Origin of the sequence: Streptomyces sp. NPDC006372 (assembly GCF_040612515.1) — a bacterium.
Taxonomy (GTDB): domain Bacteria; phylum Actinomycetota; class Actinomycetes; order Streptomycetales; family Streptomycetaceae; genus Streptomyces.
This window is the reverse complement of sequence record NZ_JBEXQJ010000033.1, coordinates 56,638-108,167: the sequence shown is the minus strand read 5'-3', so window position 1 is coordinate 108,167 and position 51,530 is coordinate 56,638. Positions and strand designations below refer to the sequence as shown.

Here is a 51,530-nt window from a genome sequence, read left to right as displayed (position 1 = left end):
TTTGGCACGCTGTTGAGTTCTCAAGGAACGGTCGCTTCCTTTGTACTCACCCGAGAGACTCTCTCGCGGCTTTCCTCCGGGCGCTTCCCTTCGGTCTTGCGTTTCCGACTCTAGCAGACCTTTTCTCGGCCCGATTCCCTGTCGGCGGGTTTGCCGTGAGGCTTTGGCTTTCGCTCGTCGGCCTTTCGACATTCACTACGTTAACCGATTCGCCGTCCAACTCATAATCGAGTCCGTTGACGCCGAATTCAGGCATGCGGGCACGCCGAATTCGCCCCTGCTGAGGGGGATGTAGCTAGGTAGTGGGTTGGCCGCTTCCGGCTGCTGGCGAATGCCGTACCCGGGTCAAGCGGCTCGGGCTACATTACGCACCTCGGGAGGGCACGTCAACTTCGTCGGCGCCTCGGGACGTGGGCTCGATAGGGGCTCACCGTCGGGTCGTTGGCGGTCCAGAAGCGCCAGGGGTGCGCGGCTCCCTCGCCGCCCACACCGGTGCGGGGGCCGGTGAGTACCTGGTCGGAGGGCACGGGGGTCCCGCTCAGCATGCGGAGAGGGGTCTCCTGCGAGGTGCACGCGTCCGTGCCGTCGAGGGAGCGGTCCACGCCCAGGGCGGTGGCCAGACGGGCCGGGCCTTTGGCCAGTTCCTTGTCGTTGCGGGCCGAGAGTCGACGGGTGCGGGCCAGTTCGGCGCCCTCGATGATCTCGCCCGCGCGGAGCAGGACCGCACTCGCCTTGCCCTCGGGGCCGCACACGAGGTTCATGCAGAACCACATGCCGTAGGTGAAGTAGACGTAGACGTGCCCGGGTGGACCGAACATCACGCTGTTGCGGGCCGTGCGGCCGCGATACGCGTGGGAGCCGGGGTCGTTCTCTCCGTCGTAGGCCTCGACCTCCGTGAGGCGGAGGGCGATCGGACCGTCCGGGGTGGTGCGGACCAGGATGCGGCCCAGGAGGTCAGGGGCGACATCGAGGACGGGCCGGTCGAAGAACTCCCTGGGCAGGGGCGTACGGTCGGGGGTCGCGATCATGCCGTCCGAGGGTACTAAAGACGGGTGGCGCGGCGGGGTGGCAGGCGGGCACGGGCCTTGCCAGGGTGAGCACATGGAACCGGCCACGGCCGGATCGCGTTTGTAGTGATCAGGGATCCACCCGTAGTGGGCGAGAGGGAGAGACATGGCGTTCAAGAAGCTGCTCGCGAGCCTGGGGGCCGGCGGGGCTTCGGTCGAGACGGTGCTGCACGAGGTCAACGTCGTGCCGGGCGGTGTCGTCCAGGGTGAGGTGCGGATCCAGGGTGGGTCCGTGAACCAGCAGATCGAGGGGCTCTCGGTCGGGCTGCAGGCCAAGGTCGAGGTGGAGAGCGGCGACCAGGAGTACAAGCAGGACATCGAGTTCACGAAGTCGCGGCTGGGCGGGGCGTTCGAGCTGCAGGCGGGCGCGGTGCACGCGGTGCAGTTCGGGCTGGAGATCCCGTGGGAGACGCCGATCACGATGATCGACGGGCAGGCGCTGCGCGGGATGAACATCGGGGTGTCCACGGAGCTGGAGATCGCGCGCGCGGTGGACTCCGGTGACCTGGACCCGGTCAACGTGCACCCGCTGCCGGCGCAGAAGGCGATCCTGGACGCGTTCATCCAGTTGGGCTTCCGGTTCAAGAACGCGGACATGGAGCGGGGTGTGATCCGGGGTACGCGGCAGCGGCTGCCGTTCTACCAGGAGATCGAGTTCTACCCGCCGCAGCAGTACCGGGGCCTGAACCAGGTCGAGCTGAGCTTCGTGGCCGACGAGCACGCCATGGACGTGGTGCTGGAGATGGACAAGAAGCCGGGGCTGTTCAGCGAGGGCAGTGACACCTTCCGTTCGTTCCAGGTGGGACTGAACGACTACCACGGGACCGACTGGACCGGGTACCTCAACCAGTGGCTGTCCGAGGTCGGCAGCAAGCGCAACTGGTTCTAGGCTCGGAGGCGACTGCAAGAACCGATCAGGAGGTACCGAGGTGACCGAGCTCAAGCGGCGGCCGCTCCCCCACGACTTCCATCCGCCCGTGCCGTCGTTCACGGTGACGAGCAAGGACATCGAGGAGGGGGCGACGCTCCAGGACGCTCAGGTCCACGCGGCCGGCAACACCTCGCCGCAGCTGCGGTGGGACGGCTTCCCGCCCGAGACCAAGAGCTTCGCCGTGACCTGCTACGACCCCGACGCTCCGACGGGCAGCGGGTTCTGGCACTGGGTGGTGTTCGACATTCCGGCTTCGGTGACCGAGCTGCCCGCGGGTGCGGGCAGCGGCGGTTTTGAAGGGCTGCCGGAGGGGGCGATCCACGCCCGGAACGACTTCGGCAGCAAGGACTTCGGTGGCGCCGCGCCGCCGCCCGGGGACGGACCGCACCGGTACGTGTTCACGGTGTATGCCGTGGACCAGGAGAAGCTCGGTCCGGACTCGGACGCCAGTCCGGCCGCCGTGGGCTTCAACCTGCGGTTCCACACCCTCGGGCGGGCTCAGCTCATCGGTGAGTACGAGGTGCCCGCCGAAGCCTGATCCCCGCTGCTGCGCATTCTCGGCGTTCACGCAACGTTTGCCCGCTCCTGGTCTTGGAATTGATCAGGAGCGGGCATTTTTGTTGCCGGGGGTCATGGGGGTCACCCCCCGTGGGAGCAGCAGATATTGCGTTGTCCATCTCGGCGTGCCCGGCCAGAGTTGATCCCAGCCCGCCAGGGGGTGGGCCGGTGCACACGGGAGGTGGGCTGGTATGCGGGACACGCTGGTACTCAACGCGAGCTTCGAGCCGCTGTCGACGGTGACGCTGAACCGAGCCGTCGTTCTGGTGCTTCAGGACAAGGCCGTCGTCGAGCAGGCCCACCCCGAACTGCGGATGCGGGGAGCCGCGGTCGACATACCCGCGCCGCGGGTGATCAGGCTCTGCCAGTACGTACGGGTGCCGTTCCGAAGACGAGCGCCGTGGTCGAGGCGGGGTGTGCTGGTCAGGGACCGGCATCGGTGCGCGTACTGCGGGAGGCGGGCGACGACCGTGGACCACGTGGTGCCGCGGTCGCAGGGTGGGCAGGACACGTGGCTGAACACGGTGGCCTCCTGTGCGGAGGACAATCACCGGAAGGCGAACCGGACTCCTGTCGAGGCGGGTATGCCGCTGCTCCGGGAGCCGTTCGAGCCGACGCCGGCCGATGCGATGTTGCTGGCGCTGGGGCAGGACGACCTTGCTGCTCTGCCGGATTGGCTGGTGCTGGATGCTGCGTGACCAGTCTCCGTGGGGCGTTGGGTAGTTCCTCGGCTGCCGGTTGAGTGTGGTTGTTCGCGCAGTTCCCCGCGCCCCTGAGAAAGACAGGGGGGTGCGGGGAACTTGCTTTGTGGGTGCTGTCAGTCGATGGACGGCTTCTCGCGGCGTTCCTGGGCGGGAACCGTGGTGCCGGGGGTGCCTCCGTTGCCGCCGGAACCGCCGCCGATGCCTCCGAAGTTGCCCATCGCCCCGGAAAGGCCCTTGAGGGCGTCGCCGATCTCGCTGGGGACGATCCAGAGCTTGTTGGCGTCGCCCTCGGCGATCTTCGGGAGCATCTGGAGGTACTGGTAGGAGAGGAGCTTCTGGTCCGGGTCACCGGCGTGGATGGCCTCGAAGACCGTACGGACGGCCTGGGCCTCGCCCTCGGCGCGCAGGGCGGCCGCCTTGGCCTCACCTTCGGCGCGCAGGATCTGGGACTGCTTCTCACCTTCGGCGCGCAGGATCTCGGACTGCCGGACACCTTCGGCCTGGAGGATCGCGGCGCGCTTGTCGCGGTCGGCGCGCATCTGCTTCTCCATCGAGTCCTGGATGGAGGTGGGCGGCTCGATCGCCTTGAGTTCGACGCGGTTGACGCGGATGCCCCACTTGCCGGTGGCCTCGTCGAGGACGCCGCGCAGGGCCGCGTTGATCTCCTCGCGGGAGGTCAGGGTCCGCTCGAGGTCCATGCCGCCGATGATGTTGCGGAGCGTGGTGACGGTGAGCTGCTCGATCGCCTGGATGTAGCTGGCGACTTCGTAGGTGGCGGCGCGGGCGTCGGTCACCTGGTAGTAGATGACCGTGTCGATGTTGACGACCAGGTTGTCCTGGGTGATCACCGGCTGCGGCGGGAAGGGCACGACCTGTTCACGCAGGTCGATGCGGTTGCGGATGGTGTCGATGAACGGAACGACGATGTTGAGGCCCGCGTTGAGTGTCCGCGTGTAGCGGCCGAAGCGCTCGACGATGGCCGCGCTGGCCTGTGGGATGACTTGGATCGTCTTGATCAGGGCGATGAAGACCAACACCACCAGGATGATCAGGACGATGATGACCGGTTCCATCGTCGTTCCCCGTACCTCTCTCCGCCTCGGCGCCTTCGGCAGATCTTATGGTTGTCGAAGATCTTGCTGGTCGAGTCTGACAGACCGTCGCGTACCTCGCGAGAGGTTCTCTTCAGTTACGTCGTGCGAGGTCACATGATGATCGCGGTGGCTCCCTCGATGTCCACGACATCCACTTCCTGGCCTACTTCGTAAGCACGGCCGGTGTCGAGGGCGCGGGCCGACCAGACTTCTCCGGCCAGCTTGATCCGGCCACCGGAGGCGTCGACGCGTTCCAGGACGACGGCTTGTCTGCCCTTCAACGCATCGACGCCGGTGGCGAGTTGGGGACGCTGGGCACGATGCCGGTTCGCGATGGGCCGTACGACCGCGATGCCGGCGGTCGAGACGACGGCGAAGACGACGACCTGGGCGACGGCTTCGCCGCCGAAGACGCCCGTGACCAGCGCCGCGGCGATCGCACCCACCGCGAGCATGCCGAGTTCGGGCATCGCGGTGACCACGAGCGCGATGCCGAGCGCCGTCGCGCCGATCAGCCACCACAGCCATGCGTCGATTTCCACGTGGTCATGGTAGGTCCGCGGGCCCTGTCGCCGACAGGGCGCCCGACGTGTGAAATGCCGTTCTCACCCTGGAATTTGCGGGGCGCGGGAGCCTGGTCAGGACATGGAGAGGCCCTGGGCGGTCCAGCGCTCGCCCACCTGTTCGACGACGAGCGGGAGGCCGAAGCAGAGGGAGAGGTTGCGGGAGGTGAGTTCGAGCTCCAGCGGGCCGGCGGCGAGGACCTTGCCCTGGCGGATCATGAGGACGTGTGTGAAGCCCGGCGGGATCTCCTCGACGTGGTGGGTCACCATGAGCATCGAGGGGGCGATCGGGTCGCGGGCGAGGCGGCCGAGGCGGCGGACGAGGTCCTCGCGGCCACCGAGGTCGAGGCCGGCGGCGGGCTCGTCGAGGAGCAGCAGCTCGGGGTCGGTCATCAGGGCGCGGGCGATGAGGGTGCGCTTGCGCTCGCCCTCGGAGAGCGTGCCGAACCTGCGCTCCAGGTACTCGCTCATGCCGAGGCGGTCGAGGAAGGCACGGGCGCGCTGCTCGTCGATCTCCTCGTAGTCCTCGTGCCAGGTGGCGGTCATGCCGTACGCGGCGGTCAGCACGGTCTCCAGGACCGTCTGGCGCCTGGGGAGCTTCTCGGTCATGGCGATGCCGGCCATGCCGATGCGCGGACGCAGCTCGAAGACGTCGGTGCCGGGCTTGCCGAGGGTCTCGCCGAGGATGGCGGTGGTGCCCGAGCTGGGGTAGAGGTACGTGGAAGCGAGGTTGAGGAGGGTGGTCTTGCCCGCGCCGTTCGGGCCGAGGATGACCCAGCGCTCGCCCTCCTTGACCGACCAGGAGACCTGGTCCACCAGAGCCCGGCCCTCGCGGACCACGGATACGTCCTGAAGCTCCAGAACATCGCTCATGAGCGCGTTGTCTCCCCTTGCAGTGTGGCCGGTCTCGGCTGTTGCGTACGCCTGTGGCTCGGTCCGCCGCGCCTGTGGGCGCAGCCCTCCATGAAATCTACGCCACCGGTCGTACCGGGCGTTCCCTCGGTCCGGTCCTTGGAGGGTCCTAGGGTGTGGGCATGCTCTCGGAACCGCGCGCTGGACGCCTTGCAGCTTGGGGAAATGCCCTTTTGGCCGGACTTGTCTCACCGGACGACGCCGTGCTCGCCATCGTCGGCGAGGACGCGGTGCATCGGGTGGAGGGGCTGCCCGGGGAGCCGGCGCCGGTCGGGCTGACGCTTGCGCTGGGGCGGCTGCGGACGCTCGGGGTGACCGGGCTGCGGGTCGCGCTGCCCGCGCCGGGGCATCCGCTGGGGCTGAGCGGGCCGCCGGAGTTCAATGCGCGGGCGCTGGACGCCGAGGAGGCGGTGGTCTGTTACGGGGCCGCGTTCGGGCTGGTGCCGGAGGTGTACGAGGCCGGGCCCGACGGTGATGTGCATGTCGAGGTGGTGTGGCATGTGCTGGGTGTCCGGGAGGCGCCGCCTGCGGATGTGCCGTCGCTGGGTGAGGCGGAGCGGGAGCTCGCGGAGGCCCTCCGGGAGGCGACCGAGGTGCTGACGCGGCTGGATGTGGCCGGGTCGGGGCCGGTGGCGGAGGCGGCGGTCGACGCGTATCGGGCGCGGGCCGAGCGGGGGCGGGAGGTGCTGGCTCCGGGGTATCCGTCGCGGGCGGTGCGGGTGCTGGAGTTGGCGCAGCGGGTGGGGGTGCTCATCGCTGTGGCGACGGAGCGTGGGCACGGGGGTGCGGTGAGTTCGTCGGAGATCTTTGCGCGGAGGGAGGCGTTGCGGGGGGTGGAGCGGACGGCTCGGCGGGCGCAGGTGGCTGCGTACAACTCCGTTGTGGAGGAGCGGGAGCGGGGGGTGCGGTGACTGTCGGTCGTGCTGGTACTCGGGGTTGGTGCTGAGGCGGGATGTCGCGCAGCCCGGCGTGGCGGGGTGCCTCCCCCAAGCTCTCGGCTTCGCTCGAGCAGGGGGGACCCCCATCGCCCACCCGTGCCGCCCCAGCGGCACGACTGCCCGCAGGCTCAGCAGAACGGCCTCCCGGGTGGGCCGGGAGGCCGGTGGTCACCTCCGGCTCGGAGACGGAGGGGGCGTCAGTGGTTGACGGCCAGGTTGCCGAACGCGGGGTTCAGGACGCCGATGACGTTCACGCTGTTGCCGGACACGTTGACCGGGACGTGGACCGGGGCCTGAACGAGGTTGCCCGAGACGACACCCGGGGAGCCCACGGCCTTGCCGTCGGCGTGCGCGCTGGTGGCGGAGGCCATGCCCGCGCCCGCGGCCAGCAGGCCACCGGTCACCATCGTCACGGCCGCGGCCTTCTTCAGGTTCTTCACTTCTGAGCCCTCCTTGCGATTGCCGCGGCAGGCGCCGCAGCACGCACTGGAGAACGGCGGAGATCCCTTGAGGATGCGCCATCCGGGGGACATTCCCACGACGGTATGAATCTCTGCCTGGAATGGAACCTTCCGTGTGGCCGCGGGGGTGCGTGTCAGCCGGTCACGCCATGGCGAACGGCCCACAGGGCCGCCTGTGTCCGGTCGGACAGGTCGAGTTTCATCAGGATGTTCGAGACGTGCGTCTTGACGGTCTTCTCGGAGAGGACGAGCGCGCGGGCGATCTCCCGGTTGGAGCGGCCGTCCGCTATCAGGCCGAGCACCTCCCGTTCCCGGTCCGTGAGTGAACCGGCTCTGGCCGGCCCCGAGTTGGCCTCCTCCTGGGACAGCAGGGCACCGGCGACCTCCGGCTGCAGGAGGATGTGCCCGGCGTGGACCGAGCGGATGGCCCCGGCCAGGGCGTCGGGGTCCACGTCCTTGTAGACGTATCCGGCGGCGCCGGCCCGCAGGGCGGGGACCACCGTGCGCTGCTCGGTGAAGCTGGTGACGACCAGTACGCGCGCGGGGTTGTCCAGTTCGCGGAGTCTGCGCAGGGCGTCGACCCCGTCCATGCCCGGCATCTTGACGTCCATGAGGATGACGTCGGGCTTCAGCTCCTCCGCCCGGTCGACCCCTTCGGCGCCGTCGGCCGCCTCGCCGACGACCTCGATGTCGTCCTGCACTTCGAGGAACGTGCGCAGACCCCGGCGGACCACTTGGTGGTCGTCGACGAGCAGCACCTTGATCGGCTCAGCCACCGGGCACCTCCATCTCGATCGTGGTGCCCTTGCCGGGCGCCGATTCCACGGTCAGCGTGCCGCCGGCCCCGTTCGTCCGGTCCCGCATGGAGACCAGGCCCAAGTGGCGTCCCGCGCGGCGGACCGCGCTCGGGTCGAAGCCGCTGCCGTCGTCCGTGACGCGCAGGACGGCTCCGACGCCGCGGCGGTCCAGGGTCACGTCCACGTGGTCGGCACCGGAGTGGCGCAGGGCGTTGTGCAGGGCTTCCTGGGCGACGCGCAGGACGGCCTCCTCCTGGGAGGCGGGCAGGGCCTTCACACCACGGCCGGCGAAGGTCACGCGAGCGGAGTGGGCGCGATCGAGGACCTGGATCTGGGTGCGCAGGGTGGCGACGAGGCCGTCCTCGTCGAGGGCGGCCGGGCGCAACTCGACGACGGCCGCACGCAGTTCGTCGGCGGCCTCGGCGGCGAGCGCGGCCACCTGGTGCAACTCGCCCTTGGCGCGGGCCGGGTCGCGGTCGATCAGGGCGGCGGCCGCCTGGGCCGTGAGGCGCAGGGAGAAGAGCTTCTGGCTGACCGCGTCGTGCAGTTCGTGGGCGAGGCGGGAGCGCTCCTCGGCGATCGTGAGTTCACGGCTGCGTTCGTAGAGGCGGGCGTTGGTGAGGGCGATCGCCGCGTGCTGGGCGAGGATGCCGAGCAGTTCCTCGTCGTCCTCGGTGAATCCGCAGCCGCCTTCGGGCCTCTCGCAGTTCTTGTTGGCCAGGAAGAGCGCGCCGATGACCTCGTCGCCGTCGCGGATCGGCAGGCCCAGGAAGTCGACCAGGTCGGGGTGGGCCTTCGGCCAGCCCTCGAAGCGGGGATCCTTGCGGACGTCGGCGAGGCGCTCGGCCCTGGCCTCGTGCAGCATCGCGGCGAGGATGCCGTGCTGGCGCGGGAGGGGGCCGATGGCCTTCCACTGTTCCTCGCTGACCCCGTCGACCACGAACTGGGCGAAGCCGCCGTGGTCGTCCGGCACACCGAGCGCGGCGTACTGCGCGTCGAGCAGCTCGCGGGCCGAGGCGACGATCGTCTTGAGGACGTCGCGCACCTCGAGATGTCTGCTCATGGCCAGCAACGCGGAACTCACCGCGGCGAGGCCGGACCGGGGACGGTGGCTCATGTCCTCACGGTACCGGCGGGCTGTGACGGTGCGGATCGGGCCGGTGGCCGCGGGTGCCCGGTCCGGTGGGCCTAGGTCGCGGGGCCGAGGCGGCCGGGCGGTGGGGCGTAGGACCAGGGGCGCCGGGCCCGTGGCGTAGGGCGAAGGGACCCGGTGGGTTGCGGCCCGCGTCCGAGGCGGTCCGGGCGGCCCCGTTCCTACGTTGTGGGCACACGATCACGACGAGGGAGCCGATCATGCCGGTTGCGATCATCACGGGGGCCTCGAAGGGGCTGGGGCGGGCGCTCGCGCAGGCCCTGGCGGGGCGGGGCTGGGACCTGGTGCTCGATGCCAGAGGTGCGCGGGCCCTGGAGGGCGCGGCCGAGGCCGTTTCCGCGTACGGCACGCACGTGACCGCCCTGCCCGGGGACGTCACGGACGCCGGGCACCGGGCGGAGCTGGTGGCGGCGGCGTGGCGGCTGGGCGGCGTCGACCTGCTGGTGCACAACGCGAGCGCGCTGGGCGCCGAGCCGCTGGTGCGGCTGGAGGAGCTGTCCCTGGAGGGGCTGCGGCGGGCGCTCGAGGTGAACCTGGTGGCGGGGCTGGGGCTGGTCCAGGAGGCGCTCCCGCTGCTGCGGGCTTCCCGGGCGGGAAGCGTCGTCGCGGTCAGTTCGGACGCGGCGGCGGAGGCGTACGAGACCTGGGGCGGCTACGGGGCGTCCAAGGCGGCGCTGGACCACCTGGTTGCGGTACTGGCGGTGGAGGAGCCGGGGCTGCGGGTCTGGGCGGTGGATCCGGGGGACATGGCCACGGACCTGTACGCGGCGGCCGTACCGGACGATGACGATCCGCGGCCGGAGCCGGCCACGGTGGTGCCGGGGTTCCTGCGGCTGCTGGACGAGCGGCCGGCCAGCGGACGGTACGGCGCTCAGGCCCTGGTGGACGGGGCGCGATGACGCCGGCCGTGCGGGTTCCGGAGGAGCTGTCGGCCCGGGTGCCGGTGGAGCAGCGGGGGCCGGGGCTGGACCGGGACGCCGTACGGATGCTGGTGTCGCGGGGTGCCGAGGTGGCGCATCACACGTTCACGGAGCTGCCGCGGTTGTTGCGGGCGGGGGATCTGCTCGTGGTCAACACCTCGGCCACGCTGGCGGCTGCCGTGGACGGGCGGGCCGGGAACGCGCGTGTGGTGGTGCATTTCTCCACGCGTGGGGACGACGGCCGCTGGGCGGTGGAGCTGCGGGAGCCCGACGGCCGGGGCACCACGCGCGCGCGTGCGGGTGGGCCCGCGGGTACGGAGGTGTCTCTCCCTGGGGGCGTGCGGCTGGTGCTGGAGGAGCCGCTGAGCGGGCGGAGCGAGCGGCTGTGGTGGGCGCGGGTCGCAGGGCCCGGTGTGCTGGGGCTGCTGCGGGAGCACGGGCGGCCGATTCGCTACGCCTACACGGAGCGGGACCAGCCGTTGTCCGTCTACCAGACGGTCTTCGCGCTGCCGTCCGCCGACGGGGCGGGCAGTGCGGAGATGCCGAGTGCGGCGCGGCCCTTCACCGCGCGGCTGGTGGCGGAGCTGGTGAGCAGAGGGGTGCAGTTCGCGCCTGTCACGCTGCACACGGGGGTGGCTTCGGCGGAGGCGCACGAGCCGCCGTATCCGGAGCGTTTCGCGGTGCCCGGGGCCTCGGCGCGGCTGATCAACGCGGCGAAGGGCGGTGGCGGCCGGGTCGTGGCGGTCGGGACGACGGCGGTGCGGGCGGTGGAGTCGGCGGCGGGTGCCGACGGGGTGGTGCGGCCGCGCGCGGGGTGGACCGGCCTGGTGGTGACGCCGGAGCGCGGGGTGCGTGTGGTGGACGGGTTGCTGACCGGGCTGCACGAGCCGGAGGCCTCGCATCTGCTGATGCTGGAGGCGGTCGCGGGGCGGGTGGCCATCGAGCGGGGGTACGAGGCGGCGCTGCAAGGCCGCTACCTGTGGCACGAGTTCGGGGACGTGCACCTCGTACTGCGCTGAAAAGGCCTCACACAGAGCATCGCTTGTGCAACCAGCAGTGAGACCGGACTCCGTCCGATGTGAGCCCTCGCATAGGACCCACGTCACGTACGAAAGGACGTAGGAGACAAAGTCGACCTTTTGAGCGGCGCAGACGGTCCAGTCTGCCCCGATTTGCCCCTCCCTGATCCACTATCGCCTTTCGTACGTCACACCTTTGCCAGGCATTTTTGCGACCGCTAAGAATGGCTGCCGTCGCTCAGCGCCGTGGGTTCACCTCCGCGGCGTTCGTGTCGGAAACACACCGAGTCCAACGCCGGACGCCGAGCGACTCCCGCGCTATTCGAAGAGGTCCACACCACCATGCCCAAGAACATCTTCAGCCGTGTTCAGAGTCGTAACCTGACCCGTCACCACAAGATCGCCATGGCGGGTGTCGCCACTCTCGGCGCCGCCGCCATCGGGTTCTCCGCGGTGCCGAGCGGTGCGTCGACGAAGACCACGACCGAGGCCGCTCAGCCGGCTGCGGTGGCGTTCAGCACCGAGCAGATCAAGGACGTCAAGGCCAGCGTCACCGACCAGATGGCCGGTGCCAGCCTGAAGGCGGAGCAGATAGCGGCCAAGAAGAAGGCCGACGCCGCTGCCGCCGCCAAGAAGAAGGCCGAGGCCGAGGCCGCGAAGAAGAAGGCCGAGGCCGAGCGCAAGGCCAAGGAGGCCGCGAGCCGCGCCGCCAAGCGCGCCGAGGCCAAGAAGGCCGCCAAGAAGACCTACCCGAACAACCTCGACGGCTGGATCCGCGAGTCGCTCGCCATCCTGAAGAAGCACGACATCCCGGCGTCCTACGACGGCATCCACCGCAACATCATCCGGGAATCCTCGGGTAACCCGAAGGCGATCAACAACTGGGACATCAACGCCATCAACGGCATCCCGTCGAAGGGCCTGCTCCAGGTCATCCCGCCGACCTTCAAGACCTGGCACGTCCCCGGCACCTCCTGGGACATCTACGACCCGGTCGCCAACATCACCGCCGCCTGCAACTACGCGGCCGACAAGTACGGCTCGATGGACAACGTCGACAGCGCTTACTGAGGTGGCGCGGACCTCTGCTCGCTGAACCGAACGCCGAAGGGCGGCACCCACCTGACGGGGTGCCGCCCTTCGGGCCGCGATCGAGCGAAGACCGCGGTCGCGCGACTACTTGCGCATGACCTCCGGCTCGTGGCGGCGCAGGAAGCGCGCCACGAAGAAGCCGCAGATCACACCGAGGGCGAGCAGCGCGCCCATGTCCATGGCCCAGGCGCCGACCGTGTGCTCCCACAGCGGGTCGTTGTCGCCGGCCGTCTCCGGCGGGCTGATCTTGTTGAAGTCCAGCGTGGCACCGGACGCGGCGACCGCCCAGCGCGAAGGCATCAGGAACGAGAACTGGTTGACGCCGATCGAGCCGTGCAGCGTGAACAGGCAGCCGGTGAAGACGACCTGGATGATCGCGAACATCACCAGCAGCGGCATGGTCTTCTCGGCGGTCTTGACCAGCGACGAGATGATCAGGCCGAACATCATCGACGTGAAGCCCAGTGCCATGATCGGGATGGAGAGCTCGACCAGGGTCGCGCTGCCGAGGACCAGGCCCTCCTCGGGGATCTCCCGGCTGGAGAAGCCGATGACACCGACCAGCAGACCCTGCAGCACGGTGATCATGCCGAGCACGAACACCTTCGACATCAGGTACGCCGAGCGTGACAGGCCGGTCGCGCGCTCCCGCTCGTAGATGACCCGTTCCTTGATCAGCTCTCGGACCGAGTTCGCCGCCCCCGCGAAGCAGGCGCCGACCGCGAGGATCAGCAGGACGGTGGTGGCCGTGCCGTTCGGGATGATGCGGCCGGTCTGCGGGTTGGCCGGGTTGGGCAGCAGGCCCCGGTCCGCGTCGATGAGCAGGCTCACCGCGCCGAGTACCGCCGGCAGGATCACCATCAGGGCCAGGAAGCCCTTGTCGGAGGCGATCACCGAGACGTAGCGCCGCACCAGGGTGACGAACTGCGACATCCAGCCCTGCGGCTTCGGCGGCTTCATCGCCTGCATCGGCGGGACCTGTACGGACTGCGGCGCGACGGCGTCGATGTCCGCGGCGTACATCTGGTAGTGCTGCGAGCCCTTCCAGCGGCCCGCCCAGTCGTAGTCGCGGTAGTTCTCGAAGGCGGAGAAGACATCGGCCCAGGTGTCGTAGCCGAAGAAGTTCAGCGCCTCCTCGGGCGGCCCGAAGTAGGCGACCGCACCGCCCGGTGCCATCACCAGGAGCTTGTCGCACAGGGCCAGCTCGGCCACCGAGTGGGTGACCACGAGGACCGTACGGCCGTCGTCGGCGAGGCCGCGCAGCAGCTGCATGACATCGCGGTCCATGCCCGGGTCGAGACCCGAGGTGGGCTCGTCCAGGAAGATCAGCGACGGCTTGGTGAGCAGCTCCAGAGCCACGGAGACACGCTTGCGCTGGCCGCCGGAGAGGGACGTGACCTTCTTGTCCTTGTGGATGTCGAGCTTGAGCTCGCGCAGCACCTCGTCGATCCGGGCCTCGCGCTCGGAGGCCGTGGTGTCGGCCGGGAAGCGCAGCTTGGCCGCGTACTTGAGGGCCTTCTTGACGGTCAGTTCCTTGTGCAGGATGTCGTCCTGCGGGACCAGACCGATGCGCTGGCGCAGCTCGGCGAACTGCTTGTAGAGGTTGCGGTTGTCGTAGAGGACCTCGCCCTGGTCGGCCGGACGGTAGCCGGTGAGCGCCTTGAGCAGCGTCGACTTGCCGGAGCCGGACGGGCCGATGACCGCGATCAGGGACTTCTCCGGGACGCCGAAGGAGACGTCCTTGAGAATCTGCTTGCCGCCGTCGACCGTGACGGTCAGGTGACGGGCGGAGAAGGACACCTCACCGGTGTCGACGAACTCCTCGAGCCGGTCGCCGACGATACGGAACGTGGAGTGGCCGACGCCGACGACGTCGGTCGGGCCGAGCAGTTGCGTACCGCCCTTGGCGATGGGCTGGCCGTTGACGTACGTGCCGTTGTGGGAGCCGAGGTCGCGGATCTCCATGCGGCCGTCGGGCGTGGCGTGGAACTCGGCGTGGTGCCGGGAGACCTGGAGGTCGGAGACGACCAGTTCGTTCTCCAGGGCACGGCCGATGCGCATCACGCGGCCGAGGGAGAACTGATGGAACGTGGTCGGGCTGCGGTCGCCGTGGACCGGCGGTGCCCCCGCGACACCGCCGGGGCCCTGCTGCTGGGGGATGGGGGCCGCTTGCTGCTGCGGCTGCTGCCATCCGGCCTGGGCCTGCTGCTGCGGCACCTGGTGCTGCGGCTGCTGGTACGGGGCCTGTTGCGGCGTCTGCTGGGCGGGGGCCTGCTGCGCCCAGCCGGCGTTCGCGCCCTGCGCGGCGTACGGCTGCTGGGGCTGGGCCTGCGGCGTGGCGACGGAGGCCGCGGCGCCGGAGAGGTTCAGGCGCGGTCCGTCGGTGGCGTTGCCCAGGTTCACCGCCGAGCCCGCGCCGAGCTCCATCTGATGGATCCGCTGCCCCTGCACGAAGGTGCCGTTGGTGCTGCCATGGTCCTCGATGACCCAACTGCGGCCGTTGAAGCTGACCGTGGCGTGACGCCAGGAGACCCTGGCGTCGTCGAAGACGACGTCCCCCTGCGGATCACGTCCGAGGGTGTATGCCCTGGACGGATCGAGCGTCCAGGTACGTCCGTTTGATTCCAGTACGAGTTCCGGCACTCCATGCCCCACTGAGTTGTCCCCCGAGTTACCCCCGACATGGGGAGTCTAGGGATGTCGAACATCGGGGGGAACTATTTCAGGAGCGGCCCTCTGACCGAAAGTCGGGCCTTGTGAAGACCGCCTTCGGACGCATCAGCCGTTTCCGTTGACGGGGTTGAAAACGGGCCGGAGAGTGGTATTTCGACGCGAGGGGGACATGCGCGGTGTTCCCGCCGTGCAGCGGATCGGGGGGTCTGCCATGGGTGCTGCCACAGGTGTCGAGACGGCGAGGGACGGCACACACGTGCCGTGGGGGGACGTGCTGCTGACCGCCGTCGCCTCCGTGAGCTGGGCGTTGATCGGAATGGCGGGTACGGCGGCGCTGGGCCTGCGTCTGCTGGAGGCGGACGCGGCGGGCTCGTTGGGGCCGATGACCGCGGCGGTGGTGGCGCTCGGGGCGGGTGGTTCGGTCACGCCGTCCGGTGATGTGTCGGTGTTCGGCCTGTCGGGCGCGGAGGCGGACACGGCCATCGAGATCACGCCACTGGGAGTGAGCCTGGTCGGAGCGGTGCTGCTGTCGTACTTCTTCCTGCGGTCCTTGCGTGCGGCGGGAGTTGTGATCTCGCCGGCCGAACTCCTCGCGCGTGCGGGCGCGGTGGTGGCGCTGTTCGTGGTGATGCTGGGCGGGCTGGCGTGGGCGGGGCACGACGTCATCACGATCGACGGTGGCTCACTGGGACTGGACGACCTGACCGGCGGTGGTGGCCTGGAGGTCCCCGGGCTGGGGGACATCGGCGGTCTGCTGCCGGACCGGCTCGGCGACCTGGTCGACGCGCAGGCGGCGGTCGGCTACACGGTCGACACCGCGCCCACGCTGCTCGGTGGTCTCCTCTGGTCGGCCGGGATCCTTCTCGTCGCCCTGCTGGCCTCGCGCCGCACGCCGCTGCCGCGGGGCTGGGAGGCCGTGCACCGGGTCGTACGGCCCGCCGTGTCCGCGGTGGTGACCGTGCTGCTGGTGGCGGTGGCTGCCGGGCTCTCGGCGGCGGGGTACGCGGCGATCGTCGACGACCATCCCCGGCGTATCGCGGGGGCGGCACTGCTCGGGGCGCCGAACGGGGTGTGGCTGGGTGTGCCGGTCGGCTTGTTCGTGCCGTGGGACGGCCGGGCAACGGGTGAACTGACCCGTTTCCTGCCGGACCCGCTGGACGATCTGCTCGCCGTCGGCAGCGGTCAGCCGGTGACGCTGGGGCGGCTGGCCGAGCTGGACGGGCGGGTGTGGCTGCTGGCGGTCGCGGCGGCGCTGATGATGCTGCTCGCGGGGGTGCTGGTGGGCGTGCGGACGCCGGTGGGGAGTGCGGCGGGGGCGGCCGGTTTCGCGGGCCGATGTGCGCTGCGACTGGGGGTCACGACCGCGGTCGCCCTGCCGTCGCTGGCCTGGCTGACGGACGTGTCCGTGACCGCCTCCCTCTCCGTGCTCGGTTTCGACGCCTTCGGCGCGGGTGCCGAGCTGCACGGGCACCGCGGCGCGGCGCTGCTGCTCGGTGCGGTGTGGGGCGCGGGGGCGGGGGCCGCGGGGGCGTTGCTGGCCTGGGCGTGCGGGGCGGCGGGGCGATCGGCGGCGGTGTTCGCCCGGGAGGGCGGGGGGACCGGGTCCGGTGGGACGGGGAGGCAGGCGAGCGGGGCCGGCGGGGAGAGGCGTGTCGGGCAGGCGGAGCAGGGTGCCCTGGGTGCCGGGCGAGGCGGCTACGACCCCGGTACCGGATCGCCCGGGGACAGGGACGGGTGGGGCTCCCCCCGCGCGCCGCACGAGGAGGGGGCCGGGCCGTACGCCCCGGGCACGCCGTACCGGCCGCCGAACCCGGCCACCAATCCGTATCTCCGGGTCCCCGACGAGCTGCGCGGACCGGAGGACGCGGGGCCCGCTGAGGGACGATGGCGGGGTGCGGCTCCGGACGCGCCGCGCGAGCCGGAGGATGCCCGGCCCGCCGGGGAACGACAGCCGGGTGATGCCCAGCATCGACCGGGCCAGACCAACCGCCTACCGGACGACACCGTCCGGCGGCCAGGTGAAGCCGGCCCGCCGGACGGGACACGACCGGGTGGCGAGCCCAGCGGCCCCGGGGACGGCGACGTCTACGGCGCGCCCACCGTGGCGCGGCCGGTCGGGCCGCCTCCGCGAGGGCCGCGGCAGCCGCCTGGGCCGAGGGGCGGCAGCCGTCCGCCGGCCGGGCGGGACGACGGGCCGCCGCCCCCACCGCCCCCTCCCCCGCCACCGCGGAAGCCGCGTGGCGGGAGGTGACCTCCGGGGCGCCGGGACGCGGGACCAGTACGTGACGCGGGACCGGTACGTAAGGTTCACGCCATCACCGCGACACCCACTGTTCGCTGTCCGCAAGGCGGACCTCAGGGGCGGTACGACCGGCCTGCCGGATACGGTGGAACCACCATGAGCGCTTCGCAGACCTCGTCTTCCGACGTCCCCACCCTCCTTGTCAAGATCTTCGGCAAGGACCGGCCGGGCATCACGGCCGGCCTCTTCGACACCCTCGCCGCCTACTCCGTCGACGTCGTCGACATCGAGCAGGTCGTCACCCGGGGCCGCATGGTGCTCTGCGCGCTCGTGACCGAGCCGCCCCCCGGAGTCGAGGGCGATCTGCGGGCGACCGTGCACAGCTGGGCCGAGTCGATGAAGATGCAGGCGGAGATCATTTCCGGCCTCGGCGACAACCGGCCCCGTGGGTCGGGCCGCTCCCTGGTCACCGTGCTGGGGCATCCGCTCACGGCGGAGGCGACGGCCGCGATCGCCGCGCGGATCACGAAGACCGGCGGCAACATCGACCGTATCTTCCGGCTCGCCAAGTACCCCGTGACGGCGGTCGAGTTCGCCGTGTCCGGCGTGGAGACCGAGCCGCTGCGCACCGCCCTGGCGACGGACGCGGCGAAGCTCGGCATCGACGTGGCGGTCGTCGCCGCCGGGCTGCACCGGCGCGCTCAGCGCCTGGTCGTCATGGACGTCGACTCCACGCTGATCCAGGACGAGGTCATCGAACTGTTCGCGGCGCACGCCGGCTGCGAGGACAAGGTGGCCGAGGTGACGGCGGCCGCGATGCGCGGGGAGCTGGACTTCGAGCAGTCCCTGCACGCGCGGGTGGCGCTGCTGGAGGGGCTGGACGCCTCGGTCGTGGACAAGGTGCGCAGCGAGGTGCGGCTGACGCCGGGCGCCCGCACTCTGATCCGTACGCTGAAGCGGCTCGGCTACCAAGTCGGTGTGGTCTCGGGCGGTTTCACCCAGGTCACGGACGATCTGAAGGAGCGGCTGGGGCTGGACTTCGCCCACGCCAACACGCTGGAGATCGTCGACGGCAGGCTGACGGGCAAGGTCACGGGCGAGATCGTCGACCGCGCGGGCAAGGCCCGGCTGCTGCGCCGGTTCGCCGCCGAGGCGGGCGTGCCGCTGTCGCAGACGGTGGCGATCGGTGACGGTGCGAACGACCTGGACATGCTGAACGCGGCCGGTCTCGGTGTCGCCTTCAACGCCAAGCCGGTGGTGCGCGAGGCCGCGCACACCGCGGTGAACTTCCCCTTCCTGGACACGGTCCTGTACCTGCTGGGCGTCACCCGCGAAGAGGTCGAGACGGCGGACACCCTCGACACGGTCTGACCCTGCCGGGAGGGCCCGGTACCGGCGTGGTGCCGGGCCCCTGCCGGGCTCAGAGGGTCACTCGGCCGGCGCCCAGTAGTCCTGCAGCGTGGCCACACCCGGCTCCACGCTCTTCCACGAACCGGTGAAGGACAGCACGGCGAAGGCGGCGGCCGGGAATCCGCGGCGGTCCATCCGCTCGCGGGCGTCGTCCTCGGCCGATCCCGCGAGGATCTCCGCGAGGCCCTGGACGCCCGGGTTGTGACCGATCAGGAGGACGTTCTGGGCGTCGTCGGGGGTCTCGTTGAACACGGCGATCAGTTCGCCCGGCGAGGCCTCGTAGATCCGCTCCTCGTAGACGGTTTTCGGCCGGTGCGGGAACTCCTGGACGGCGAGCTTCCAGGTCTCCCGGGTCCGGACCGCGGTGGAGCACAGGGCCAGATCGAAGGGGACGCCGGTGTCGGCGAGCCTCCGTCCGGCCTCCGCCGCGTCCTTTCGGCCCCGGTCAGCGAGCGGACGCTCGTGGTCGGTCACCTGTGGCCAGTCGGCTTTCGCATGGCGGAAGAGGACAATCCTGCGGGGTTCAGCGACGCTCATGAGATCCAGCTTCGCATGAAACACGCCATGTGGCGCAGGGAGTTGACCACCGGCTCCGGCCGTGCTCAGCGGGTTATCAGCTGCTGCACACGCTCGAAGAGGTGGGTGATCGCGGGGTCAGCGGTGGCCGCGTGGGCGTCGGACGGGTTCAGGATCAGGGCGAGCAGCGCGGCGAAGGCGAGCGTGGGCAGGGCAAGGGCCCACCAGGGAAGCCGGCTGCCGGCGCCGGCCCGGGTGGCCGGGTGGGGCCGGGTGTGCGTAGGGGCCGACATGGGTGCCTCCGCTCTTCGAGTGGTCGGTGGCCCGCGTCTCGCGGTCACACATCGAAGCTACGGAATCGGCGGCCGCCGGCCCATCCGGTGATCCACCCACTTGACCCTGACCCTCACCCCCTAGGGGATAGGGGGGCCAGCCCCACCATGGGCCGCCTACGGGCCGCTTGCGGGCCGGTCGGCCGGACGGGCGGCGGTCATGGCGAGGCGATCGTCGCGATCACGGCGATGACGATGAAGATCGCGAAGAAGGAGCCGAAGACGAGCAGCATCTTCTTCTGACCGTGCTGGGGATTCGGGTCGAGCACTGGCATGGGGCAAGTCTCGCACCCGCCGCCCGCACCGGCCGCCCCGGGGTGAGTTCGACGCCCAGGGACGGGCTCAGCGGCCCGCCTCGGCCTCCACCGTGCGGTCCCGGCCCGCCAGGAAGCCGACCACCATCTGCGGGATCATCAGGGCGCTCATCAGCGCGATCGGCAGGCCCCAGCCACCGCTGTGCTGGTACAGGACGCCCACCAGGAGCGGGCCCGGGATGGAGATCAGGTAGCCGGTGCTCTGCGCGAACGCCGACAGCTGGGCGACGCCCGGCCCGCTCCTGGCCCGCATGCCCACCATGGTGAGGGCGAGCGGGAAGGCGCAGTTGGCGATGCCGAGCAGCAGCGCCCAGGCCCAGGCGCCGGCGGCCGGCGCGAGGTACAGACCGGCGTAGCCGGCGAGGCCGCAGACGCCCAGGGCGAGCACGATCGGGCCCTGGTGCGGCAGCCGCGTGGCCAGGCGCGGTATGACGAAGGCCAGCGGGATGCCCATCGCCATGGTGACCGCCAGCAGCAGTCCAGCAGTGCCCGCGGGTACACCGGCGTCCCGGAAGATCTGCGCCATCCAGCCCATGGTGATGTAGGCGGCGGTGGCCTGGAGTCCGAAGAACACGGCCAGTGCCCAGGCGGTCCGGCTCCGGGTGATCCGCAGCCGCGGCGCCTCCTCGCGCGCGGGGTCCCCCGAAGCGGAGGCCTCCGTCCGCTCGGAACGGTTCCCCGTTCCCGGGGCCGGCACGCGTCCGCGTACGAACGGCAGCCACGGCAGGATCGCCGCCACCGCGAGGCCCGACCACAGGGCCAGGCCGGACTGCCAGCTGCCGCCCAGCGCGTCGGTCAGCGGCACCGTGACCGCGGCCGCGAGGGACGTGCCCAGGGCCAGCGCCATGGAGTACAGGCCGGTCATGGACCCGACGCGGTCGGGGAACCAGTGCTTGACGATGACCGGCATCAGGACGTTGCTGACCGCGATGCCCATGAGGGCGAGGGCACTGGCGGCCAGGAAGCCCGCCGTGCCGCCGGCGTACGGGCGGATCAGCAGGCCGGTGGCGATGGCGACCATGCCGGCGCACACCACGGCGCCGGGGCCGAAGCGGCGGGCGAGCCGGGGGGCCATGACGCCGAAGACGGCGAAGCACAGCGGTGGCACGGAGGTGAGCAGCCCGGCCACGCTGCCGCTCATGCCGAGCCCGTCGCGGACCTCCTCCAGGAGCGCGCCGAGGCTGGTGATGGCCGGGCGGAGGTTCAGCGCGGACAGCACGATGCCGAGGACGAGCAGCCGTTTCGTCCACGCGTGCGTGGACGGACCGCCGCGTTTCCCGGCGTCGCGCGCGGCCGAGCTGCGTACGGTCGGGGGCGTTATCGTCCGGGTTTCCTCACTAGCCATGAGACCCATCATAGAATCATAGGATGATTGACTGTCCAGTCCGTCCGAACCCCGGACGCCCACGGGCGTCCCGGTCGTGCGAAGGTGAGTCATGCCCCTGAGCCATCCCCGACGCTCCGCGCTGTCCGAGCAGGTCATCGCCGCACTGCGGGCGCAGATCACCTCGGGCGAGTGGCCGATCGGCTCCCGTATCCCGACCGAGCCCGAACTGGTCGAGCAGCTGGGCGTCGCCCGCAACACGGTCCGCGAGGCCGTCCGGGCTCTCGCACACAACGGCCTGCTCGACATCCGGCAGGGTTCCGGAACCTACGTCGTGGCCACCAGTGAGCTGGCCGGAGTGATGCAGCGGCGTTTCACCGGCGCCGATCCCCGGCACATCGCCGAGCTGCGTTCCACGCTGGAGTCCGCCGCCGCCAGAATGGCCGCCGAGCGGCGCACGGAGAAGGACCTCAAGCAGCTCGACGCGCTGCTGCTGCGGCGTGAGGAGGCCTGGGAGTCGGGTGACGCGGAGGCGTTCGTGGCCGCGGACGCCACCTTCCACCTGGCCGTGGTGTCGGCCTCCCACAACGAGGTCATGACCGCCATGTACGCCGACCTGGGCGAGGTACTGCGGGACTGGCTGCGCGAGGACGTCGGCGAGGAGCTGACACCGGAGACCTACATGGAGCACGGGCGGCTGCTCGAAGCGATCCGCGAGGGGGACGCGGCGCAGGCGGCGGAAGAGGCCGCCCGCTACCCGTTCCTGTGCAGACTGGCCGGGGTCAGCTCCCCCGCTGGTGACTGATCCACGCCTGGTCGACCTCCTTCCAGCAGCGTCCCGTCAGCCGCACGGTCAGCGCGGGCCAGGTCTCCACCGGGGAGCTGTCGGTGTCGATGTCCCACCAGCGGGCGCACTCGACGTGCAGGCTCACGCGGTCGACCGCCGGGTACGGGTTGTGGCAGTAGGCGGTGACACGGGAGCCGGTGACACGGATCCGGCACGCGGCCCCGAAGGGCTCCGCCGCCGCCTGCTTGCCGGTGGGCACGCGCGCGTGGGGCACCGCCTCGTAGGTCAGGGTCATCAGGAGAGCGACGACGGCGAGGGACAGCGAGGCCGTTCGGCGGGACAAGCGCACAAGGGGACCTCCTCGGCCGTGCTGGGGAGGGGACCGCGTGGTGAAGGCGTACTTCAGAGTGACCGGTCGTGAGCCTCCCCGCCCGGCCGGATGGGCCGAACGAGTGACGCCCCGTTCCCCTCGCGCTGCGGGGAACGGGGCGTCGGCGTCGCGTCGACGCGAGCGGAGATCAGGCTCCGATGGCGTGCAGACCGCCGTCCACGTGGATGATCTCGCCGGTGGTCTTCGGGAACCAGTCGCTCAGCAGGGCGACGACACCGCGGCCGGCCGGCTCGGGGTCCTTCAGGTCCCACTCCAGCGGGGAGCGGGAGTCCCACACCGAGGCCAGCTCGCCGAAGCCCGGGATGGACTTGGCGGCCATGGAGCCGAGCGGACCGGCCGAGACCAGGTTGCAGCGGATGTTCTGCTTGCCCAGGTCACGGGCCATGTAGCGGCTGGTGGCCTCCAGGGCGGCCTTGGCCGGGCCCATCCAGTCGTACTGCGGCCAGGCGAACTGCGCGTCGAAGGTCAGACCGACGACGGAGCCGCCGTTCTGCATCAGCGGCAGGCAGGCCATGGTGAGCGACTTCAGGGAGTACGCCGAGACGTGCATGGCCGTGGCGACCGACTCGAACGGCGTGTTGAGGAAGTTGCCGCCCAAGGCGTCCTGCGGGGCGAAGCCGATGGAGTGGACGACCCCGTCCAGGCCGCCGAGCTCCTCGCCGACGATGTCGGCCAGGCGCGCGAGGTGCTCGTCGTTGGTGACGTCGAGCTCGATGACCTTGGTGGGCTTCGGCAGCTTCTTGGCGATGCGCTCGGTCAGCGTGGGCCGCGGGTAGGCGGTCAGGATGACCTCGGCGCCCTGCTCCTGGGCCAGCTTGGCGGCGTGGAAGGCGATGGAGGCCTCCGTCAGCACACCGGTGATCAGGATGCGCTTGCCTTCGAGAATTCCGCTCATGGTGATCAGTGACCCATTCCCAGTCCGCCGTCAACGGGGATGACGGCTCCAGTGATGTACGAGGCGTCGTCCGAGGCGAGGAACCGCACCGTCGCGGCGATCTCCTCCGGCTGGGCGTACCGGCCGAGCGGGACCTGCTTCACGATGTTCTCGCGCTGCTCGTCGGTGAGCGCCTTGGTCATGTCGGTGTCGACGAAGCCGGGCGCGACGACGTTGAAGGTGAGGTTGCGCGAGCCCAGCTCACGGGCGAGGGAGCGCGCGAAGCCGACCAGGGCGGCCTTGGACGCGGCGTAGTTGGCCTGGCCCGGGCCGCCGTAGAGGCCGACGACCGAGGAGATCAGGACGACGCGGCCCTTCTTGGCGCGCAGCATGCCGCGGTTGGCGCGCTTGACGACGCGGAAGGTGCCGGTGAGGTTGGTGTCGATGACCGAGGTGAAGTCCTCCTCGGACATGCGCATCAGGAGCTGGTCCTTGGTGATGCCGGCGTTGGCGATCAGGACCTCGACGGGGCCGTGGGCCTCCTCGATCTCCTTGTAGGCCTGCTCCACCTGCTCGGCGTCGGTGATGTCGCACTTGACGGCGAGGCAGCCCAGTTCCGTCAGGGCGGCCGGCGGCTCACCCGAGCGGTACGTGATGGCGACCTTGTCGCCGGCATCGGCGAAAGCGCGGGCGATGGCGAGGCCGATGCCCCGGTTGCCTCCGGTGACGAGAACCGAGCGGCTCAACGGATCACCCTTTCCATAGCGGTCTGATACCCCGCCCGGGCGCCTGGACGACAGGCGGCGATGACAGGCGGCTTCATCGAAAACCTATCGGTCCGGGCACGCCCGCGGACAATCGGGCACCCACAGTGGCGTACGGGACTCACTGTCGGGTCCCTACAGAAACCCATACTCCCGGGGCCGGAAACTCATGGCCCGCGCGCGGGATGGACGACATGATCGGAGCAGTCAGGAAGCACGGCAACCACGGTCACCTCGACAGAAAGAGACGGCGGTGCCTCATACCATCGACGAGGCCTTCACGGCCCTCCCCCTACGCGCCCTCGCCGACGCGGCCCTCGCACGCGCGCGTGCGCTGGGCGCCGAGCACGCGGACTTCCGGTTCGAGCGGATCCGTAACGCCTCCTGGCGGTTCCGGGACGCCAAGCCCGCCGGGTCGTCGGACACCACCGACCTCGGGTACGCGGTGCGCGTGGTGCACGGCGGTACGTGGGGTTTCGCGTCCGGTGTCGACCTCAGCATGGACGCCGCCGCCAGGGTCGCCGGGCAGGCGGTGGCGATGGCGAAGCTGTCCGCCCAGGTGATCAAGGCGGCCGGGTCGGACGAGCGCGTGGAGCTGGCGGACGAGCCGGTGCACGCCGAGAAGACGTGGATCTCCTCGTACGAGATCGATCCGTTCACCGTGCCCGACGAGGAGAAGGCCGGGCTGATCGCGGAGTGGAGCGCGCGGCTGCTGGCGGCCGACGGGGTCGACCACGTCGACGCCTCGCTGCTCACCGTCCACGAGAACAAGTTCTACGCCGACACCGCCGGGACCGTGACCACGCAGCAGCGGGTACGCCTGCACCCGGTGCTCAACGCCGTGTCGGTGGACGAGTCGAGTGGCGAGTTCGACTCGATGCGCACGCTCGCGCCGCCCGTGGGGCGCGGCTGGGAGTACCTGCGGGGCACCGGCTGGGACTGGGAGAGCGAGCTCGAGCAGATCCCGGAGCTGCTCGCGGAGAAGATGCGCGCGCCGAGCGTCCGGGCGGGCCTGTACGACCTGGTCGTCGACCCGTCCAACCTGTGGCTGACCATCCACGAGTCCATCGGGCACGCCACCGAGCTGGACCGCGCGCTCGGCTACGAGGCCGCGTACGCCGGCACCTCGTTCGCCACGTTCGACCAGCTGGGCAAGTTGCGCTACGGCTCGGAGCTGATGAACGTCACCGGTGACCGTACCGCCGAGCACGGGCTCGCCACCGTCGGCTTCGACGACGAGGGTGTCGAGGGCCAGTCCTGGGACCTGGTGAAGGACGGCACGCTCGTCGGCTACCAGCTGGACCGGCGGATCGCCAAGCTGACCGGGTTCGAGCGGTCCAACGGGTGCGCCTACGCCGACTCCCCCGGGCACGTGCCGGTGCAGCGCATGGCCAACGTGTCCCTGCGGCCGGACCCGGCCGGGATGTCGACCGAGGATCTGATCGGGGGCGTGGAGCGGGGCATCTACGTCGTCGGCGACCGGTCCTGGTCGATCGACATGCAGCGGTACAACTTCCAGTTCACGGGGCAGCGCTTCTACCGGATCGAGAACGGGCGGCTCGCCGGGCAGCTGCGGGACGTGGCCTACCAGGCGACGACGACCGACTTCTGGGGCTCCATGGCCGCCGTGGGCGGGCCGCAGACCTACGTCCTGGGCGGCGCCTTCAACTGCGGCAAGGCCCAGCCGGGGCAGGTCGCGTCCGTGTCGCACGGCTGCCCGTCGGCACTCTTCAAGGGCGTCAACATCCTCAACACCACCCAGGAGGCCGGTCGATGAGCGCGCGTTCCAGCAAGCCGCACGAGATCGTCGAGCGGGCCCTCGAACTGTCCCGGGCGGACGGGTGTGTCGTCATCGCCGACGAGCAGTCCACCGCCAATCTGCGCTGGGCGGGCAACGCGCTGACCACGAACGGTGTCACGCGCGGGCGCACCCTCACCGTCGTCGCCACGGTCGACGGCAAGGAGGGCACGGCCTCGGGCGTGGTGTCACGGTCCGCCGTGACCGCCGACGAGCTGGAGCCCCTGGTACGGGCCGCCGAGGCCGCCGCGCGCGGCGCCGGGCCGGCCGAGGACGCGCAGCCGCTGGTCACGGGCGTCGCGCGGGCGCCGGAGTTCACGGAGGCGCCCGCCGAGACCTCCTCCGCTGTGTTCGCCGACTTCGCGCCGGCCCTCGGCGAGGCGTTCGCACGCGCGCGTGCGGGCGGCCGGGAGCTGTACGGCTTCGCCAACCACGAGCTGGTGTCGACGTACGTGGGGACGTCCACCGGGCTGCGGCTGCGGCACGACCAGCCGAACGGGACGCTGGAGCTGAACGCCAAGTCGCCGGACCGCACCCGGTCGGCCTGGGCAGGGCGCTCCACCCGGGACTTCAAGGACGTCGACCCGGCCGCCATGGACGCGGAGCTGGCCGTGCGGCTCGGGTGGGCCGAGCGGCGTGTGGAGCTGCCCGCGGGCCGGTACGAGACGCTGCTGCCGCCTACGGCCGTGGCGGACCTGCTGATCTACCAGATGTGGTCGGCGTCGGGCCGGGACGCGGTCGAGGGCCGCACGGTGTTCTCCAAGCCGGGGGGCGGCACCCGGATCGGCGAGAAGCTGACCGACCTGCCGCTGACCCTGCGCAGCGACCCGCACGAGCCCGGTCTGGAGTCGGCGCCCTTCGTGATCGCCCACTCCTCCGGGGGCGACCAGTCGGTGTTCGACAACGGGCTGCCGCTGACGTCCACCGAGTGGATGCGCCAGGGCGAGCTGCGGCACCTGACGACCAGCCGGCACAGTGCGGGCCTCACCGGTCTGACGGTGGCGCCGGGCATCGACAACCTGATGCTCGACGGGGGCGAGGACCGCTCGCTGGAGGAGATGGTCGCGAGCACCGAGCGCGGACTGCTGCTGACCTGCCTGTGGTACATCCGCGAGGTCGATCCGGCGACACTGCTGCTGACGGGCCTGACCCGGGACGGCGTCTACCTCGTGGAGAACGGTGAGGTGACCGGCGAGGTGAACAACTTCCGGTTCAACGAGTCGCCGGTCGGTCTGCTGGGCCGGGCCACGGAGGCGGGACGGACCGAGAAGACGCTGCCCAGGGAGTGGGGCGACTGGTTCACCAGGGCGGCCATGCCCGCGCTGCGGGTCCCGGATTTCAATATGAGCTCTGTCAGTCAGGGCGTATAACCTCGTAGTCGGCTGTCACCCGACTGCCCGAAGATCATCAAGGAGACACGAGAACCGTGACGGACATCGTCGACGAGCTGAAGTGGCGCGGGCTGTTCGCCCTGTCCACTGACGAGGACGCTTTGCGCAAGGCGCTCGCGGACGGTCCCGTCACGTTCTATTGCGGCTTCGACCCGACGGCCCCGTCGTTGCACGTGGGGCATCTGGTGCAGGTGCTCACGGTGCGCCGGCTCCAGCAGGCCGGTCACCGGCCGCTGGCGCTGGTGGGCGGTGCCACGGGCCTGATCGGCGACCCGCGTCCGACCGCCGAGCGCACGCTGAACGACCCGGAGACGGTCACCGGCTGGGTCGCCAAGCTGCGCGCGCAGATCGAGCCGTTCCTGACCTTCGAGGGTGAGAACGCGGCCGTCATGGTCAACAACCTCGACTGGACGGAGAACCTCTCCGCGATCGAGTTCCTGCGGGACATCGGCAAGCACTTCCGCGTCAACAAGATGCTCACGAAGGACTCCGTGGCCCGCCGTCTGGAGTCCTCCGAGGGCATCAGCTACACGGAGTTCAGCTACCAGCTGCTCCAGGGCATGGACTTCCTCCAGCTGTACCGGAGGTACGGCTGCACGCTCCAGCAAGGCGGCAGCGACCAGTGGGGCAACCTCACGGCCGGCCTCGACCTGATCCACCGGCTGGAGCCGGAGGCCACGGCGCACGCCATGGCGACGCCGCTGATGACCAAGGCGGACGGCACCAAGTTCGGCAAGACCGAGGGCGGCGCCGTCTGGCTCGACCCGGAGATGACGACGCCGTACGCGTTCTACCAGTTCTGGCTGAACGTGGACGACCGGGACATCTCGAAGTACATGCGCATCCTGTCCTTCCGGTCCCGCGAGGAGCTGGAGGAGCTGGAGCGGCAGACCGAGGAGCGTCCGCAGGCCCGTGCCGCGCAGCGCGCGCTGGCCGAGGAGCTGACGACGCTGGTGCACGGTGCCGACCAGACGGCCGCCGTGATCGCCGCGTCCAAGGCCCTGTTCGGGCAGGGCGAGCTGGCGGAGCTCGACGAGAAGACGCTGGCCGCGGCCCTGTCGGAGGTGCCGCACATCCAGGTCGCCGAGCTCGCTCCGGTCGTCGACCTGTTCGCCGAGGTCGGCCTGGTGGCCAGCAAGTCGGCCGCGCGCCGCACGGTCAAGGAGGGCGGCGCCTACGTGAACAACGTCAAGGTCGCCGGCGAGGACGCCGTCCCCGCCAAGGAGGACCTGCTGCACGGCCGCTGGCTGGTGCTGCGCCGGGGCAAGAAGAACCTGGCGGCGGCCGAGGTCACGGGCGGCTGAGAGGTCGAGGACACGAGGAAGGGGGCGGTCTCCGGTGCCGGAGGCCGCCCCCTTCGCCGCGCGTCCCGTCATGCAGCCGCGCGTCCCCTCATGTCGCCGTGTGTCCCGTCATGCCCTGCGTTTGCTTGCCGGGGTCGCCGTCCAGGCCCGGTCGCCGAGGCCGACGAGGATGATCGCCATCACCAGCTGGAAGGCGTGCCGCCACCAGTCGATACCCGATGTGGCGTCGACACCGGCCGCCCGGGCGATGGCGTTGCCGGCGATGGCGCCGATCATGCCCAGGATGACGGTCAGCCACAGGGGGATGTGCTGCTTGCCCGGGATGATCGCCTTGGCGATCAGGCCGAGCACCAGTCCCACGATGATCGCCCAGAACCAGCCCATCGCTGCCTCCTCGCACGGCTAGACGTGAGCACTACGCCCAGTGTCGGCCCAGGCGCCCTGCGCCGCATGCCGGGGACACGCGTCGGCGGCACGGCTCGGACGCCTCACCCCGGCCCCGGACCCGCCCCGGTCTCGTGGCCGACGCAGGCGCGGCGTACCGTGGAAGCTGTCCTGGTCAGGTTCCCCGGCCGACCGGGGACGGCTACGGGGCGGGGAGAGTACGGGCGGATGGTGGATGCGATGCGGAAGCAGCATGGCGGCGGGCACGTCCAGGTTTTCCGGATCACCGGCGCCCGGGCGGGGCTTCAGGACGACGTCCGCGGGCGGCAGCGCCGCTATGTGATCTCGATGACGGTCCGCACCATCTCCGTGATCCTCGCGGCCACGCTGTGGAACGTCGAACGGCACGTGGCCATCGTGGCGTTGGTGCTCGGGCTGGTGCTGCCGTACATCGCGGTGGTGATCGCGAACGCGGGGCGCGAGAACGCGCCGTCTCTGCCGTCGACGTTCATCGCGCCGCCGGTGCGTCCGATGATCGCGCCGCCGGGGCCGGAGGACGCCCGGGCGGAATCCGCCGCGGAAGATGCCGCGTCGGGGCCGGGGCCTGGGCACGGAGCGAGTCGCGGGAGCGGCAGGGCCGCCGGGGAGTGATCGGAAACGGAAGTCGGCTTCCCGCCAAGCTCAAGAAAAGCTCAGATCAATCATGTTGTTCAGGTGCCGGGCTCGGGGTTACCCGTGACATACTTCGTACGCGCTCCGCATCCCCCGTCGGAGCGACGGACCGACGCCGGGCAGCTCCCCCCGTGGCTGCTCGGCGTCGCCTTTTCTGTGTGCAGTGGTGAGACGAACCTGTGAGTGACGAGACGCCCATCTGTTCCGCGAAGGGCTGCCGTGTCGATGCGGTGTGGGTGCTCGCGTGGAACAACCCCAAGATCCATACGCCGGAGCGGCGCAAGACCTGGCTGGCCTGCGAGGAGCACCGCGAGCATCTGTCGCAGTTCCTCGGGGTGCGGGGGTTCTTGAAGGACGTGGTTCTTCTGAAGGAGTGGGAAGCGCGGGACGTCTGACGCGTTCGGATGCGGGTGCGTCGTGGCTTGTCGCGCCGCACCCCGCGCCCCCTGGGTGTCCCTAGCCGCCGATCGCTGACATGGGGCGGTCGGGCTGTACGAACGTCGGGTCGTCCAGGCCCGCTCCCGCCTTCTTGCCCCACATCGCCAGGCGCCAGATGCGGGCGATCTCCTCGTCGGGGGCGTCGGAGCGCAGGGCGGCGCGGAGGTCGGTCTCCTCCTGGGCGAAGAGGCACGTGCGGACCTGGCCGTCGGCCGTGAGGCGGGTGCGGTCGCAGGCCGCGCAGAAGGGGCGCGTGACGGAGGCGATGACACCGACCACGTGCGGGCCGCCGTTCACCAGCCAGCGTTCCGCCGGGGCGGAGCCCCGCTTCTCCTCGCCCTCGGGGGTGAGCTCGAAGCGCGTGCGCAGGGAGGTCAGGATGTCGCCGGCGGTGATCATGCCGTCGCGCTTCCAGCCGTGCTGGGCGTCCAGGGGCATCTGCTCGATGAAGCGCAGCTCGTAGTCGTGTTCCACGGCCCAGGCGAGGAGGTCGGGGGCCTCGTCGTCGTTGAGTCCCGGCATCAGGACCGAGTTGACCTTGACCGGGGTCAGGCCCGCGTCGCGTGCGGCGTGCAGCCCTTCGATGACGTCCTTGTGGCGGTCGCGGCGGGTCAGGGTCTTGAAGACGTCCGGACGGAGCGTGTCCAGGGAGACGTTGACCCGGTCCAGGCCCGCCGCCTTCAGGGCCTCGGCCGTGCGCTTGAGGCCGATGCCGTTGGTCGTGAGGGACATCTGGGGGCGGTGGTCCAGGGCGGCGACGCGCTCGACGATGCCGACCAGGCCGGGGCGCAGCAGGGGCTCGCCGCCGGTGAAGCGGACCTCCTCGATGCCGAGGGAGGTGACCGCGATGTCGATCAGGCGGACGATCTCGTCGTCCGTCAGCAGATCAGGCTTGGCCAGCCACTGCAGTCCCTCCTCGGGCATGCAGTACGTGCAGCGCAGATTGCACCGGTCGGTCAGTGAGACCCTCAGGTCGGTCGCCACTCGGCCGTAGGTGTCGATGAGCACGTGGGCCCCCTCCCTCGACGCGGATCGTGCCCGGAGCACGCTGTCTCCGACACCTGCGAGCCTACGTGACACCACTGACAACTCCCCAGGCCCGATCCCACGACGCGGGACGCGGCCGCGCCGCAGGGACCTGGAGGTTCCTACGACGCGACCGCGTGCGGGGGTTCGTGCTCAGTGGGCGCCGGTGCCGGTCAGGGACCTGACCTCCAGCTCCGCGTACTTCTTGGCGTCCGGCTCCTCCTTCGACAGGATCGTGCCGAGCCAGCCCATGAGGAAGCCGAAGGGGATCGAGATGATCCCCGGGTTCTTCAGCGGGAACCAGGCGAAGTCGACCTCGGGGAACATCGCCTTGGGGTCGCCGGAGACCACGGGCGAGAACAGCACCAGGCCGACCGCGACGATCAGACCGCCGTAGATCGACCACAGGGCGCCCTGGGTGGTGAACCGCTTCCAGAACAGGCTGTAGAGGATGGTCGGCAGGTTGGCGGAGGCGGCGACCGCGAAGGCGAGCGCGACCAGGCCGGCCACGTTCAGGTCGCGGGCGAGGGCGCCGAGGCCGATGGAGACGACGCCGATGAAGACGGTCGCCCAGCGGGCCGCGCGGACCTCCTCGGCGCCGGACGCCTTGCCCTTGCGGATGACGTTGGCGTAGATGTCGTGCGCGAAGGACGAGGACGAGGCGAGGGTGAGGCCGGCGACGACGGCGAGGATCGTCGCGAAGGCCACCGCCGAGATCGTCGCCAGCAGGATCGCGCCCCAGGTCGAGTCGACCCCGCCGAGGTGCAGGGCGAGCAGGGGCGCCGCCGTGTTGCCGGAGGGGTTGGAGGCGATGATCTCGTCCTGGGAGATCAGCGCGGCGGCGCCGAAGCCGAGGGCGATGGTCATCAGGTAGAAGCCGCCGATGATGCCGATCGCCCAGTTCACCGACTTACGGGCGGCCTTGGCGTCGGGCACCGTGTAGAAGCGGATCAGGATGTGCGGCAGGCCGGCGGTGCCGAGCACCAGGGCGATGCCGAGGGAGACGAAGTCCAGCTTGGAGGTGCCGGTCATGCCGTACTGGAGGCCGGGCTCCAGGAAGGCGGCGCCCTTGCCGCTGTTCTCGGCGGCCTGGCCGAGCAGGTCGGAGATGTTGAAGTTGAACTTCAGCAGCACCAGGAAGGTGATCAGGATGGTGCCGCCGATGAGCAGGACGGCCTTGACCATCTGGACCCAGGTGGTGCCCTTCATGCCGCCGATGGAGACATAGACGATCATCAGGAGACCGACGAGGGCGACGATGAGGATCTTGCCGGCGTCGGAGGTGATGCCGAGCAGCAGCGAGACGAGGACTCCCGCGCCGGCCATCTGGGCCAGCAGGTAGAAGATCGACACGACGATCGTGGACGTACCCGCGGCGGTGCGGACCGGGCGCTGGCGCATGCGGTACGCGAGGACGTCGCCCATGGTGTAGCGGCCGGAGTTGCGCAGCGGCTCGGCCACCAGGAGCAGGGCGACCAGCCAGGCGACCAGGAAGCCGATGGAGTACAGGAAGCCGTCGTAGCCGAAGAGGGCGATCGCGCCGGCGATGCCGAGGAACGACGCGGCCGACATGTAGTCGCCGGAGACCGCGAGGCCGTTCTGGAAGGCGCTGAACTGGCGTCCGCCGGCGTAGAAGTCCGCGGCGTCCTTGGTCTGGCGGCCGGCCCAGACGGTGATGCCGAGCGTGGCCAGGACGAACAGCGCGAACAGGGTGATGATCAGCGGGCGGTGCTCGCTGGCCTCGTTCGCGGCGAGCAGGGTCTGCTGTGCGGGGCTCATGCGCCGCCCTCCATCCGGGACTTGATGGCCTCGGCCTTGGGGTCGAGCTTCGCGGCGGCGTGCCGCGAGTACCACCAGGCGATGAGGAACGTGGTGACGAACTGGGCGACGCCGAGGAGGAGCGCGACGTTGATGTTGCCGAACAGCTTGGTGCCCATGAAGCCGCCCGCGTAGTTCGACAGCAGGACGTACAGCAGGTACCAGGCGATGAAGGCGACGGTCAGCGGGAAGGCGAAGGAGCGGTACGAGCGGCGCAGTTCACCGAACTCCGCGCTCTCCTGCACCTCGGTGAACTCCTCGGGTGAGGGGAGTTTGTGTTGCTCTTTCGAGGGGGGCGGTGCATCGGTGGCCACGGAGTCTCCTCGCAATGACGGAAGCGGTTGGTACGGGGACGGAGGCGAGTGTCCTCGCGCTCCCTGTTCAACGTCACGGCGGCACGCGAGAACCGGTTCAACGGCCGGGCGTTCTTTCCGAAGTCGTTTCGGCAAAACGTTGCTGGCCAGCGAGAGCGCGGGATAGCTTCACCCTGCACCACCCCGTCATGTACCTGCCCGAGCACCACCTGTGCCTCGGGCCGGTTTCGTTTCCGGATGATGTGGAGACCCCATGTCCCAGCTGCGTTCCAGACGCCGGCTCGCTCTCGCCGTGCCCGTCGTGCTGTCGCTGACGGCCTCGCTCGGCTTCCTGCCCGCCGCCGCGTCGGCGGCCCCGGCCGCTGAGTCGACCGCGCGGACGGCGGACGCGCCGAAGCTGGCGTACGTCGTCAACACCAAGGTGGACCGTCGCACGATCGCGTCGGTGAAGAAGGCGGTCGACGCGGCCGGCGGCTCGGTCGTGGCCGCGTACGAGCGGATCGGCGTGCTCGTCGTGCACTCCTCGAACGCCGACTTCGCCAAGAAGATGCGCACGGTGCGCGGGGTCCGGTCGGCCGGTGCGACGCGGACGACGCCACTGACCGCCGCGGGCACCACGGAGGAGGGGGCGGCGCAGCTCCTGACGGACGCCCAGGCCCGGCGTGCGAAGGCGGCCTCGGCGAAGACGCCCGAGAGCGAGCCCCTCGAAGCGGACCAGTGGGACCTGCGCGCGATCGGCGCCGACAAGGCCGCGAAGATCAACCCGGGCAGCCGCAAGGTGACCGTCGCCGTGATCGACACCGGTGTGGACGACACCCACCCCGACATCGCCCCGAACTTCTCCGCGTCCCAGTCCGCCAACTGCGCGGGCGGCAAGCCCGACACCACCGCGGGCGCCTGGCGGCCGTACACCGCCGAGGACTACCACGGCACGCACGTCGCCGGTGAGATAGCCGCCGCCCGTAACGGCATCGGCGTCTCCGGCGTGGCCCCCGGGGTGAAGGTCTCCAGCATCAACGTGACCGACCGGGCCAACGGCCTCTTCTACCCGGAGAGCGTCGTGTGCGCCTTCGTGTTCGCCGCCGACCACGGCGTCGAGATCACGAACAACAGCTACTACGTGGACCCGTGGCTGTACAACTGCATGGACGACCCGGACCAGCGGGCCATCGTCGACGCGGTCAACCGGGCGCAGCTGTACGCGCAGAAGAAGGGCACGCTCAACGTCGCCGCGGCGGGCAACTCCAGCCACGACCTGGACTCGGACGCGATCGTCGACGACTCCAGCCCGGACGACTCCACCCCCGCCCCGCGCACCATCGACCCGCACGAGTGCTTCGACGTGCCGAACCAGCTGCCGGGTGTCGTCACCGTGAGCGCGACGGGCGTCGACAACCTCAAGTCGTACTACTCGTCGTACGGCAAGGGTGTCGTGGACGTCGCGGCGCCGGGCGGCGACGGGCGCTACCAGACGCCGGACACGCCCTCGAAGAACGGGCGCATCCTGTCCACCCTGCCGAACGGCGAGTACGGCTTCCTGCAGGGCACCTCGATGGCCGCGCCGCACGCCTCCGGGGTCGCCGCGCTGCTGAAGTCCAAGCACCCGGGGGCGTCTGCGGCCCAGCTCCAGGCGCTGCTGAAGGCACAGGCCGACCGGACCGCCTGCCCCACGTCCTACGACCAGGACGGCGACGGCACCCAGGACGCGGTGTGCCAGGGCGGCAACGTCAACGGCTTCTACGGGTACGGCATCGTCAACGCGCTGCGCGCGGTCAAGTGACCCGTACCCCTGCGGCCTTCCGCAAAGTCCGCTCGTACCGCGAACGAACTGGAGACACCATGACTGCGCCGCACGCGCGCCACCGGCGCGCCGTCGCGATCCCGGCCGGGATGGCCATGGCCACGGCCCTCGCGTTCCTGCCGAACACCGCGGCCACGGCCGCGGATCAGGCCCCCGCGGCGGTCTCGGCCGACGCGACCCCGCTCAGCTACGTCGTCAACGTGAAGGCGGGACACGGCACTTCGGCGTACGTGAAGAAGGCCGTCGGCAAGGCCGGCGGCACGATCGTGACGTCGTACGACCAGATCGGCGTGATCGTCGCCCACTCGTCGAACCCCGACTTCGCCAAGACCGTGCGCAAGGTGCGCGGGGTGCAGTCGGCGGGAGCCACCCGCACGGCGCCGCTGCCCTCGGCGGCGACGACCGACCTGGGCGCGCCCAAGGTGCTGAGCGCGGCCGAGGTCGCGAAGACCGAGGCGGCGGCCGGTCAGGACCCGCTGGAGTCCCTGCAGTGGGACCTGCCCGCCATCAAGGCGGACAAGGCGCACGAGAAGTCGCTGGGCAGCAAGAAGGTCACGGTCGCCGTGATCGACACCGGCGTGGACGACACCCACCCCGACATAGCGCCCAACTTCGACCGCAAGGCGTCGGTCAACTGTGTCTCGGGCAAGCCGGACACCGCCGACGGGGCCTGGCGGCCCGCCGCCTCGGAGAGCCCGCACGGCACGCACGTGGCGGGTGAGATAGCGGCCGCCAAGAACGGCGTCGGCATGACCGGTGTCGCGCCGGGCGTGAAGGTCTCCGGCATCAAGGTGTCCAACCCGGACGGCTTCTTCTACACGGAGGCCGTGGTGTGCGGCTTCATATGGGCGGCCGAGCACGGCGTCGACGTGACGAACAACAGCTATTACACCGACCCCTGGTACTTCAACTGCAAGGACGACCCGGACCAGAAGGCGCTGGTGGAGGCCGTCACGCGCGCCTCGCGGTACGCGGAGAAGAAGGGCGCGGTCAACGTCGCGGCGGCCGGCAACGAGAACTACGACCTCGCCTCCGACGAGATCACCGACCCGTCGTCCCCGAACGACACCACCCCGGGCGACCGGGTCGTCGACCCGTCGAAGTGCCTCGACATCCCGACCCAGCTGCCCGGTGTCGTCACGGTCGCGGCGACGGGAGCGAAGGGCATCAAGTCGTCCTTCTCCAACCACGGGCTGGGCGTGGTCGACATCGCCGCGCCGGGCGGCGACTCGACGGCCTACCAGAAGCCGGAGCCGCCCGCCACGAGCGGGCTGATCCTGGGCACGCTGCCGGGCGGTCAGTGGGGCTACATGGCCGGTACGTCGATGGCGTCCCCACATGTCGCGGGCGTCGCGGCACTCATCAAGTCGACGCACCCGAAGGCGTCCCCGGCCCTGGTCAAGGCCCTGCTGTACGCGGAGGCCGACGCCACGCCGTGCACCGACCCGTACGACATCGACGGCGACGGCAAGGTCGACGCGGTGTGCGAGGGCTCGAAGAACCGCAACGGCTTCTACGGCCGGGGCATCGCGGACGCGCTGGACGCGGTGACCAAGTAGAGCTCGTGTGAAGGCTGTTCGGGCCGGGCGGGGGCACCCGTCCGGCCCGCTGCGTTCCTGCGGCAGGATTCCTCGTCATGGACGTGTACGAGGATCGTTCGACCTGGACAGCCGAACCGGTGCGGCCGCGGTGGCAGTTGGCCCTGCGGTTCGCCGGGAGTGTGGTGTGGTTCCCGGTGGTGTGTGTGCTGGGGGCGGCGGTGATGGCCGCGTTTCTCGTCGTCGGCATGTTCGCCGAGGTGATCACGGTCTTCAGCAGCAGGCTCGAACGCGGGTACCTCAACGCCATGGGCAGCGCGCTGAAGCGTGTCGGGTGGCTGGCGTCCTGGTGTGTGTCCTGGCCGGAGCTGCGTCATGAAGGTGACGCCGACTTCTACAAGGCGCGAGTGGGCAAGGTGGTCGGACGGTGGACCGCGCGGGCCTCGGCGCCGCGCAAGCCGAACATGCCGCCACCGCCGGTCGAGTGTGCGATACCCCTGCGGAAATACCGCGGCGTCGGCGGGTGGTACGTCGCCGAGGTCGCGCTCTCGCAGGGGTGGGAGCTGCGGCCGACGGACGTGAGCAAAGAAGTGCGGCTGTGGTGGTCGGCCGCGTCGAAGGCCGACTGAGTTCCTCCTCCTGGACTTGCCGGGCCGTGTGAAGGCTGGTGAAGATCCTGGGGTGACCTCGACAAGACCCACGCCCGGGCCGGCCGGCGCGCACGGGCCCGTCCGACGGCCCACCGGTACGGGCCGGTCCGTCGCCGTCCTGGTGCTGGTGGCGCTGGCCACGCTGGTCCCGCTGCTCGGCCCGTCCAGCGCGCTGTACGGCACCGGTGAGGCCGCCGCGCCCGGTTCCGGGGGCATAGCCCTGCTGCGGACCGTGCTGTTCGCGGCGCTGTGCCTGCCGGTCGGCGAGCTGTTCGTGAACCGGCTGGCGCGTTCCGTGCCGGGTGCTCCGGAGAAGCCCGCTGACGGGCGTCACCCGCCCGTCCCCCGCAGTTGGTCGCCCTTCGCGGCCGGTGCCGGCTTCGTCGCCGCTCTCGGGCTCGCCTCGGTCGTGGCAACCGGCAATCTCGTCCCGGGCGGCCTGTCGGACATCGACGTCGGCGGGCTCTACGCGTCCCGGGACGGCAAGCTCGCCCTGCTCGAGGTCAACGCGTTCCTCGTGGCGGGGCTGTGTGCGGTGTCGCGCCGGCCCGCCGCGCAGATCTGGCCGCTGGGCGCCGTGGTCGTGGCGGAGGCCCTGCGCGCGCACCCGGTGACCGAGCAGGGCCCATTGACCGGTTCGGCGCTGACGCTGGTGCACCTGGCCTGCGCGGCGCTGTGGGTGGGCGGCCTGCTGCACGCGCTGCGGACCCTGCGGCTGTGGCACGGCCGCTACGGCACCGAGGCGGGCGCGGCCCTGCTGGGTCTCTACGCGCGCGTGGCGGCCGTTCTGCTCGCCGCCATCACCGCGACGGGCGTGTGGAGTTCACTGCGCCGGATGCCGCCCGAGACGGTCCTGGAGCAACTGACGGGGACGGCGTACGGGCGGGCCCTGCTCGCCAAGGCGCTCCTCACGGCCGCGGCCGCCGGCCTCGCCCTGTGGGCCCGGCGGCGGCTGCGCCGGGCGGCCGACCCGCTGACCGCCTGTGTGCCGGCCCGGGCTGAGGTCGTAGCGCTGGGCCTCGTGGTCGCGGTGTCCGGCCTGCTGACGGCTCTTCCGGTGCCGATCCGCTGGTGAGCCTCACACGGCGCGCATCTCGCCGTACGTCGCGGCCGGTGCCCGGCGGGCGTTGAGCGCGCCGAGTGCGCCGCCGGCGAGCAGGGCCTGCGCCGCGATGTACGTGAGCATGATCCAGAAGTCCGGCCTCGGCGGCTGCGGCCATGCGGCGACGCCGGTCGCGATGAGTGTGTCGGAGAGCAGGAACAGGGCGCCGCCGAGCCCGGCGAAGAGGCCGAACCGGGTCGCGGCGCCGTACGCCATGGCCGTCAGCAGGAGGCTGTACACGGCGACGGGCGCACGGAGGTCCGTGCGCAGGTCCGGCCAGAGCAGCCCGACCGTCAGGGCGAGGGCGGTGGCGTAGCCGAGGGCGAGCAGGCCCGCACGCGCGCGTGGGACCGCGTACCGGCTGCCGTTCCTCGCGAACAGGACGAGGTAGCAGACGTGGCCCGCGGCGAAGGAGGCCATGCCGGCGAGGAAGGCCGGTTCGGCGTCGGACAGCAGCAGGACGTCGCCGCCCCAGCCGAACAGGAGGGCGGCGAGGAGCGGCCGGGGCGCCCGGCGCAGGGTGGCCCAGAGGGCCAGAAGCGGCATCAGCAACGGCTTGGCGACGAGGTGCCCGGGGCCGAAGTCGGCCGCGAGGGAGACGAGGTCGGTGGCGACGGCGAGGCCGAGGGCGAGGAGGAGGACGCGGGAGAGGTTCACGCCGACGTGCTCTCACCGACCGGCGTGCTGCCACCGGCCGGCGCGCCCTCGCCGACCGGCGAAGCCGCCGGTGATGCCGACTGTGATGCCGCCGGTGACACGCCCGGTGACGCGGCCTCCGCCCTGGCCGGTCCCGGCCCCGGCCCCCACCCCGGCCCCCGGAACACCCGCCCGGCGCGCTCGCGCCAATCGCGGGCCGTCCTCAGGTCCTTGGCGATGGACACGTACTCGTGCGTGGCCACCTTGAGCAGGTTGTACGTGTCGATGTTCTTGGTCAGCCCGTACACCGGCCGTGTGGTCTCGGCGACGAAGGATCCGAACAGCCGGTCCCAGACGATGAGGATGCCGCCGAAGTTGCGATCGAGGTAACCGCCCTGGGAGGCGTGGTGGACCCGGTGGTGCGAAGGGGTGTTGAGGACGAACTCGAACCACCGGGGCATCCTGTCGATCCGCTCGGTGTGGATCCAGAACTGATAGACGAGGTTGGCGGACGAGCAGAACGCCAGCGCGGCCGGGTGCACGCCGGCGGCGATGAGGGGGACGTAGAAGGGCCACACCGTCAGGGACGTCCAGGGCTGGCGCAGCGCGGTGGTGAGGTTGAACTTCCGGCTGGAGTGGTGGACGACGTGGCAGGCCCACAGGATGCGGATGACGTGGTGGCCGCGGTGGGACCAGTAGTAGAAGAAGTCCTGCCCGAGCAGCATCAGCGGGACGGTCCACCACAGCACGGGCACACGCAGGGGCGTGAGTTCGTAGACGGCCGTGTAGACGGCGAGGATCGGGATCTTCCAGAGGAAGTCGAAGACGAGGCTCCCGAGCCCCATGCCGACGCTCGTCGCGGCGTCCTTCGCGTCGTAGCCCTCCGCGTCCTCGTCGGGGTGGAGACGGACGCTCACCATCTCGACCACGGTGAGCAGCACGAAGGCGGGTATCGACCACAGCACGACATCGGGCAGGTTCGGCATGCATGCACCGTAGGACCGCTGTCCTGCCCCGACTAGACGTTGTTACCGACAAGTATTACCGACGGTACGCGCTTGCTTCTTGGCGATCTCCACCAATCCCCGGGACCGGCGGCGGAGCACCTGAGCATCGATCAGACGTACGCCCCGCGAACGGACAGACCGGACAAGACGCCTGAGGGGGCGTCGGAAGGGACGGACGGACGCCCCTGACGGACGGCGGTGTCAGTCATGGCCCGTATCCTCAGGGACCATGCTCGAAGACCTGACCACCGCAGCGCTCTCTTCCACATCGTGGCCGACCGCGTATCCCAAGGGATATGCGGTCGTTGACGTGGAGACCACGGGCCTGGCCCGGGACGACCGCATCATCTCCGCGGCCGTCTACCGGCTGGACGCGCGCGGCGAGGTCGAGGACCACTGGTACACGATGGTCAACCCGGAGCGGGACCCCGGCCCCGTGTGGATCCACGGACTGACGAGCGAGGCGCTCGAGGGCGCGCCCCTCTTCCAGGACATCGCCGAGGAGTTCACCACGCGGCTGGAGGGCCGCGTGCTCGTCGCGCACAACGCCGTCTTCGACTGGCAGATGATCGCCCGGGAGTACGCACGCGCCCGGCGCGAGGCTCCGGTGCGGCAGCGGCTGTGCACCATCGCGCTCTCCAAGGAGCTCGGACTGCCGCTGCCCAACCACAAGCTGGAGTCCCTCGCCGCGCACTACGGCGTCGTCCAGCGGCGGGCGCACCACGCGCTGGACGACGCGCGCGTCCTCGCGGAGGCGTTCCGGCCCAGTCTGCGGGCCGCGGCGGCCGGCGGGGTACGGCTGCCGCTGCTCGAGTGCCGGCCGCTGACGGAGTGGTCCGACCGCCCTGCCACACCCCGGATCGGACAGCAGGCGGGCTACGGCGGATACCGGCAGACGACGTGGCGCCCCTCCCGGAAGCGGCCCGCGTGCCCGTACCCCAACCCGGGGCGGTACGAACCGGGCGGGCGGCTCAAGCAGGGCATGCGCGTCGCCTTCTCGGGTGACACGTCGACCGAGCGGGAGCTGCTGGAGGACCGGGCCGCCGACGCCGGGCTGCACGTCGCCACCAGCCTGTCCCGGCTGACCAGCCTGCTCGTCACGAACGACCCCGACTCGGGCACGTCCAAGGTGGTCAAGGCCCGGCAGTTCGGTACGCCGATCCTGGACGAGGCGGCGTTCGGGCAGCTCCTGGCCGATGTGGAGCCGGCGTCGGAGGGGTGATCCGTACCCGGAACGGCCACCGGAGGGATAATCGTACGGACGGGTGATTGGCGGGCGACTCGCCCGGCCACCGCTCGCCCGGGCCCCGGTGACGGCTCACCCTGTGGCGCATGGCGACCTGTGAGGTATGTGGCAATCAGTACGGAATGACCTTCGAGGTGCATGCGCAGGGTGCGGTGCACGTCTTCGACTGCTTCGCCTGCGCGATCCACCGCATGGCCCCGATCTGCGAGCACTGCCGGGTACAGATCATCGGCCAGGGCGTCGACGTCGACGGCCACTGGTACTGCGGTGCCCACTGCGCCCGCGCGGAGGGAAAGGTGGGAATTGTCGACAAGGTGTAAACCCGTACCCGCCTGAATGCACCCCGCGACCCGGTTGTACGGTCGTGGGGTGTACCGCTTCCTGATGTCCCGGCAGTGGGTGATCCTGACGCTGATCGCCCTGCTTCTCATCCCCACGATGATCAGGCTGGGCATCTGGCAGATGCACCGCTACGAGGAGCGCACCGCCCGGAACCAGCTGGTCACGGACGCGCTGGCGGCCGAGCCGGTGCCCGTCGAGAAGCTCACCACGCCGGGGCACACGGTCACCAGCGCGGAGCGGTACCGGACCGTGACGGCGAAGGGGCACTTCGACACGGAGGACGAGGTCGTCGTCCGCCGCCGCACCAACTCCGACGACGAGGTCGGCTATCACGTCCTGACCCCGTTCGTCCTCGACGACGGCAAGGTCCTCCTGGTCAACCGGGGCTGGATCCCGTCGGACGGCCCGAGCCAGACCGCCTTCCCGAAGGTTCCCGCACCTCCGGCCGGCGAGATGACGGTCAAGGGCCGGCTGATGCCCGACGAGACGACCGAGGCGAGCGGCATCAAGAACCTCGAGGGACTGCCGGACCGGCAGGTCATGCTGATCAACAGCGAGCAGGAGGCCCGGCGCCTGGACGCCCGGGTGCTCGGCGGCTACATCGCGCAGACGGCGCCCGAGCCCAAGGGCGACACCCCCGAGCTGCTCGGCAATCCCGGCAAGGAGGACGCGGCGCTGAACTACGCGTACGCGATCCAGTGGTGGCTGTTCTCCGCCGCCGTCCCGGTGGGCTGGGTGGTCCTGGCCCGCCGCGAGGCCCGGGAGCGCACGCGGAAGGCGCCCGGAGCGGCCGACTCCGAGAAGGCGGAACCGGCCGCGGTGTGATGGGCCGCCGCCGCGGCTTCAGCAACAGCGCCCCTGACGGCACTCCTCCCGGTGCGACCGGTTCAGCACCTCCGTCAGCTCCCGCACGTACCAGCACACCGCGCGCGCCCAGCGCACCGCCCTCACGAACGGGCCCCCGCCAGCGGCTCGGCCGGTTCGCCGGGCACGTCGATACGGGACTCCACGTACGGCGCCTCGGCGAGCGGCAGGGAACCAGGGGCCCTGACGGCCCGTACGCAGACCACCGCCGCGTTGCCGAGCACGACGGCGACCAGGAGCAGGAACAGGGCGATCAGCACACCGTCGACCGTGGAGTTGGTGACCACGGTGTGCATGTCGTCGAGGCTCTTGGCGGGCGGCAGGACCTGCCCGGCGTCGATGGCGTCCGCGTACCGTGCGCGCTGGGCGAAGAAGCCGACCTTCGGATCGGCGGAGAAGATCTTCTGCCAGCCCGCGGTGAAGGTGATCGCGACCACCCAGGCGAGCGGGACGCCGGTGACCCAGGCCCAGCGCAGCCGCCCGGACTTGATCAGGACGGTGGTGCAGACGGCCAGGGCGATCGCCGCGAGGAGCTGGTTGGCGATGCCGAAGAGCGGGAAGAGCTGGTTGATCCCGCCGAGCGGGTCGGTGGCGCCGGTGTAGAGGAAGTAGCCCCAGGCCGCCACGACGAAGGCGCTGCACAGCCAGATTCCGGGCTTCCAGTTGACCCGGCCGACCGGCTTGAAGACGTTGCCGAGCATGTCCTGGAGCATGAACCGGCCCACCCGGGTGCCCGCGTCCACGGTCGTCAGGATGAACAGGGCCTCGAACATGATCGCGAAGTGGTACCAGAAGGCCTTCATCGCGGTGCCGCCGAAGACCCCGGAGAAGATCTCCGACATGCCGACGGCCAGGGTCGGTGCCCCGCCGGAGCGCGCGATCAGGCTCTGCTCCTCCACGGCCTTCGCGGCCTGGGTGAGCTGGTCGGGGCTGATGGTGAAACCGAGGCCGGCGACGGCATGGGACGCCGACTCGGCCGTGGTGCCGAGCAGGGCCGCCGGGGCGTTCATGGCGTAGTACAGGCCCGGCTCCAGGGTGGCCGCGGCGATCAGCGCCATGATCGCGACGAACGACTCCATCAGCATGGCGCCGTAGCCGATCATCCGGACCTGGGACTCCTTCTGGATCAGCTTGGGGGTGGTCCCCGAGGCGACCAGCGCGTGGAAGCCGGACAGCGCGCCGCAGGCGATGGTGATGAAGAGGAAGGGGAACAGCGCCCCCGCGAAGACCGGCCCGGCGCCCGAGGAGGCGAAATCGCTCACCGCGTCCGCGCGCAGGACGGGCGCGGCGACGACCACGCCGACCGCGAGCAGGGCGATGGTGCCGATCTTCATGAAGGTGGAGAGATAGTCGCGCGGCGCGAGCAGCATCCACACCGGCAGGACGGAGGCGACGAAGCCGTAGCCGACCAGGCAGAGGACGAGGGTGGTGGGGCTGAGGGTGAAGGCCGGGGCCAGCGACGACTCCTGGACCCAGCTGCCGCCGACGATGGCGAGCAGCAGCAGGACCACCCCGATCAGGCTGGTCTCGACGACCCGGCCCGGCCGGATGACGTGCAGCCAGAAGCCCATGAACAGGGCGATGGGGATGGTCATCGCGACGGAGAAGGTTCCCCAGGGGCTGTGGGCCAGGGCGTTGACGACGACCAGCGCCAGCACACCCAGCAGGATGATCATGATGGCGAACACGGCGATCAGGGCGGCGGCCCCGCCCGCCCTGCCGATCTCGTCGCGGGCCATCTGCCCGAGGGACGTGCCGTCCCGCCGCATCGACAGGAACAGCACGACCATGTCCTGTACCGCCCCCGCGAAGATCACCCCGGCCACGATCCAGAGGGTCCCGGGCAGGTAGCCCATCTGGGCGGCGAGCACCGGGCCCACCAGCGGCCCGGCGCCGGCGATGGCGGCGAAGTGGTGGCCGAGCAGCACCCGGCGGTCGGTGGGCTGGAAGTCGACACCGTCCTCCAGACGTTCGGCGGGGGTGGCCCGGCGGTCGTCCGGCCGCAGGACGCGGCGGGCGATGAACCGGGAGTAGAAGCGGTAGGCGATGGCGTACGACCCGAGTGCGGCGACGACCAGCCAGACCGCGGAGATCCGCTCACCGCGGGCAAGGGCGAGCACTCCCCAGGCGACCGCGCCGAGCAGGGAGACGGCGCCCCAGAGCAGGAGGGACCTAGGGGATATCCGACGCTTTTCGGGCGCTGGTCGGCCGGATTCGGGCAGGACTGATACGGGCATGGCGGCTCCTCACCGTGACGGTGGTGTGCGACAGGACGTGCACGGGGGTCGGTACGGGTGCGCTTCCCTGAGCCGCGCACCTCTCCCGTTCGCTGTCGGTCTGTGCAAGAGTTGCGCTCCCGCCGGGACCGGATGACACGGCGCACTCGGAAGTTTTCCCGCCGAATCCCTGTCCTCCGGACGGGCCGTCCGCGCAACTCTCGCGCGAGGGCACAGGCACACCAAGGACGGTGACCCATGGCTGACGGCGCCATGACCGCGACGTTCCTCGCCGTGATCGGCGGGGCGTCGCTGCTCGCCGTCACTGCGCGGCGGCTCCGCCCGGTGGACCGGCTGCCCTCCCTGGAGGGCTGGGCGCTGGCCGACCGCGCGCTCGGCCCCGGCTGGACGTGGCTGCTGCTCGGCGGCACGGTCTTCACCGCGTACACCTTCACCGCCGTGCCCGGACTCGCCTACGGCAACGGCGCGCCCGCCTTCTTCGCGGTGCCGTACACGGTGATCGTCTGGCCTCTCGCCTTCGTCCTGCTGAGCCGGCTGGGGAACGTGGCCCGGCGGCACGGCTACATCACCGCCGCTGACTTCGTACGCGGCCGCTACGGGTCGCCGTCGCTGGCCCTGGTGGTCGCGCTGACCGGGATCCTCGCCACCATGCCGTACCTGGCGCTGCAACTGCTGGGGATCCGGGCGGTGCTGACCGCGGGGGGCGTCTATCCGCGGGGCGCTGCAGGGGACCTGGTGATGGTGGCGCTGTTCGCGGGGCTCGCGGTGGCCACCTACCGGCAGGGGCTGCGCGCGCCCACGGTCATCTCGGCACTGAAGGCGGTAGCCGTGTTCGTCTCGCTGACGGCGGTGACCTGGCTGGTCCTGGAGCGGTTCGGCGGACCGGGCCCGGTCTTCGACGGCGCCGCCCGGCGGCTGGGCGGGCCGGCGCTGCTCCTCACCCCCGAGCAGCAGCCCGCCTACGCCACCCTCGCCCTCGGTTCCGCCCTCGCCCTGCTGATGTACCCGCACGTGCTCACCGCCGGGTTCGCCGCCGACGGGCCGCGGACCCTGCGCAAGGTCGCGGTGGCGCTGCCCGCCTGGACCGGGCTGCTCGCGCTGTTCGGGTTCCTCGGCATCGCCGCCCTCGCGGCCGGTGTGCGCGCGCCGCGCGGTGGCGCCGAGGCGGCCGTGCCGATGCTGGTCGACCGGCTGATGCCGGCGCCGCTGGCCGGACTGGTGTTCGCCGCGATCACGGTGGGAGCGCTCGTCCCGGCCGCGGTGATGTCGATCGCCGCGGCCACGAGTTTCGTCCGCAACGTGTACGTCGAGTACGTCCATCCGACGGCCACGCCCAAGCGGCAGGTGCGCATCGCCAAGGCGGTGTCGCTCACCGCGAAGGCCGGGGCGGTGGCGTTCGTCTTCGGGCTGCGCGACCAGGACGCCGTCAATCTCCAGCTGCTCGGCGGCGTGTGGATCCTGCAGATCTTCCCGGCGGTCGCCGTCGGGCTGTTCACCGGGCGGCTGCACCCGCGGGCCCTGCTCGCCGGGTGGGCCGTGGGCATGGCGTCGGGGACGTACCTGGTGGTGCGGGAGGGCTTCTCCCCGATCGTGCCGCTCGGCACCGGCGCCGGGCCGCTGGACGTCTACGCCGGGCTCGCAGCCCTGCTGCTCAATCTGACCGTCGCGGTGGCCGGCACCGCGGCGCTGACCCGCCTCGGCGTCCCGCGCGGCACCGACGCGACCGACCTGCCGTCCCGCCTGACCGTCCGGCGACGCCCGGAGACGGGAGCGAACAACCCGTGAGACCCCGACAGAACCCGACCCTGCCACCGGCGCCGGTGCCGGCCGAGCCGCTCGCTGCCCCGGCCGGCGATCCGGCCGACCTGGAGCGCGAGGCCGGTGTCGCCCACCTCTTCGAGCTGCACTACTCCTCGATGCTGCGGCTCGCCGTGCTGCTCGGCGCCGACGACCCGGAGAACGTGGTGGCCGAGGCCTACTACCAGATCTACCGCAAGTGGCGGCGGCTGCGGGACGTGGCCGCGGCGGAGGCGTATCTGCGCTCCACCGTCTGCAATCTGACCCGGATGCGGATACGGCACCTCCAGGTGGCCCGCCGGCACGAGGAGAAGACACCGGACGAGACGGTCGTCTCCGCCGAGCACGCCGCGCTGCTGCGGGACGACCAGCGCGTACTGATCGACGCGCTCCAGCAACTGCCGCCCCGGCAGCGCGAGGCCCTGGTGCTGCGGCACTGGCTCGGTCTCAAGGAGGGCGAGATAGCCGCCGCGATGGGCATCTCCGGCGGCTCGGTCAAGACGCACACGGCACGCGGCATCGCCGCCCTGACCCAGGCGATGGAGGCCCGGCGATGACACATCGAGACGTGACTCCGTCCCATGGACCCAGTCCGGAGCGGACCGGTCACGACGACACCGAGCAGGAGCTGCGCGAGGCACTGCGGGCACTCGCCGGCGGGGTGCTCCCCGACCCCGACGCGTACCGCACGGCGCGCGGTGAGTGGCTGCGGCGGGAACGCCGGCGGCGGCTCGTGCTCGCCGTGCTGATCGCCGTCGTCTTCACGCTGGCCACCCTGATCGGTCTGTGGGTGCTCAACCAGGCCCCGTCGGACCCGGGGGTGATCTTCTCCGGCACCGGCGCCCCGACCGCCGCCGGCCCGTCACTCCCCCGGCTCCCGGCCTGATTGCCGCGCCGACTTGCCGGGAACCCGCACTCCGTGCACCCCCGCATCGAGGACTACGCGATCATCGGCGACGAACAGACAGCGGCCCTGGTCGGCACGGACGGATCCGTGGACTGGCTGTGTCTGCCCCGCTTCGACTCGGCGGCCTGCTTCGCCAGGCTGCTCGGCGACGAGGACAACGGCTACTGGCGCATCGCCCCCGTGGGGGCGGACCGATGCACCCGGCGCGCCTACCGCCGGGACACCCTCGTCCTGGACACCGACTGGGAGACCGGGCGGGGGACGGTCCGGGTCACCGACCTGATGCCCCAGCGCGACGTCGCCCCCGACATCGTGCGCGTCGTCGAGTGCCTCGACGGCGAGGTGACGCTGCACAGCACCCTCAAACTGCGCTTCGACTACGGCTCGATCGTCCCGTGGGTGCGCCGGTCCGACGGTCACCGCGTCGCCGTCGCCGGTCCCGACTCGGCGTGGCTGCGCAGCGAACCGGAGGTGCGCAGCTGGGGCGAGGACTTCGGCACGCACGCCGAGTTCACGGTCAGGAAAGGGGAGAAGGTCGCGTTCGTCCTGACCTGGCACCCCTCCCACGAGCCGCGCCCGCCGCTCGTCGACCCCTACGAGGCCCTGCGCCACAGCGTCGAGGACTGGCAGGCCTGGGTGGCCCGGTGCCGCTACGACGGACCGCACCGGGACGCAGTGGTCCGCTCCCTGATCACCCTCAAGGCGCTCACCTACGCCCCGACCGGAGGCATCGTCGCCGCCCTCACCACCTCACTGCCCGAGGAGCCGGGCGGGGTGCGCAACTGGGACTACCGCTACTGCTGGCTGCGCGACTCCACCCTCACCCTGGGCGCACTGCTGGCGGCGGGCTACCAGGAGGAGGCCGAGGCCTGGCGGAACTGGCTGCTCCGCGCGGTCGCGGGCGACCCGGCGGACCTCCAGATCATGTACGGCGTGGCGGGCGAGAGACGGCTGCCCGAGTACGAGCTGCCGTGGCTGTCCGGCTTCGACGGGTCCGTCCCCGTACGCGTCGGGAACGACGCCGTGAACCAGCTCCAGCTGGACGTGTACGGCGAGGTCATGGACTCCCTGTCGCTGGCCCGCGTCTCGGGCCTGTCCGCCCAGCCCGACGTGTGGGCGCTGCAGACGGCCCTGATGGACTTTCTGCGGACCCACTGGGACCAGCCGGACGAGGGGCTGTGGGAGGTGCGCGGCGGCCGGCGCCAGTTCGTGCACTCGAAGGTGATGGTGTGGGTGGCCGCCGACCGTGCGGTGCGCACCCTGGAGCGCCATCCGGAGCTGGACGGTGACCTGGACGGCTGGCGCGCCCTGCGCGACGAGGTGCACCGCGAGGTGTGCGAGAAGGGCTACGACTCCGAGCGCAACACCTTCACGCAGTCCTACGGCTCCCGCGAACTGGACGCCGCGCTGCTGCTCATCCCGCGCCTGGGTTTCCTGCCGCCCGACGACCCGCGGGTGGTCGGCACGATCGACGCGGTCCGCGAGGAACTGGACCGCGGCGGCTTCCTGCGCCGCTACACCACCGACGACAGCGCGGACGTCGACGGGCTCCCCGGCTCGGAGGGCACCTTCCTGGTGTGCTCGTTCTGGCTCGCGGACGCCCTGCACATGACGGGCCGTACGAAGGAGGCCCGCGACCTGTTCGAACGGCTGGTGGGGCTCACCAACGACGTCGGTCTGCTCTCGGAGGAGTTCGACCCGGTGTCCGGCCGGCAGCTCGGCAACTTCCCGCAGGCGTTCAGCCACATCGGCCTGGTGAACACCGCCCTCGCCCTGTTCGGGCAGGACGGGGCAGGATAGGGACCATGGATCTTGGACTCAATGACCGGGTGTACGTCGTCACCGGAGCCACCCGCGGCCTCGGCAACGCCACCGCGCGCGAGCTCGTCGCGGACGGGGCGAAGGTGGTCGTCTCCGGGCGGGACGAGAAGAGCGTCGCCGAGACGGCGGCCGAGCTGGGCCCGAACGCGGTGGGCGTGGCCGTCGACAACGCCGACCCCGAGGCGGCGGCCCGGCTGATCGGGGCCGCGCGGGAGCACTTCGGCCGTTTCAACGGTGTCCTCGTCAGCGTGGGCGGGCCGCCGGCCGGGTTCGTCGCGGACAACACGGACGAGCAGTGGCAGGCGGCGTTCGAGTCGGTGTTCCTCGGTGCGGTGCGGTTGGCTCGCGCCGCGGCCGCCGAGTTGGAGCCCGGGGGTGTCATCGGGTTCGTGCTGTCGGGGTCGGTGTACGAACCGATTCCCGGGCTGACCATTTCGAACGGGCTGCGCCCGGGGCTCGCGGGGCTCGCCAAGTCGCTCTCGGACGAGCTGGGGCCGCGCGGGATCCGGGTGGTCGGTGTGCTGCCCGGGCGCATCGACACGGATCGCGTGCGGGAGCTCGACGCGCTGTCGGCGGATCCCGAGGCGACGCGGGCAGCGTCGGAGTCCCGCATTCCGTTGCGGCGTTACGGGGCTCCGGAGGAGTTCGGGCGAGTGGCGGCGTTCCTGCTGTCGCCGGCGGCCTCTTATCTGACCGGGGTCATGGTGCCGGTTGACGGGGGCGCGCGGCACGGGTTCTGAGCGTTGCCGGGTGCAGGTGCGTGGGGATCGGTCGCGCAGTTCCCCGCCCCCTCAAGAACGGTTCTGCCGCACTCAACCCACCCGTTCGGCTCCGTGCTTGACCCCGAGCAGCCGTACCTCCGTGGGAAGTGACGCCAGGCCCGCCGATGTCTTCGCGTGCGCCAGGGGGCCGGTCGTGAAGTCGTGCAGCGCGGTCCCCGGGTTCACGTGCGGCTCCAGTGCGAGGCGTGCGCGGGCCTCGGGGGCGGTGCGGCGGCCCGTCAGCCGGCCCTGGGCGCGGGCCACGCCGTCGATCGTGCCCGCCTCCTGGCCGAGGACGTCCTCCAGGGCCCGGCCGCGCACGAGCGCGCCCTCGTCGTCGCCGGTGTCGACGAGGATCTCGGCCAGGCGGCGTCGGCGAAGCACGGCGACCAGCCACCACAGCGCGAGCAACAGGAGAACGGCGAGTACGGCGATGACGACCGGCCACCACCAGCCCTCGTCCTGCCAGCGGGTGCGTTCGGCGTCGCTCAGCAGGACGTCGTGCTTGCTGTCGTGGATCCACCACGAGGGCGCCGGAGCGCCCAGGCCGACGGCCAGCACGGAGCCGCCCAGCACCAGCAGGACCAGGCCCACGAGCCCGAGGAACACGCGGTTGACGACCCGGAGCACCGCGGTCACCCCTTTCGTCCGGGCCGCCGGACGCGCACCGAGTGCCTGGGCGGCCGGGACAGTCCCAGTCCGTCGACGGCTTCGGTGAGCACGGCGTCCAAGTCGTCGTGCACGTCGTCCAGTTCCCGGAAGTGCGATGTGGCGCGGACGTCCGCCCTGGTCCGGCGCACCCGTACCCGGGCCGACTGCACACCGGCGACCTCCATGGCGCGGTCGCGCAGCGCGGTCGCGGCGGCGTCCCGGTGCAGTCCGGCGCGCACGTCGCTGTGGGGGCGCCGCATCGGGAGCAGATCCCGCAGGCCGGGTGTGGCGGCCAGGATCAGCAGCCAGAGGCCGAGGACGGCGGCGACCCCGGCGCCGACGAGCACCCAGGTGTCGTCGAGGGGCCGTTCGGAGAGCTGGTCGGCCAGTTCCCGGCGCCAGTACATCTCGGGCCGGCCGGCCCGTACGGAGACGATGTCGTAGAGGAACAGTCCGAAGAGGCCCAGGAGCAGCAGCGCGACGATGCCCGCGGGGATGCGGCGCGCCGACCAGAAGCGGCCCTCCCGGCCGTCCTCGCCGTCCCGGACGGTGGGCGGTCCGGTGCCGGGCTCCGGCGTGGACCGGTCCGGTTCGGTGCCGTTCGCCGGCTTGCCGAGGATCGGCAGGCGCTCGGTGGTGCCGTCGGAGGGTTCCGTGCCCTGGGGTTCGCTCATCGCGTCCTCCCCTGTACCGCGCCGGGCGCCGCGACCAGATGCAGCCGCTCCACCTGGACGATGACCTCCGGCACCTGCATTCCGATCAGATCGCCCACCCGTTCGACGACTCGGCGACGCACCCGACGGCAGCGGGCGCCGACGTCGCAGGGGTAGTCGAGTTCGACGTGGACCCGGACGTGGGCGACGTCGTGGTGGACGACGACGGTGGCGGACGGCCGGCCGGCGTCGGGCGGCAGCGTCCCCACGGCCTCGCGGGCCGCCTGCGAGGCGACCTTCGCGACGACCCGGTCGGCGATCCGCGTCGCCCCGCGCTCGCGCGGCGGGACGACCGTCAGGGGTCTGCCGAGCTCACCGGCATCCGTGCTCACGGGCGTCCTCGCCGCCGTTCGTCACGGGTGCGGAAGAAGTCGCCGAAGTCCATGTCCCCGTCCAGGAACCGGCCGACGACGAAGCCGACGGCGCCCAGCGCCGCCACCAGCAGGAAGGCCCCGAATCCGCCGAAGTACCCGGCG

At 71.1% G+C, this 51,530-nt stretch carries 53 protein-coding genes (1 of these 53 running past the window's edge); 27 read left to right on the top strand and 26 right to left on the bottom strand.

What is annotated here, in order from left to right; translation table 11 throughout:
• Positions 1 to 386 precede the first annotated feature (386 nt).
• Positions 387 to 1,028, bottom strand: coding sequence for a DNA-3-methyladenine glycosylase (locus tag ABZ016_RS34430; RefSeq protein ID WP_356920632.1), 642 nt, complete (start codon positions 1,026 to 1,028; stop codon positions 387 to 389).
• A gap of 145 nt (positions 1,029 to 1,173) precedes the next feature.
• Between ABZ016_RS34430 and ABZ016_RS34425 the strand changes: the two genes are divergently transcribed.
• From ABZ016_RS34425 to ABZ016_RS34415, 3 genes are all read left to right on the top strand, one after another.
• Positions 1,174 to 1,956, top strand: coding sequence for a sporulation protein (locus tag ABZ016_RS34425; RefSeq protein ID WP_356920631.1), 783 nt, complete (start codon positions 1,174 to 1,176; stop codon positions 1,954 to 1,956).
• 40 nt (positions 1,957 to 1,996) lie between these two features.
• The gene (locus ABZ016_RS34420; RefSeq protein WP_356920630.1) at positions 1,997 to 2,536 is read left to right on the top strand and encodes a YbhB/YbcL family Raf kinase inhibitor-like protein; all 540 of its coding nucleotides are present in this window, start codon (positions 1,997 to 1,999) and stop codon (positions 2,534 to 2,536) included.
• Positions 2,537 to 2,747: 211 nt separating this feature from the next.
• Positions 2,748 to 3,254 carry an HNH endonuclease gene (locus ABZ016_RS34415; protein ID WP_356920629.1) on the top strand — a complete coding sequence of 169 codons (507 nt, stop codon included), beginning with the start codon at positions 2,748 to 2,750 and terminating at the stop codon, positions 3,252 to 3,254.
• Between the two features lie 119 nt (positions 3,255 to 3,373).
• On the opposite strand, the gene ABZ016_RS34410 is transcribed toward ABZ016_RS34415, so the two are convergent.
• From ABZ016_RS34410 to ABZ016_RS34400, 3 genes are all read right to left on the bottom strand, one after another.
• On the bottom strand, positions 3,374 to 4,333 hold the full coding sequence (locus ABZ016_RS34410; RefSeq protein WP_356920628.1) for an SPFH domain-containing protein: 960 nt from the start codon (positions 4,331 to 4,333) through the stop codon (positions 3,374 to 3,376).
• A 131-nt stretch (positions 4,334 to 4,464) separates the two neighbouring features.
• Positions 4,465 to 4,896 carry an NfeD family protein gene (locus tag ABZ016_RS34405; protein WP_356920627.1) on the bottom strand — a complete coding sequence of 144 codons (432 nt, stop codon included), beginning with the start codon at positions 4,894 to 4,896 and terminating at the stop codon, positions 4,465 to 4,467.
• A gap of 96 nt (positions 4,897 to 4,992) precedes the next feature.
• The gene (locus ABZ016_RS34400) at positions 4,993 to 5,790 is read right to left on the bottom strand and encodes an ABC transporter ATP-binding protein (protein ID WP_356920626.1); all 798 of its coding nucleotides are present in this window, start codon (positions 5,788 to 5,790) and stop codon (positions 4,993 to 4,995) included.
• A gap of 161 nt (positions 5,791 to 5,951) precedes the next feature.
• Here ABZ016_RS34400 and ABZ016_RS34395 point away from each other — a divergent pair, with 161 nt between their 5' ends.
• On the top strand, positions 5,952 to 6,740 hold the full coding sequence (locus ABZ016_RS34395) for a hypothetical protein (RefSeq protein WP_356920625.1): 789 nt from the start codon (positions 5,952 to 5,954) through the stop codon (positions 6,738 to 6,740).
• A 224-nt stretch (positions 6,741 to 6,964) separates the two neighbouring features.
• Here the strand turns inward: ABZ016_RS34395 and chpE are convergent, their stop codons facing one another.
• The 3 genes from chpE to ABZ016_RS34380 all read right to left on the bottom strand — a co-directional run bounded on the left by chpE (position 6,965) and on the right by ABZ016_RS34380 (position 9,142).
• On the bottom strand, positions 6,965 to 7,207 hold the full coding sequence (gene chpE, locus ABZ016_RS34390; protein ID WP_356920624.1) for a chaplin ChpE: 243 nt from the start codon (positions 7,205 to 7,207) through the stop codon (positions 6,965 to 6,967).
• A gap of 155 nt (positions 7,208 to 7,362) precedes the next feature.
• Entirely contained in the window at positions 7,363 to 8,004 is a 642-nt protein-coding gene (locus ABZ016_RS34385; protein ID WP_356920623.1) for a response regulator transcription factor, read from the bottom strand.
• On the bottom strand, positions 7,997 to 9,142 hold the full coding sequence (locus tag ABZ016_RS34380) for a GAF domain-containing sensor histidine kinase (protein ID WP_356920622.1): 1,146 nt from the start codon (positions 9,140 to 9,142) through the stop codon (positions 7,997 to 7,999). Before ABZ016_RS34380 ends, ABZ016_RS34385 begins: the two co-directional genes overlap by 8 nt.
• Before the next feature lie 236 nt (positions 9,143 to 9,378).
• Between ABZ016_RS34380 and ABZ016_RS34375 the strand changes: the two genes are divergently transcribed.
• From ABZ016_RS34375 to ABZ016_RS34365, 3 genes are all read left to right on the top strand, one after another.
• Positions 9,379 to 10,077, top strand: a complete 699-nt coding sequence (locus tag ABZ016_RS34375) for an SDR family oxidoreductase (RefSeq protein ID WP_356920621.1) — start codon at positions 9,379 to 9,381, stop codon at positions 10,075 to 10,077.
• Entirely contained in the window at positions 10,074 to 11,117 is a 1,044-nt protein-coding gene (locus ABZ016_RS34370; RefSeq protein WP_356920620.1) for an S-adenosylmethionine:tRNA ribosyltransferase-isomerase, read from the top strand. Before ABZ016_RS34375 ends, ABZ016_RS34370 begins: the two co-directional genes overlap by 4 nt.
• Before the next feature lie 342 nt (positions 11,118 to 11,459).
• Complete coding sequence (locus ABZ016_RS34365; protein ID WP_356920619.1) at positions 11,460 to 12,188, top strand: transglycosylase SLT domain-containing protein; 729 nt, start codon at positions 11,460 to 11,462, stop codon at positions 12,186 to 12,188.
• A 105-nt stretch (positions 12,189 to 12,293) separates the two neighbouring features.
• On the opposite strand, the gene ABZ016_RS34360 is transcribed toward ABZ016_RS34365, so the two are convergent.
• On the bottom strand, positions 12,294 to 14,852 hold the full coding sequence (locus ABZ016_RS34360; RefSeq protein ID WP_356920618.1) for an FHA domain-containing protein: 2,559 nt from the start codon (positions 14,850 to 14,852) through the stop codon (positions 12,294 to 12,296).
• 241 nt (positions 14,853 to 15,093) lie between these two features.
• Here ABZ016_RS34360 and ABZ016_RS34355 point away from each other — a divergent pair, with 241 nt between their 5' ends.
• A complete protein-coding gene (locus ABZ016_RS34355) occupies positions 15,094 to 17,133 on the top strand; it encodes a streptophobe family protein (protein WP_356920617.1) in 2,040 nt (679 codons plus the stop codon).
• A gap of 147 nt (positions 17,134 to 17,280) precedes the next feature.
• Complete coding sequence (serB, locus tag ABZ016_RS34350; RefSeq protein ID WP_356920616.1) at positions 17,281 to 18,495, top strand: phosphoserine phosphatase SerB; 1,215 nt, start codon at positions 17,281 to 17,283, stop codon at positions 18,493 to 18,495.
• 57 nt (positions 18,496 to 18,552) lie between these two features.
• Here serB and ABZ016_RS34345 read toward each other — a convergent pair whose 3' ends face one another.
• The 4 genes from ABZ016_RS34345 to ABZ016_RS34330 form a co-directional block, all read right to left on the bottom strand.
• Positions 18,553 to 19,071: a histidine phosphatase family protein gene (locus tag ABZ016_RS34345; RefSeq protein ID WP_356920615.1), complete on the bottom strand. Its 519-nt coding sequence runs from the start codon at positions 19,069 to 19,071 to the stop codon at positions 18,553 to 18,555.
• A 65-nt stretch (positions 19,072 to 19,136) separates the two neighbouring features.
• Positions 19,137 to 19,343: a hypothetical protein gene (locus tag ABZ016_RS34340; protein WP_356920614.1), complete on the bottom strand. Its 207-nt coding sequence runs from the start codon at positions 19,341 to 19,343 to the stop codon at positions 19,137 to 19,139.
• A gap of 197 nt (positions 19,344 to 19,540) precedes the next feature.
• Positions 19,541 to 19,657, bottom strand: coding sequence for an SGM_5486 family transporter-associated protein (locus ABZ016_RS34335; RefSeq protein WP_086025071.1), 117 nt, complete (start codon positions 19,655 to 19,657; stop codon positions 19,541 to 19,543).
• A gap of 67 nt (positions 19,658 to 19,724) precedes the next feature.
• Positions 19,725 to 21,053 carry a CynX/NimT family MFS transporter gene (locus ABZ016_RS34330; protein WP_356920613.1) on the bottom strand — a complete coding sequence of 443 codons (1,329 nt, stop codon included), beginning with the start codon at positions 21,051 to 21,053 and terminating at the stop codon, positions 19,725 to 19,727.
• A 79-nt stretch (positions 21,054 to 21,132) separates the two neighbouring features.
• Between ABZ016_RS34330 and ABZ016_RS34325 the strand changes: the two genes are divergently transcribed.
• Positions 21,133 to 21,825: a FadR/GntR family transcriptional regulator gene (locus tag ABZ016_RS34325; protein ID WP_356920612.1), complete on the top strand. Its 693-nt coding sequence runs from the start codon at positions 21,133 to 21,135 to the stop codon at positions 21,823 to 21,825.
• On the opposite strand, the gene ABZ016_RS34320 is transcribed toward ABZ016_RS34325, so the two are convergent.
• The 3 genes from ABZ016_RS34320 to fabG all read right to left on the bottom strand — a co-directional run bounded on the left by ABZ016_RS34320 (position 21,803) and on the right by fabG (position 23,818).
• On the bottom strand, positions 21,803 to 22,156 hold the full coding sequence (locus ABZ016_RS34320; protein WP_356920611.1) for a hypothetical protein: 354 nt from the start codon (positions 22,154 to 22,156) through the stop codon (positions 21,803 to 21,805). The two genes, ABZ016_RS34325 and ABZ016_RS34320, sit on opposite strands and share 23 nt — an antisense overlap.
• A 169-nt stretch (positions 22,157 to 22,325) precedes the next feature.
• Positions 22,326 to 23,093, bottom strand: coding sequence for an enoyl-ACP reductase FabI (gene fabI / locus ABZ016_RS34315; RefSeq protein WP_356920610.1), 768 nt, complete (start codon positions 23,091 to 23,093; stop codon positions 22,326 to 22,328).
• Positions 23,094 to 23,098: 5 nt separating this feature from the next.
• Positions 23,099 to 23,818, bottom strand: a complete 720-nt coding sequence (fabG, locus tag ABZ016_RS34310) for a 3-oxoacyl-[acyl-carrier-protein] reductase (RefSeq protein ID WP_356920609.1) — start codon at positions 23,816 to 23,818, stop codon at positions 23,099 to 23,101.
• A gap of 271 nt (positions 23,819 to 24,089) precedes the next feature.
• Between fabG and ABZ016_RS34305 the strand changes: the two genes are divergently transcribed.
• From ABZ016_RS34305 to tyrS, 3 genes are read left to right on the top strand one after another with little or no spacing between them, the layout of a single operon-like run.
• Positions 24,090 to 25,613: a TldD/PmbA family protein gene (locus tag ABZ016_RS34305; RefSeq protein WP_356920608.1), complete on the top strand. Its 1,524-nt coding sequence runs from the start codon at positions 24,090 to 24,092 to the stop codon at positions 25,611 to 25,613.
• Positions 25,610 to 27,004, top strand: a complete 1,395-nt coding sequence (locus ABZ016_RS34300; protein ID WP_356920607.1) for a metallopeptidase TldD-related protein — start codon at positions 25,610 to 25,612, stop codon at positions 27,002 to 27,004. The genes ABZ016_RS34305 and ABZ016_RS34300 overlap by 4 nt, the downstream gene beginning before the upstream one ends.
• A gap of 56 nt (positions 27,005 to 27,060) precedes the next feature.
• Positions 27,061 to 28,329, top strand: a complete 1,269-nt coding sequence (gene tyrS, locus ABZ016_RS34295; protein WP_356920606.1) for a tyrosine--tRNA ligase — start codon at positions 27,061 to 27,063, stop codon at positions 28,327 to 28,329.
• Positions 28,330 to 28,437: 108 nt separating this feature from the next.
• Here the strand turns inward: tyrS and ABZ016_RS34290 are convergent, their stop codons facing one another.
• Positions 28,438 to 28,713, bottom strand: coding sequence for a GlsB/YeaQ/YmgE family stress response membrane protein (locus ABZ016_RS34290; RefSeq protein WP_356920605.1), 276 nt, complete (start codon positions 28,711 to 28,713; stop codon positions 28,438 to 28,440).
• 240 nt (positions 28,714 to 28,953) lie between these two features.
• Between ABZ016_RS34290 and ABZ016_RS34285 the strand changes: the two genes are divergently transcribed.
• Together ABZ016_RS34285 and ABZ016_RS34280 are read left to right on the top strand one after the other, a co-directional pair.
• Positions 28,954 to 29,364, top strand: a complete 411-nt coding sequence (locus ABZ016_RS34285; protein WP_356920635.1) for a DUF3099 domain-containing protein — start codon at positions 28,954 to 28,956, stop codon at positions 29,362 to 29,364.
• Positions 29,365 to 29,564: 200 nt separating this feature from the next.
• Complete coding sequence (locus tag ABZ016_RS34280) at positions 29,565 to 29,780, top strand: hypothetical protein (protein ID WP_345666067.1); 216 nt, start codon at positions 29,565 to 29,567, stop codon at positions 29,778 to 29,780.
• Between the two features lie 61 nt (positions 29,781 to 29,841).
• Here ABZ016_RS34280 and moaA read toward each other — a convergent pair whose 3' ends face one another.
• The 3 genes from moaA to ABZ016_RS34265 all read right to left on the bottom strand — a co-directional run bounded on the left by moaA (position 29,842) and on the right by ABZ016_RS34265 (position 32,981).
• On the bottom strand, positions 29,842 to 30,831 hold the full coding sequence (moaA, locus tag ABZ016_RS34275; protein ID WP_356920604.1) for a GTP 3',8-cyclase MoaA: 990 nt from the start codon (positions 30,829 to 30,831) through the stop codon (positions 29,842 to 29,844).
• A 171-nt stretch (positions 30,832 to 31,002) separates the two neighbouring features.
• Positions 31,003 to 32,628: a cation acetate symporter gene (locus ABZ016_RS34270; RefSeq protein WP_003989315.1), complete on the bottom strand. Its 1,626-nt coding sequence runs from the start codon at positions 32,626 to 32,628 to the stop codon at positions 31,003 to 31,005.
• A complete protein-coding gene (locus ABZ016_RS34265) occupies positions 32,625 to 32,981 on the bottom strand; it encodes a DUF485 domain-containing protein (RefSeq protein WP_356920603.1) in 357 nt (118 codons plus the stop codon). Before ABZ016_RS34265 ends, ABZ016_RS34270 begins: the two co-directional genes overlap by 4 nt.
• Before the next feature lie 253 nt (positions 32,982 to 33,234).
• Here ABZ016_RS34265 and ABZ016_RS34260 point away from each other — a divergent pair, with 253 nt between their 5' ends.
• From ABZ016_RS34260 to ABZ016_RS34245, 4 genes are all read left to right on the top strand, one after another.
• Positions 33,235 to 34,761 carry a S8 family serine peptidase gene (locus tag ABZ016_RS34260; protein WP_356920602.1) on the top strand — a complete coding sequence of 509 codons (1,527 nt, stop codon included), beginning with the start codon at positions 33,235 to 33,237 and terminating at the stop codon, positions 34,759 to 34,761.
• Positions 34,762 to 34,820: 59 nt separating this feature from the next.
• Complete coding sequence (locus ABZ016_RS34255; protein WP_356920601.1) at positions 34,821 to 36,341, top strand: S8 family serine peptidase; 1,521 nt, start codon at positions 34,821 to 34,823, stop codon at positions 36,339 to 36,341.
• Between the two features lie 77 nt (positions 36,342 to 36,418).
• On the top strand, positions 36,419 to 36,949 hold the full coding sequence (locus ABZ016_RS34250) for a hypothetical protein (RefSeq protein WP_356920600.1): 531 nt from the start codon (positions 36,419 to 36,421) through the stop codon (positions 36,947 to 36,949).
• 52 nt (positions 36,950 to 37,001) lie between these two features.
• A complete protein-coding gene (locus ABZ016_RS34245) occupies positions 37,002 to 38,045 on the top strand; it encodes a CopD family protein (protein ID WP_356920599.1) in 1,044 nt (347 codons plus the stop codon).
• A gap of 3 nt (positions 38,046 to 38,048) precedes the next feature.
• Here the strand turns inward: ABZ016_RS34245 and ABZ016_RS34240 are convergent, their stop codons facing one another.
• Both ABZ016_RS34240 and ABZ016_RS34235 read right to left on the bottom strand, forming a co-directional pair.
• Positions 38,049 to 38,729: a lysoplasmalogenase gene (locus tag ABZ016_RS34240; RefSeq protein ID WP_356920598.1), complete on the bottom strand. Its 681-nt coding sequence runs from the start codon at positions 38,727 to 38,729 to the stop codon at positions 38,049 to 38,051.
• Positions 38,726 to 39,694, bottom strand: a complete 969-nt coding sequence (locus tag ABZ016_RS34235) for a sterol desaturase family protein (protein WP_356920597.1) — start codon at positions 39,692 to 39,694, stop codon at positions 38,726 to 38,728. The genes ABZ016_RS34240 and ABZ016_RS34235 overlap by 4 nt, the downstream gene beginning before the upstream one ends.
• A 250-nt stretch (positions 39,695 to 39,944) precedes the next feature.
• Between ABZ016_RS34235 and ABZ016_RS34230 the strand changes: the two genes are divergently transcribed.
• From ABZ016_RS34230 to ABZ016_RS34220, 3 genes are all read left to right on the top strand, one after another.
• Positions 39,945 to 40,937 (top strand): DEDDh family exonuclease, encoded by a 993-nt coding sequence (locus tag ABZ016_RS34230; RefSeq protein ID WP_356920596.1) that lies wholly within the window; start codon positions 39,945 to 39,947, stop codon positions 40,935 to 40,937.
• A gap of 110 nt (positions 40,938 to 41,047) precedes the next feature.
• Positions 41,048 to 41,281 carry a hypothetical protein gene (locus ABZ016_RS34225; RefSeq protein WP_003989324.1) on the top strand — a complete coding sequence of 78 codons (234 nt, stop codon included), beginning with the start codon at positions 41,048 to 41,050 and terminating at the stop codon, positions 41,279 to 41,281.
• A gap of 49 nt (positions 41,282 to 41,330) precedes the next feature.
• The gene (locus ABZ016_RS34220) at positions 41,331 to 42,128 is read left to right on the top strand and encodes an SURF1 family protein (RefSeq protein WP_356920595.1); all 798 of its coding nucleotides are present in this window, start codon (positions 41,331 to 41,333) and stop codon (positions 42,126 to 42,128) included.
• Between the two features lie 122 nt (positions 42,129 to 42,250).
• Here ABZ016_RS34220 and ABZ016_RS34215 read toward each other — a convergent pair whose 3' ends face one another.
• A complete protein-coding gene (locus ABZ016_RS34215) occupies positions 42,251 to 44,404 on the bottom strand; it encodes a carbon starvation CstA family protein (RefSeq protein WP_356920594.1) in 2,154 nt (717 codons plus the stop codon).
• Between the two features lie 237 nt (positions 44,405 to 44,641).
• Here ABZ016_RS34215 and ABZ016_RS34210 point away from each other — a divergent pair, with 237 nt between their 5' ends.
• The 5 genes from ABZ016_RS34210 to ABZ016_RS34190 are packed head-to-tail and all read left to right on the top strand — an operon-like array spanning position 44,642 to position 49,669.
• Positions 44,642 to 46,189 carry a sodium:solute symporter gene (locus ABZ016_RS34210; RefSeq protein ID WP_356920593.1) on the top strand — a complete coding sequence of 516 codons (1,548 nt, stop codon included), beginning with the start codon at positions 44,642 to 44,644 and terminating at the stop codon, positions 46,187 to 46,189.
• Positions 46,186 to 46,758: a sigma-70 family RNA polymerase sigma factor gene (locus ABZ016_RS34205; RefSeq protein WP_356920592.1), complete on the top strand. Its 573-nt coding sequence runs from the start codon at positions 46,186 to 46,188 to the stop codon at positions 46,756 to 46,758. The genes ABZ016_RS34210 and ABZ016_RS34205 overlap by 4 nt, the downstream gene beginning before the upstream one ends.
• Positions 46,755 to 47,087, top strand: a complete 333-nt coding sequence (locus ABZ016_RS34200) for a hypothetical protein (protein WP_356920591.1) — start codon at positions 46,755 to 46,757, stop codon at positions 47,085 to 47,087. Before ABZ016_RS34205 ends, ABZ016_RS34200 begins: the two co-directional genes overlap by 4 nt.
• Positions 47,088 to 47,120: 33 nt before the next feature.
• Positions 47,121 to 48,908: a glycoside hydrolase family 15 protein gene (locus ABZ016_RS34195; RefSeq protein ID WP_356920590.1), complete on the top strand. Its 1,788-nt coding sequence runs from the start codon at positions 47,121 to 47,123 to the stop codon at positions 48,906 to 48,908.
• A gap of 5 nt (positions 48,909 to 48,913) precedes the next feature.
• Positions 48,914 to 49,669, top strand: a complete 756-nt coding sequence (locus ABZ016_RS34190) for an SDR family oxidoreductase (RefSeq protein ID WP_356920589.1) — start codon at positions 48,914 to 48,916, stop codon at positions 49,667 to 49,669.
• Between the two features lie 72 nt (positions 49,670 to 49,741).
• On the opposite strand, the gene amaP is transcribed toward ABZ016_RS34190, so the two are convergent.
• The 4 genes in view from amaP to ABZ016_RS34170 are tightly spaced (each overlapping or abutting the next) and all read right to left on the bottom strand, a layout consistent with a single transcriptional unit that may run on beyond the window.
• Positions 49,742 to 50,329, bottom strand: coding sequence for an alkaline shock response membrane anchor protein AmaP (gene amaP, locus ABZ016_RS34185; protein WP_356920588.1), 588 nt, complete (start codon positions 50,327 to 50,329; stop codon positions 49,742 to 49,744).
• Positions 50,326 to 51,015 carry a DUF6286 domain-containing protein gene (locus ABZ016_RS34180; RefSeq protein WP_356920587.1) on the bottom strand — a complete coding sequence of 230 codons (690 nt, stop codon included), beginning with the start codon at positions 51,013 to 51,015 and terminating at the stop codon, positions 50,326 to 50,328. The genes amaP and ABZ016_RS34180 overlap by 4 nt, the downstream gene beginning before the upstream one ends.
• Positions 51,012 to 51,386: a hypothetical protein gene (locus ABZ016_RS34175; RefSeq protein WP_356920586.1), complete on the bottom strand. Its 375-nt coding sequence runs from the start codon at positions 51,384 to 51,386 to the stop codon at positions 51,012 to 51,014. Before ABZ016_RS34175 ends, ABZ016_RS34180 begins: the two co-directional genes overlap by 4 nt.
• A protein-coding gene (locus tag ABZ016_RS34170) for a hypothetical protein (RefSeq protein WP_356920585.1) crosses the window boundary here: on the bottom strand, positions 51,383 to 51,530 show its 3' portion. Its footprint extends 47 nt past the window's final position; 148 of the gene's 195 nt are visible here — the last part of the coding sequence; its start codon lies beyond the right edge, outside the window; the stop codon is at positions 51,383 to 51,385. Before ABZ016_RS34170 ends, ABZ016_RS34175 begins: the two co-directional genes overlap by 4 nt.

Excerpts from the sequence above, each read along its gene's own strand:
- serB (WP_356920616.1), top strand. The coding sequence starts at position 17,281 with ATGAGCGCTTCGCAGACCTCGTCTTCCGACGTCCCCACCCTCCTTGTC.
- ABZ016_RS34210 (WP_356920593.1), top strand. The coding sequence starts at position 44,642 with ATGGCTGACGGCGCCATGACCGCGACGTTCCTCGCCGTGATCGGCGGG.
- ABZ016_RS34330 (WP_356920613.1), bottom strand. The coding sequence starts at position 21,053 with ATGATGGGTCTCATGGCTAGTGAGGAAACCCGGACGATAACGCCCCCG.
- ABZ016_RS34380 (WP_356920622.1), bottom strand. The coding sequence starts at position 9,142 with ATGAGCCACCGTCCCCGGTCCGGCCTCGCCGCGGTGAGTTCCGCGTTG.
- ABZ016_RS34365 (WP_356920619.1), top strand. The coding sequence starts at position 11,460 with ATGCCCAAGAACATCTTCAGCCGTGTTCAGAGTCGTAACCTGACCCGT.
- ABZ016_RS34370 (WP_356920620.1), top strand. The coding sequence starts at position 10,074 with ATGACGCCGGCCGTGCGGGTTCCGGAGGAGCTGTCGGCCCGGGTGCCG.
- ABZ016_RS34335 (WP_086025071.1), bottom strand. The coding sequence starts at position 19,657 with ATGCCAGTGCTCGACCCGAATCCCCAGCACGGTCAGAAGAAGATGCTG.
- ABZ016_RS34235 (WP_356920597.1), bottom strand. The coding sequence starts at position 39,694 with ATGCCGAACCTGCCCGATGTCGTGCTGTGGTCGATACCCGCCTTCGTG.
- ABZ016_RS34355 (WP_356920617.1), top strand. The coding sequence starts at position 15,094 with ATGGGTGCTGCCACAGGTGTCGAGACGGCGAGGGACGGCACACACGTG.
- ABZ016_RS34180 (WP_356920587.1), bottom strand. The coding sequence starts at position 51,015 with ATGAGCGAACCCCAGGGCACGGAACCCTCCGACGGCACCACCGAGCGC.
- ABZ016_RS34270 (WP_003989315.1), bottom strand. The coding sequence starts at position 32,628 with ATGAGCCCCGCACAGCAGACCCTGCTCGCCGCGAACGAGGCCAGCGAG.
- ABZ016_RS34200 (WP_356920591.1), top strand. The coding sequence starts at position 46,755 with ATGACACATCGAGACGTGACTCCGTCCCATGGACCCAGTCCGGAGCGG.
- ABZ016_RS34345 (WP_356920615.1), bottom strand. The coding sequence starts at position 19,071 with ATGAGCGTCGCTGAACCCCGCAGGATTGTCCTCTTCCGCCATGCGAAA.
- ABZ016_RS34395 (WP_356920625.1), top strand. The coding sequence starts at position 5,952 with ATGCTCTCGGAACCGCGCGCTGGACGCCTTGCAGCTTGGGGAAATGCC.
- ABZ016_RS34190 (WP_356920589.1), top strand. The coding sequence starts at position 48,914 with ATGGATCTTGGACTCAATGACCGGGTGTACGTCGTCACCGGAGCCACC.
- ABZ016_RS34375 (WP_356920621.1), top strand. The coding sequence starts at position 9,379 with ATGCCGGTTGCGATCATCACGGGGGCCTCGAAGGGGCTGGGGCGGGCG.
- ABZ016_RS34410 (WP_356920628.1), bottom strand. The coding sequence starts at position 4,333 with ATGGAACCGGTCATCATCGTCCTGATCATCCTGGTGGTGTTGGTCTTC.
- ABZ016_RS34250 (WP_356920600.1), top strand. The coding sequence starts at position 36,419 with ATGGACGTGTACGAGGATCGTTCGACCTGGACAGCCGAACCGGTGCGG.
- ABZ016_RS34425 (WP_356920631.1), top strand. The coding sequence starts at position 1,174 with ATGGCGTTCAAGAAGCTGCTCGCGAGCCTGGGGGCCGGCGGGGCTTCG.
- ABZ016_RS34285 (WP_356920635.1), top strand. The coding sequence starts at position 28,954 with ATGCGGAAGCAGCATGGCGGCGGGCACGTCCAGGTTTTCCGGATCACC.
- ABZ016_RS34300 (WP_356920607.1), top strand. The coding sequence starts at position 25,610 with ATGAGCGCGCGTTCCAGCAAGCCGCACGAGATCGTCGAGCGGGCCCTC.
- ABZ016_RS34340 (WP_356920614.1), bottom strand. The coding sequence starts at position 19,343 with ATGTCGGCCCCTACGCACACCCGGCCCCACCCGGCCACCCGGGCCGGC.
- ABZ016_RS34325 (WP_356920612.1), top strand. The coding sequence starts at position 21,133 with ATGCCCCTGAGCCATCCCCGACGCTCCGCGCTGTCCGAGCAGGTCATC.
- ABZ016_RS34255 (WP_356920601.1), top strand. The coding sequence starts at position 34,821 with ATGACTGCGCCGCACGCGCGCCACCGGCGCGCCGTCGCGATCCCGGCC.
- ABZ016_RS34260 (WP_356920602.1), top strand. The coding sequence starts at position 33,235 with ATGTCCCAGCTGCGTTCCAGACGCCGGCTCGCTCTCGCCGTGCCCGTC.
- ABZ016_RS34415 (WP_356920629.1), top strand. The coding sequence starts at position 2,748 with ATGCGGGACACGCTGGTACTCAACGCGAGCTTCGAGCCGCTGTCGACG.
- ABZ016_RS34400 (WP_356920626.1), bottom strand. The coding sequence starts at position 5,790 with ATGAGCGATGTTCTGGAGCTTCAGGACGTATCCGTGGTCCGCGAGGGC.
- ABZ016_RS34290 (WP_356920605.1), bottom strand. The coding sequence starts at position 28,713 with ATGGGCTGGTTCTGGGCGATCATCGTGGGACTGGTGCTCGGCCTGATC.
- ABZ016_RS34225 (WP_003989324.1), top strand. The coding sequence starts at position 41,048 with ATGGCGACCTGTGAGGTATGTGGCAATCAGTACGGAATGACCTTCGAG.
- ABZ016_RS34230 (WP_356920596.1), top strand. The coding sequence starts at position 39,945 with ATGCTCGAAGACCTGACCACCGCAGCGCTCTCTTCCACATCGTGGCCG.
- ABZ016_RS34215 (WP_356920594.1), bottom strand. The coding sequence starts at position 44,404 with ATGCCCGTATCAGTCCTGCCCGAATCCGGCCGACCAGCGCCCGAAAAG.
- fabI (WP_356920610.1), bottom strand. The coding sequence starts at position 23,093 with ATGAGCGGAATTCTCGAAGGCAAGCGCATCCTGATCACCGGTGTGCTG.
- ABZ016_RS34430 (WP_356920632.1), bottom strand. The coding sequence starts at position 1,028 with ATGATCGCGACCCCCGACCGTACGCCCCTGCCCAGGGAGTTCTTCGAC.